This is a genomic window from Thioalkalivibrio sp. ALE14 (assembly GCF_000376845.1).
Lineage (GTDB): Bacteria > Pseudomonadota > Gammaproteobacteria > Ectothiorhodospirales > Ectothiorhodospiraceae > Thioalkalivibrio.
Window position 1 is genome coordinate 56,890 of record NZ_AQXY01000022.1, and the last position, 56,927, is coordinate 113,816.

Sequence of the window (56,927 nt, forward strand, 5' to 3'; positions counted from 1 at the left end):
TCCAACCGGTTGAATCAGTTCCAGCGACGCGGCCTCGACGCCCCGCGACGGACGCGACTGCGAACGCGACCGTCGCGGCGGCTCCATCTCCGCAAGGCGCTCCGCGGCCCAGGTCTCCCGTGCATTGCCGGCCGCCCCGGCGGCGCCCGCGTCATCGTCCAGTGCCAGACGGGTGAGGTAGCCCGTGTCGACCCGGTGAAAATCCTCCGCGATGCGCTGGCCATCGCTGACGAACCCCAGGCCCAGATGCTGATCCAGCAACACCGACAACACCTCGCCCAGCTGTTCCGCTTCGTCCAGCTTGGTCAGCACCAGCGCCGAGGGTTCCGCCTTGCGGAACGCCTCCAGCACCCGTCGCAGAGCACTGCCCTGGGTCGTGGCCGACACCACCAGCCAGCTCTCCGCGCGGATGTCCGGTGGCAGGTGCGCGAACAGCGACTCGTCCTCCACCGCCCGCGGCGCCTGTCCGGCGGTATCCACCAGGATCAGGTGGCCATCGTCTACGCGTCGCGCCAGGTCGCGCAACTCCCGTGCATTCTGCAATACCCGCACCGAGATCCCCGCCATCTGCGCGAAGGCCTGCAACTGCCGCGTGGCCCCGATTCGCTGGCTGTCCAGTGTGACCAGCGTAACCGAATCCGGCCCCATGCGGCGGATCTGGCGTAGCGCGATACGCGCCAGCGTGGTGGTCTTGCCGACACCGGTCGGTCCGACCAGCGCCAGCAAGCCGCCTTCATCGAGGATCGTGGGACGATGGGTCGCGATCGCGCCGGACAACCGGGCCCGAAGCCGTTCCCAGGCCTGTTCCGGGGAGCTGTCGTCGAGGATGCTCCCCGCCAGGCTGCGCGCCAGGGCGTCGCTGAAGCCGCGATCGATCAGGCGCGCCTTGCATTCCGCCGCCAGGGGGTGACGGGCCGCCCAGCGCGCCTCTTCGCTCTCGGCATACTGGCGGGTCATCAGGCTGCGCAGGTCGCGCAATTCCTGACGCATGGCCGTCAGCTCGGGATCGGCCGGCCATGACGGGGCGCCCTGCCCGGCCCCTCGCTCGCGAGCGGGTTCGGCGGCGGGCTGGGCTGCACGGTTCGTGCCCACCGTTTCCTGGCCGCACACCCGCTCCGATGACGCACCGTCTTCCAGGGCGGCGACCACCTCCAGCCAGCCATCCACTCGCCGACTGGACAGGATGACCGCATCCTCGCCCTGCTGCTCGCGTACCTGGCGCATGGCGTCGCGCATGTCCCGGGCCCGATATCGTCTGACATTCATGCTTTCTCTCCTGCGCCGCTCGCGCGACGGAACCCTTCATTCTGTGGTTCAGGCCGTTTGCTTCTGCGACTCTTCCTGACCGACGGTGGCGACCACCCGGATCCGGCGATTGTCCGGAATCTCGGTGAAGGCCAGCACCGTCAGGCTGCGGACCGCGCCGCGCAGCCAGCCGGCGATCCAGGAGCGGATCTCCGGTGCCACCACCAGGACCGCCGGCTGCCCAGCCGTTTCCTGGCGGCGGGCCGCATCGGCGACCGAGCGTTGCAGTCGCTCCGCCAGCCCGGGCTCCAGTCCCACCGTGCCGCCCGAGCTACCCTGCAGGGACTTATGCAAGAGCTGTTCCAATGAAGGGTCCAGGGCGATCAGCGGCAGCTCGTCCTCCGGCCCCACTAGGTCCTGCACGATGGAACGCGCCAGGGCCACGCGCACCGCGGCGGTCAAAGTGCCGGGATCCTGACTCTTCACCCCCTCGTCTGCCAGCGTTTCGGCGATCGTGCGCAGGTCGCGGATCGAGACCTGCTCGGCCAGCAGGTTCTGCAGGACCTTCAGCACGATCGACAGCGACAGGGTCTTGGGTACCAGGTTCTCCACCAGTTTCGGGGAATGGCGCGCCAGCTGGTCCAGCAGGTGTTGCGCCTCCTCGTGACCGATCAGGCGATGGGCGTTCTCGCGGAACACCTGCGACAGGTGGGTGGCGATCACCGTGGCACAGTCGACCACGGTATAGCCGGCCCCCTGGGCCTGGTCACGGTCCGCCGGATCGATCCACAGGGCATCGAGGTTGAAGGTCGGGTCCTTGGTCGGGGTCCCCGGCACCGTGCCGAACACCTCGCCCGGATTGATCGCCAGCTCGCGTTCGGGGAAGACCTCCGCCTCGGCCACCGTGACACCCAGCAGGCTGATGCGATACGCATTCGGGCTCAGCTCGAGGTTGTCGCGGATATGCACCGGTTGCAGGAGGAAGCCCAGTTCCTGCGAGAGCTTGCGCCGCACGCCCTTGATCCGGCCCATCAGCTGGCCGTCCTGGGTGCGATCCACCAGCGGGATCAGGCGATAGCCCACCTCCAGCGAGACCAGGTCCACGGGCGGGACGTCTTCCCAGGTCAGATCCCGGTCTTCCGAACGCGCGGCGCCCTCGTCCTCCTGCGGGATGCGCTCGACCTCCACCTCGGCTTCGCGGGCCTGACGCTTGATCAGATAGGCGCCACCGAAGATCAGCGCGGCCAGGCCGAGGAACACGGCGTTCGGCATGCCCGGCACGATACCGAGCGCCGCGATCACGCCCCCGGCCACGTACAGCACGCGCGGGTTGGAGAACATCTGGCCGTAGACCTGCTGGCCCATGTCCTGACTGCTGGTTACGCGGGTCACGATGATCGCGGTGGCCGACGAGAGCACGAGCGACGGGATCTGGGCGACGAGTCCGTCGCCGATGGTCAGCAGCACGTAGTTGGTGGCGGCATCGCCGATCGACATCCCGTGCTGCACGGCCCCGATGGTCAGCCCGCCAATGATGTTCACGAACAGGATCAGGATGCCGGCGATCGCGTCGCCGCGCACGAACTTGGAGGCACCGTCCATGGAACCGTAGAAGTCCGCCTCGCTGGCAATCTCCTCGCGCCGCTTGCGCGCCTCTTCCTGGGTCAGGATGCCGGCGTTAAGGTCGGCGTCGATCGCCATCTGCTTCCCGGGCATGGAATCCAGGGTGAAGCGGGCGCTGACCTCGGATACGCGGCCCGCGCCCTTGGTCACCACCACGAAGTTGATGATGATCAGGATCGCGAACACCACCAGGCCGACGGTGTAGTTCCCGCCCACCACGAAGTCGCCGAAGGCCTGGATCACCTTGCCCGCGGCGTCGGTCCCGGTATGCCCCTCGAGCAGGATGACGCGGGTGGAGGCGATGTTCAGGGCCAGCCGCAGCAGCGTGGCGACCAGGAGCACCGTGGGAAATACCGCGAATTCCAGCGGGCGCGGCGTATACACGGCGACCATGATCACCACGAGCGACAGCGCGATGTTGAAGGTGAACAGCACGTCCAGTGCCACCGGCGGCAGCGGCAGCACCATCATGGAGAGCATCGCAATCAGCAGGATGGGTGCGCCCAGTCCCCACTTGCCGACGTTGCCCAGGCGGTCGAGGAAGGCCATCAGCGATCCCTCCGCTTGCCGCGTTGCTTGTCGGGATCGAGGTAATCCTCCGGCACCGGCAGGTCATCCGGCATCTGTGCATCGGCGTCGGCCCGCTTGAGCTGGTAGACGTAGGCCAGAATGCGCGCGACGGCGACGAACAGGCCGTTGGGGATCTCCTGGTTCAGGTCGGTGGTGAAATAGATCGCGCGGGCGACGCGCGGCGCCTCGACGCGGGTGATCGCATGCTCGTCGCCCACCGCCCGGATCGAGGCCGCAACCTCGTCGGCACCCTTGGCCACCACCTTGGGCGCCGCCATGCGCGAGGCCTCGTAGACGATGGCCACGGCATAATGGGTCGGGTTGGTGATGATGACGTCCGCCTTCGGAACCTCTTCCATCATCCGGCGCTGCGCCATCTCCTGCTGCAGCTGCCGGACCTTCTGCTTGACCTCCGGCTTGCCGTCCGTCTCCTTGTACTCGTCCTTGACCTCCTGCCGGGTCATGCGCAGTTGCTTCTGGTGATTCCACATCTGGAACGGCGCATCGATCGCCGCCACCACGATCAGGGCCGCCGATACCGCGATGAAGGTGCCCAGCACCAGCGTGGCCGCGTGGGCAATACCTTGATGAATGGGCTCGTAGCCAAGCATCAGCAGGCGGTCGGAGAACGTCGCGAGCACGGCCACCGCGACACTGGAGATCAGTACGAACTTGGCAAAGGTCTTGCCGAACTCCATCAAGCCCTGCCACGAGAAGATGCGCTTGAGTCCCTTGCCGGGATTCAGCTTCGAGGCCTTCGGCGCCGCTGCCTTCCAGGAGAAGTTCGCGCCCCCGATCACGATCGGCGCCATCACCGCCGCGACGATCAGCACACCGAACAGCGGAAACAGGGTCCGCAGGGTGCGGAAGAGTTCCTGGGCCAGGTAGGGCAGCAGCAGCGAGGAGTCGTACGCCAGTTCCGGCTCGAAATCGAGACGACTGCTCATCTGTTCAGCGAGTTGCGCGCCCATGTTCGGGCCGTACATCAACATGAACGCCCCCGCGGTCATCAGTACCAGGAAGGTGCTGAGTTCGCGCGAACGCGGGACCTGGCCCTTCTCCTTCGCCTCGCGGAGGCGTTTCGGAGTGGGCTCTTCGGTTTTTTCCTGTCCGCTCTCGTTCTCGGCCATGTCAGAAGCCCATCCGGGTCTGCATCAGGGTGAAGCCCTCGAGCACCAGCTCGCCGAAGCGTTCGGGCAGGCCCGGCAATGTGAACATCAGGAGCACGAACCCGATCAGGATCATCATCGGGAAGCCAACCGCGAAGATGTTGAGCTGCGGGGAGGCGCGCGTGATCACCCCCATGGAGATGTTGACCAGCAGCAGCGAGGCCACCGCCGGCAGCGCCACCAGCACCGCCCCGACAAACATCGTGGAACCGAAGGCCACCAACGCGTAGAAGGCCTCGGCGTTCAGGCCGGTGGGCGCGATCGGCATGGTCTCGAAGCTGGTCAGCATCAGTTCCAGCGCGATCAGGTGGCCGTTCATCGCCAGGAACAGCAGGGTCGAGAAGATCACGAAGATGGTCGACACCACCGGGACCTGTACCCCCTGGGCCGGGTCCACGATGGAGGCAAAGCCGAGGCCCATGCCCAGCGCGATCACCTCGCCCGCCTGGGTCACGGCGGAAAACACCATCTGGAGGATGAAGCCCATGAAAACACCGATGGCGACCTGGTGCAGGGTCACCACCACGCCCTCGAGGCTGAGGGGGTCGATATCCGGCAAAACGGGCCCCTGCATGGCGACGAAGATCGCTAGCAGCAGTGCCAGGCCCATGCGCACCCGGGCATTCACGGTATCGGCGCCGAAGATCGGCATGGCGACGAGCATGGCGCCAATGCGCGCGAACGGCCACAGGACCGCCCCCACCCACAGCACCAGCTGTTCCGCCGCCAGCGTCATCGCCTATCCCACCATCCCCGGCGCGCCCTCGTAGAGCCGCTCGGTGTAGTCGATCAGCAGCGCCAGCATCCAGTGGCCACTGATCAGCAGGGCCGCGAACATCGCCAGCAGCTTCGGGATGAACGACAGGGTCATTTCCTGCACCTGGGTGGCCGCCTGCAGCATGCCAATCGCCAGGCCCACGGCCAGCGCGGTCAGGAGCGGCGGCGCGGCCAGCAGCACCACGACGGTCAGCGTCTCGCGCCCTACATCGACGACCAATTCGGGTGTCATCGGAACCTCCTAGACAAAGAAGCTGGTGGCAAGGGTGTTCATCATCAGCGCCCAGCCGTCCACCAGCACGAACAGCATCACCTTGAACGGCAGCGAGATAATCAGCGGCGACAGCATCACCATCCCCATCGACATCAGGACCGAGGCCACCACCAGGTCGATGATCAAAAACGGGATCAGGATCAGGAAGCCAATCTGGAAGGCGGTCTTCAGCTCGCTGGTGATAAACGCGGGTACCAGCAGGCTCAACGGGATATCGTCCGCCTCCTCGAAGCCGTCGATCCCGTTGATCTCCGCAAACATCGCCAGATCGCTCTCGCGGGTATGCGCCAGCATGAACTCGCGCAGCGGCTGCACCCCGGCCTGCAGCACCTCCTCGGTGCCCATCTCCTCGTTCACGTAGGGCACGAATGCGGTGTCGTAGATCTCCTCGTAGACCGGGGCCATCACGAACAGGGTCAGGAAGAAGGCCAGACCGATCAGGATCTGGTTGGACGGCGTCTGGGTGGTGCCCAGGCCCTGGCGCAGGATCGCCAGCACCACGATGATGCGGGTAAAGGCGGTCATCATGATCAGGATCGACGGCAGCAGGGTCAGCAGCGTCATCAGCAGGATGATCTGCAGCGTCACCGAATAGGTCTCGCCCCCGTCGCCGTTGGTCGTCACGGTCAGGGCCTCGATACCCTGGCCGACCTGCGCCCCGGCCAGCCCCGGCAGGGCCAGAAGGCCCAGCGCCAGAACGATGCGCAGACATACCGCCATCACGACTGCCCCCGCTCGCCCGCCGCACCGCGACGCGTCACGGCGCGTTTCAGCGCACTGGAGAAGTCCGGAGCCTCACCGGCCGTCGCCAGCACCGGCTCATTCATGGTGTGCAGGGTGCGCATACCGCCGGGCCCCACGCCGACCAGGACCTGCTCGTCCCCCACCTGCACCAGCACCAGCCGTTCGCGCGCGCCCACCGAGCGCGCCGCAACGATCTCGATCACCTGAGAGCCCCGATTCAGCCCGCCCTGCGTCCGGCGCAGCACCCAGCCGAGCACGACGATCGCGCCGATGACGAGCACCAGGCCGCCGATCAGCTGCGCAAGATACCCCGCCGCGCCGCCACTGCCATTCTCCGCGAAGGCGGTCAAAGGCCAGAGGCTCCCCGTGACGGCCGTCAGGACGAGGGCCGCGATATGCATATGCCGTTGATTCATGGCTACTTGAGCTTGCGGATCCGCTCGCTGGGGCTGATCACGTCGGTCAGCCGAATACCGAACTTCTCGTTGACCACCACGACCTCGCCATGGGCGATCAGCGTGCCGTTCACCAGGACATCCAGCGGCTCTCCGGCCAGACGGTCCAGTTCCACCACCGAGCCCTGATTCAGCTGCAGCAGGTTGCGAATCGGGATGCGGGTGCGGCCGATCTCCATGGAGATGGTCACCGGAACATCCAGCACCATCTCCAGGTTCATCTCTTCGCCGTCGCCCTGCACCACGCCCGACAGCTGTTCCGGCTGGAGCGTCTCCGCGCCCGGGTCGGGCTTGTGCTTGCGCTCCTTCTTCTCGGCCTTTGGCGCCTCCTGTTCGGATTCGCCCGCGCCGCCCTGCGCCTCGTTGAGCAGTGCATCCGGATCGGCGGCCTCTTCGCTGTCGTCGTCCTTCTGTTCGGCCAGGGCGGCCGCCCATTCGTCGGCCAGGGCCTGGTCGTCGGAACCGCCTTCCGCCTCGGCGGTGTCGGTAGCGGCCTCCTCTTCCGGGCCGGGGGTGTCCTGTTTGGGATCGTCGGTGTCTGCCATGCTGCGGCCCTCTATCGTTTGATAATGCGTTCCGAAACCTGGATCGCATTCAGCCCATTGGATACGCCGAACTTCCCGCGGAACATCGGGATGTCTTCGACTTGCAGGGAAATCTTGTCGGGGAGGTCGACCGGAATGATGTCGCCGGGCTGGATATCCAGCAGCTCGCGGACGGTGACCTCGGTCTCCGCGAGGATGGAGCTGATCTCGACCTCGGCGGTCTGGATCTCCTCCTGCAGCGCGTGCATCCAGCGCTGGTCGACGTCGGAGCGATCCGACTGGATGCCGGTATCCAGCTGCTCGCGGATCGGCTCGATCATCGAGTACGGTAGGGTCACGTGCAGGTTGCCGCCGCCCCCGTCCAGTTCGATGTGGAACTCGCTGATCACCACGATCTCGGTGGGCGAGACGATGTTCGCGAACTGCGGGTTGACCTCGGAATTCAGGAACTCGAATTCCAGCTCCATCACCGGCTGCCAGGCCTTCTGCATGTCCTCGAACGCGCCTTCCAGCACGCCGTGGACCACCTTCATCTCCATCGGCGTGAAGTCACGCCCCTCGATGCGGGTGTAGTAGCGCCCGTCGCCACCGAAGAAGTTGTCCACCAGGATGAACACCAGCTTGGGATCGAACACGAACAGCCCGGTGCCATGCAGCGGATGCGCGCGCACCAGGTTCAGGCTGGTGGGCACGAACAGGGAGTGCATGTATTCGGAGAACTTGGTGATGCGGGTGCCCACCACCGAGATCTCCGCGGAGCGGCGCAGGACGTTGAACAGGCGGACCCGGAGATGGCGTGCGAAGCGCTCGTTGATCATCTCCAGCGTGGGCATCCGCCCACGGACGATCCGGTCCTGCGTGGCGAAATTGAATTCCCGCGCCTGGCCGTCACTCGGATACGGGTCTTCGGTCTCGACGTCGCCCTCGTCCACACCATGCAGGAGGGCATCGATCTCGTCCTGGCTGAGGATATCCGTCTGTGCCATGACGGGGCTCCTACTGCATCACCAGTTCGTTGAACAGCACGGCCTCGACCGCGTCCGGCGCATCGCGCGAGCGCAGGATCTCGCTGATCCTGTCTTTCAGCTCTTCCGCCAGCGTCGCCTTGCCCGCACGGGTATTCAGATCCTCGTAACGTTGTTCCGCCAGGATGCCCAGGACGTCGTTGCGGATCGCCGGCATGTGGCGCTGGAAGGCCTCCACGACAGCCGGGTCATGGGCGACCAGGCTCAACTCCGCCCGCAAGTAGCGGATGCGGCCCGGCGCCTCGATGTTCACGGTCATCGGTTCCAGGCTGGTGTACAGGCGCTCGGGCGGGCCGGCATCGACCTCCTCGGTGGCATCATCGTCTGCCGCCAGAAAGAACCAGGCCGCGGCGGCCCCTCCGGCCACCAGGAGGACGACGATCAACAGCAGGACGATCAGCTTGCCCTTGCCGCCCTTCTTCGGGGCTTCTTCGCCGTTGCCCTCTTCGTCTTCCAGATTGACTTCCTTCTCCGCCATGTCGCACCCGCTGTCCGGTAAACCGAGGATTTGCTCTCGGCATAGACCTTAGCAAGGCGGATGCCAGACTTCTATTTCATTCGGAATATCCGATAGTTAAATCGGATTCGGCGACGAGGAAGAGAGGACTTGGGGCGGGCGCAGCCACGAGAACGTCAAGAATCGGCCGTCCGCACCGGGGGATAGACGGAATCTTGGCGGCGTCCATGCGGGCGGGTACAGCCGCTGGCACGGCATCCCGGCGGGACCAGCCGGACGGCATCTAGGGAAACACTGATCAATGTATACGCTCGCGTTGGCACCCCAGGTTTTTCGAGACAAGGCGCGCCGTGCAGCGGGTAGTGGTTCTACCCGCAAGTGGCGCAACGCAGGATCGGGGAACCTGGGGTGCCAACCCCACAAGCGATTGAATGCAGGGGCTCGGCCGCCCGTTGTGGACAGAAACGGGCGTGGGAACGGCGTTGCGGCTCCCTTGTGCAGAATGCCTGCACGGCCGTCACCGCGCCTTGTTCGCACGCAAAAGCGACTCGAGCGCGAGCGTGTACATTGATCAGTGTTTCCCTAGGGCCGCGGCAATGAATGCCACGGCCCGGGAAAGACGCGCGAGGTTCAGGCAAACAGATCGAGACGGCGGCTCAGCATCGAGAGCGTGCTGCCCTCGTTTTCCCCGTTGTCGCCCTGGTCACCCTCGGTGCCGTCAGCGACGCCCTCGGCAGCCGCTCCATGCCCATCCTGTTCGGCCTGCTCCTCGGCCGCCTGGTCCGACACGGTGGCATCCTCCAGTTGCAGGCCACTCTCCGCGAGGCTGTCGCGGAGCCGCGGCATGGCCGCCTCGAGCACCTCGCGGGTCACCGGGTTGGCGCTGATGAACTGGATGCTTGTGCGATCCCCCTCGACCAGCACGCGCACATCCAGACTACCCAGCTGCGGCGGGTGCAGCTTGAGTTCGGTGCGCCCGCCCTGCGCCTGGGCCAGCATCCGCACCTGGTCGGCGAGTTCCCGGGCCCCGTTGGGCTGCTGCAGGAGTCGCGTCAGATCGAGGCGCGGCAACGCGCGAGCCCCATCCGCGCCTTCCGCCTGCCCGCTCCCCTGGGCCGGAAGGACCCCGTTCAGGGGATCCGTACGACCGCGGCGGGAGGGGTCATCCCCCTGGCCCATCCACTGGGCAAGGATCTCCAGTACGTTGTCGCGGGCCATGCCTCCCTGCGCACCCAGCACATCGGGCTTCAGGGCCACCGCGCCATCCCGTCCCGCATTGGCCTGCGCGGCTTCGACGAACAGCCGCATGACTGCGGCCGGCAACGGCTTGACCGGCAGGGCCCGCTCCTCGGCCCCCCCCCGCGCCGCTGAGCCTTCCACGCGCGGTGCATCCGGGCGGCCCGGTTCCTGGGTCGCAGCCATCAGCGCGGCGACCGGCAAGGCATTGCCTCCCTCGTCGGGATCCGCGGCCAAGGCCTGCCCGTCGAGCAAATCCTGGAGGCGAGCCAGCATTGCCTCCAGATCCAGGTCTTCCAGTTCCTCGCCGGGAACACCCATGCTCGCCAGCAGGGCCTCCATCTGGGGCTCAAGCACGGCCAGGAAACCTTCGCCTTCCTTACCGCCGAGCTTGCCTTCCAGGCCCTTCAGTCCGTCCAGGTCCTGCACCGAGTCGCCGCCCAGCAGTTGCAGCAGCGGCAGCATGCCCTGGCCCGTATTCTGTGTTGCGATCATGTCCGGATCCTCGGTCTGCCGGGGTCACCCCCGGGCCCTTGCCTCAATCGATATCCACGGTCCATTCAAGAACCTTGCCAACGCGTGTCTGCCTCGCGCGCATGGGCCTGCCGCGTCGCCCACATGTCCTGTTCGGTCTGCTGGCGCCGGGCGTCGTGCTGGGCGGTCTCGGCCCGCCGGCGCTCGAGCAGCTTCTCCAGCGAGAGGCTGTTGCGATGGCGCTCCAGCCATTCCTGGCGGGCCGTCTCCACCTGTGACTCCGCCGCCTGGATACGCAGGTCCTGCTGCTCCAGCGCCGAGCGCAGCTGGTCGCGCATCCCCGCCAGCCACTTCAGCGCATTCGCATCGTCCGGCAGGCTGGCATGGAGGTATTCGCGCTGATAGGTCTCGAGCCGCTCGCGCTGATCCGCGATCGCATCCAGCTGCTGCAACCGCTCGCCCAGTTGGCGCGTCGCCTCGCTCTCCTCGATCCGCCGCACCCGCAACAGGCGTTCCAGGCGCTTCGGATTCATGCCGCCGCGCCTACCAGCGCCAGCAGCTCGTCGCGGGCCCGGTCAAAGCCAATCGCCTCTTCCCGGCCCTGCGCCAGATAGGTCTCCAGACGATCGTGCATCGCCACCGCGTCGTCCAGGTGCGGATCGGCGCCCTTGCGGTACGCGCCCACCGCAATCAGGTCGCGATTGCGCATGTAGGTCGCGGCCAGATCGCGGAACCGCCGGGCGGCGCGTTCGTGTTCCGGCCCGATCAGCGACGACATGACGCGCGAGACCGACGCGCCGACATCGATGGCCGGGTAGCGGCCCGTCTCCGCGATCTCCCGCGAAAGCACCACGTGGCCGTCCAGGATCGCGCGTGCAGCATCCACGATGGGATCGTTCTGATCGTCCCCCTCGGCCAGTACGGTGTAGAAGGCCGTGATCGAACCACCACCGACATCCCCGTTGCCGGCCCGCTCCACCAGTTGTGGCAGGCGCGCGAACACGGACGCCGCATAGCCCTTGGAGGCCGGCGGCTCGCCAATCGCCATCGCAATCTCGCGGGCGCCCTGGGCAAACCGCGTGAGCGAATCCATCAACAACAGCACATGCAGGCCCTGATCGCGGAAATGTTCCGCCACCGCCGTGGCCACCCAGGCGCCATGCTGGCGCAGCAACGGCGACTGGTCCGCCGGCACGGCAACCACCACCGTGCGGGTACGCGATTCCTCGTCCAGGATCTCGTGAATGAACTCGTTGACTTCCCGGCCGCGTTCGCCAATCAGGCCCACCACGATCACGTCCGCCGTAGTGTTCCGGGTCATCATCCCCAGCAGCACGCTCTTGCCGACCCCCGAGCCCGCGAACAGGCCCAGGCGCTGCCCACGACCGACCGACAGCAGGCCATTGATCGCGCGGATGCCGACATCCAGCGGCTCGCGCACCGGCGCACGCTGCAGCGGGTTGATTGGCCGCCCGGCCAGGGGGCCGAAGTCATGCGTACGGATCGGGCCCTTGCCGTCCAGGGCCCCCCCGTTGGCGTCGATCACCCGCCCCAGCAGCCCCTCGCCGACCGGGATCTGGCGCTGGTTGTCCAGCGGTTCGATGCGCGCCCCAGGCGTCAGGCCCGTGGCCAACTCCTCGGGCATCAGGAAAGTACGCTCGTTCTGGAAGCCGACGACTTCGGCCGGCACCGGGTCCCCCGTCTCGCCATGGATCAGGGCACGCCCGCCAATTGGCAACCGCAGGCCCTCGGCCTCGAGCGTCAGTCCGGTCAGGCGCGACAGGTGCCCCTCCGACTGCGGCGGGTTGACCCGTTCGACCCGCCCCCGGGTCTGCTGCAGGCGATCCAGCAGGCCGCTATTCAGGCGCTCGCGGCGCTGGCGATGCAGTTCGTCGATCGGCGTACTCATGAGTCCTCCGAAGCTGGATCGCCTTCGGGGCCGGTCGCACCGGCGCCCTCGAAGCCGGCCTCCTCACCCGCAAGCGGGGTCTCACCGTTCCACAAGGCCTCCACGGCATGTTGCAGGCGCCGCTCCAGGCTTGCGTCCACACTGGCCGCGCCCGCATCGACCCGGCAGCCGCCGCGCGCCAGGCTCGGGTCCGGGACCCAGGTAATCCGTGCATCCGCCCGTTCCCCGTAGGTCTCGACCAACCCCTGGTCCTCCGGATTGAGATGCACGCGCACATCCTGGTTGCGTCCCGGAAGCTGGGCCAGGGCCCCCTCCAGGACCGATCGGATCTGTTCCGGCCGGGTCTCCAGCTCGCTCTGGACCACCTTGCGCGCCAGTACCGTGACCAGTGCCAGCAATTCCGGCTCCAGGGCATCCGCGGCATCGGACAGCGGGTCGGCCAGTCCGCCGGCCACCGCCTCCAGGGCCGCGACCGTCTCGCGCAGCTTCTTGTCCTCGCGCGCCCGGGCTGCCTTTTCGGCCTCCTTCTGGCCCAGCTCGTGGCCCTCGGCATACCCAGCCTCGAAGCCGTTCTTGCGCGCCTCCTCCTCGATCGCCTCGATCTCGGCGGCCGTGGGCAGGCGACGGGGCGGCTGGACGCCGTCCTCGCCAATCTCCGGCGGCTCCCACAACGACGCCGAGTCGTCGGTATACAGCCTGGCCGCCGGGCTGTCGGTCACAACATCGCCTCGCTACCACCGCCACCCAGCACGATGTCGCCGTTCTCCGCCAGGCGCCGGGCCACCGACAGAATCTCCTTCTGCGCGGCCTCGACCTCGCTGACGCGCACCGGACCCTTGGCCTCGAGGTCCTCGCGCAGCATCTCGCCGGCGCGCTTGGACATGTTGCGGAAGATCTTGTCCTTCAGGTCGTCGTCGGCGCCCTTCATCGCGAGCACCAGGGATTCGGTCTGGATCTCGCGCATCAGCGACTGAATACCACGGTCGTCGATATCCACCAGGTTCTCGAAGACGAACATCTCTTCCTCGATCCGCGAGCCGAGATCGGAGTCCGACTCCTTGATCGTCTCCATGATCTCGGCCTCCCGCGAGCCCTCCATCAGGTTCATGATGTTGGCCGCCGAACGCACCCCGCCCAGCATGGAGGTCTTGCTCGCCGCATTGCCGGAGAGCTGGCGGTCGAGGATCTCGTCCAGTTCCTGCAGCGCCTGCGGCTGGACACCGTCCATGGTCGCGATGCGCATCACGATGTCGGACTGCACTCGGCCGGGCAGATACTGCAAGGTGTCCGAGGCCTGGTCGGAATCCAGGTGCGACAGCACGATGGCCACGATCTGCGGATGCTCGTTGCGCAGCATGTCGGCGATGGCGCGCGGATCGAGCCACTTGAGGGCCTCGATCCCCTTGGAATTGCGCCCCAGCAGGATGCGGTCGATCAGGCCCGAGGCCTTGTCGCCGAGCGCATTCTCCATAACGCTGCGGACGTACTCGTCGGCCCCCACACCCAGCGCCGTCTGCTCCTGCACGTGGGTGGAGAATTCATGCAGCGCGGCGTTCACGTCACTGCGGGAGATGCGGTCCATGGAGGCCATGGCGGTGCCAATCTTCTGCACCTCCTTGGGCCCCATGTGGCGCATGACCTCGGCGGCGGCATCCTCGCCGAGGCTCATCATGAACACGGCGGCGCGTTCGGCGCCTTCCAGATTGGAGTTCTTGTCAGCGGCCATCGTCACCCAACCACGTCTTCATCACCTGCGCCACGCGCTTGGGATCCTCGCGGACCATCTCGCGCACGGCCTCCAGATCCATCTCCTGCTGGTCCGGCCCCTTGGGCCCGGTCAGCGCGGCCACGGCCGAGCCTTCGCTTGGCCCCTGCCCCATGCCGGCTTCTCCGCCGGACTCGTCGGTCAGGGCCTCGCGCTCATCCTCGCGCCGTGTCGGGGCCGGCGGGCGCTTCATCAGTTGTTTCATCGCGGGCCGTACCACCGTCAGCAGGATAATCAGGGCCAGCAACAGCGCCGCCACAATCTTGAGAACCTCGATGAACCAGGGCTGTTCCCAGAAGGCGATCTCTTCCGCGGGAATCTCTTCCACGGGCGCCTCGAACGGCGCCGTTACCACGTTGATCGTATCCCCCCGCTCGGCATTGAAGCCAACGGCCTCGCGCACCAGCGCCTCGATCCGTTCCAGTTCCTCGGCGTCCCGGGCGACCTGGACGGTCTCGCCGTCCTCATTGACCTCCGGCCGGAAGTCCACCACCACCGCGGTGGACACCCGCTGTACGCCACCGGGCATCTCGCGAATGTGATTGATGCGCCGATCCACTTCGAAGTTGCGGGTGACGTTGGTACTGCGACTGCCGGGGAGCGCCGCCGGGGCACCTTCACCCTCCTGGCCCTCCTCGCCGGCAACGCCGCCGGCCGGGGGCTGGTTGGTCAGCGCCCCCGGCACACCCCCCATCCCGCCTTCGGGGCCGGTGCGCTCTTCCTCGCGCGTCTGCTCGGAACGCAGCGCAATGGTCTCGGGATCGTACAGTTCCTCGGTGCGCTCGATGCGCGAGAAATCGATGTCGGCATTGACCTGTACCCGAACCTTGTCGCGCCCCACGATGGGAATCAGCAGGTCGCGGATACGGTCGGTGTAGCGATTCTCGACGTCGCGGGTAAAGCTCAGCCGATCGCCACTGCCGCCCATGCCGGCCTCGCCGCCGTCCTGGGTCAACAGCGTGCCGCGCTGGTCCACCACGGTCACCCGCTCGGGATCCAGGTCCGACGTGCTGGCGGCCACCAGGTGCACAATCGCGCCCACCTGAGCCTCGTTCAGGGAACGCCCGCCCCGCAGATGCACGACGACCGAGGCACTCGCGGGTCGACGATCGCGCACGAATACCGACTGTTCGCCCTCGGCAATATGCACCCGCGCGCGATCCACCGCGTCCAGGGAGGCCACGGTCCGCGCCAGTTCGCCCTCCATGGCACGGTGATGCCGGGCGCCTTCGATCATCCGGCTGGTACCCAGGCCGGTGTCTTCCTGCAGCAGTTCGAAGCCGAGATCTCCGGACTTTGGCAGTCCCTCGCTGGCCAGCTGGAGCCGGGCATCCGCCACGTCCCCCTGCGGCACCTTCACCTGCCCGGTCGTGGCATCCACCTGGTACTGGATACCGGCCTGGGACAGCACCTGCACGACCTCCGCCGCATCTTCGGCATCCATGCGCGGGAACAGCGGCACATAGGTCGGCCGCATCGCCCAGTACAGCAGCGCTACGATCACCACGATCGCACCGGCCAGCATCCCGATCAGGGCGAGTTGGCGGCCCGCGGGCATCCCGTTGAATTCCTTGATGCCCCCGGTCACCACCGCCGGCAGGGATTGTGCGTTTTCGGCCATCGTCCGTTTTCTCCTTCAGCCCGTCCGGCCGATCAGACCTGCATCCGCATGATTTCCTGATACGCCGTCAACAGCCGGTTCCGCACCTGGTTGGTCGCCTCGAAGGCAATGCTGGACTTGCTCATGGCCGTCATCACCTGCGGCAGGCTCACGCTGTCGTCGCCCAGCTCGAAGCGGGTCTGAAGGTCCGAGGCCGCCTGCTGTGTCTGATTCACGCCGCGCAGCGATTCGGTCAGCACATTCTGGAAATCCACGCCGCCCACACGCTGGGGCTCGCGCGTCTGCTGGGCCGGGTTCGTCCCTTCGACCCCGTTCGATTGCGTCAGTTGACGCATCTGCTGCAGGACATTCTGAATCTGCATCTCGCTCATGTTCACTACCCCCGGGGGTTCCCATCACGCGGGGCTGCCGCGCAGGACGGGCCCTTCGTGTCGCTGTTCTTTCCTGAATCCATCAAGCAATCGACATGCCAGGCAATCCCGAGTCAGCCCGATGCGGGCACCGCAAAGCCGTGCTCGCGCAGACGTGCCAGCTTGTAACGCAATGTTCTCGGGCTGATTCCCAGCCGATCGGCCGCTTCCTTGCGGCGTCCGCCCGACTCGCGCAGGACATTCAGGATCACCCGGCCCTCCTGGGTCTGCAGGGTCTGTTCCAGCATCGGTGTCGGGTTCTCGTCACTGACCTCCATTCCCGCGACGTCGCGCTGGCTGTGACCTTCCCCTGCGGCATCCGTCGTCCAGGGGCTCAGCATGTCCGCGTCCAGCCAGACTGACTCCGCCGTCACCTGCGCGCTCGTGGCCTCGTGGAGCGTGATCGCACGTTCCATCACATTGGCCAGCTCGCGCACGTTGCCCGGCCACTCGTGGGCCTGCAGGCGGCGCTGCGCGCCTTCGTCCAGTTCCTGCAATCGTCCACCGCTCAGGCGCCGCAGAAGGGCCTGCGCAAGCGGCACGATGTCCTCGCGGCGTTCGCGCAGGGGCGGAATGCAAAGGGGAAACACGTTCAGGCGGTAGTAGAGATCCTCGCGCAGCGCGCCCTCGGCAACCGCCGCCCGCAGGTCGCGGTTGGAGGTCGCAATCACGCGCACGTCGACCCGTTGCGCCTGGCGTCCACCCAGGGGTTCGACCTCGCGTTCCTGCAGGGCCCGCAGCAGCTTCGCCTGCAGGTGCACGGGGATCTCGGTCACCTCGTCCAGCAGCAGCGTGCCGCCATCGGCGCGCTGAAACTTGCCGGGCCGCGCCTCGACCGCCCCGGTAAACGCCCCCTTGGCGTGCCCGAAGAGCATCGCCTCGAGCATTGCTTCGGGGAGTGCCGCGCAGTTGATGGCCTCGAACGGGCCGCGATGGCGCGGCGAGCGCGCATGCAGCTGCCGGGCCAGGACCTCCTTGCCCACCCCCGACTCCCCGGTGACGAACACCGTGGCCGTGCTGCGCGCAATCCGCGAGACGAACCGATCGATGCCCTTCATCGCGGTGCTACGGGCCACCAGCGCCGGCGCCTCGAAGTCCCGATCGGCGGCCAACAGCGGCCGCAGCCACTGGGCCAGAGACTCCGCCATCTCCGGCAGTGCGAAGTGCGCGTCGACGCCGGCCCGCATGGCCGTCAGCTCGCGGTCCCGGCTGGGCTCCAGGCTGACGGCCGCAAAGCATGACCGCGGTTCCGGCAGGCTCCCCGCGCTGACGGCCCCGGCATCTCCCAGCAGCACCGCCGCGGCCCGGCTCCCCTCGAGCGTCTGCGGCAGGTCCGCTGCCGTACAGCTCTGCAATCGCACGCGCGGAATCGTGGCCAGCACCCGGACCACGGCCTCGCGCAGGGCCGGTTCGGCATCAACCAACAGAATGGTGGCTCGCGACATGGACGTCTTCCCTAAGAGATTCGGGAGACATCCAGCAAGAACTGCGCCATGAACGCAGAGGTTTGATTATACGGGCGTTATCACCCGCCTCTACCTCGACGCGTCAAGCACCCGACGCCAGATGCGGCGAACTCCGAGAGGTTCGGTGACGGGATCCTGACCCTCCCCGCACGTGGCACAAGGGCCAGTGAGGGACCGTGTCAGGCCTTGCCCAGCCCGAACTTGCGCATGCGTTCGACCAGGGTGGTGCGACGCATGCCCAGGCGCCGCGCGGCGCGCGCCACCACGTGCCCGGTCTCGTCCAGGGCGCGGGTGATCATGTCGCGCTCGAGGTCATTCAGGAAGCTGCGCAGGTCGACGCCTTCCGGCGGCAACCCGCCGGCCAGCAGGCCGGCACCCGTGGCGCCCGCCTCCGAGGTGCTGGGGGCGGTCGGTGGCAGGGTCAGGTCCTCGATCCCGTCCGGACGCACCCGGGGCGGCAGCTGCGCGAGGTCCACCGGGAGGTCGGGATACATGATCGCCAGCTGTTCCAGAAGATTCGCCAGCTCGCGAATATTGCCCGGCCACTCCAGCTGCGACAGGTGCGCGATGACGGCCGGTGTCAGGTGAGCGGGGGTCATCCCCTGCTCCCGCAACCGTTCTTCCAGCGCGACGATCAATTGTGGCAGGTCGCTGGTGCGTTCGCGCAGGGGCGGCAATTCGATGGGAAAGACGCTCAGGCGGAAGAACAGATCCTGGCGAAAACTGCCATCCGTCACCGCATCGTCCAGGTTCCGGTGGGTGGCCGCGATGATCCGGGCACGCGCCGGAAGGGACTTGTTCGAACCCACCCGTTCGAACACGCGTTCCTGCAGCACCCGCAGCAGTTTCACCTGCATCGGCAGCGGCATGTCGCCGATCTCGTCCAGAAACAGGGTGCCGTCCTCGGCGAGTTCGAAGCGCCCGGCACGGGCGGTAAAGGCACCAGTAAAGGCCCCCTTCTCGTGCCCAAACAGTTCGCTCTCCAGAAGGTCACCCGGAATCGCGCCGCAGTTCACTGCCACGAACGGTTTGTCTGCACGATCCGATGCGTTATGGATGGCACGAGCAACAACTTCCTTGCCGGAACCGGTCTCGCCCAGGATCAGGGCCGTGGCATCAGTGCGCGCGACCTGCCCCACCAGGCGCTTCACCGCCTGCATCGTGGGGTGTACCCCCACCAGCCCGGGCATGTCGTCGTACCCGGGTTCGCGCCCGAAGCGCAACCATTGCAGGACCTGCGATACTCCTCCGATCGACAGCGGGTGTTCGACCACACAATCCACGCCGGGGGCTTGAACCTTGCCCCCATCGGTGGGCTGAACTACCACCGGGGCGGCATCCTCCCTCCGTTCCTGCAGGCGGGCATCGAGTTCGGCCGCTGGGCCGCAAAGCCAAACGGCCGCCGCCGGCGTGCCATCCGTCAGGTCGTTGGGATTGTTGTGGGTCTCGGCCTGGAACCCGAGGCAATTCAGGATAGCCCGGGTGGCGTCCGTGGCGCCCGCCTCGCCGCTGAGCGCAATTCGCATCGTCTGCTGCTTGTCGCCCGAATCCTGCATACCGCTCTGTCCCGATAGGTCCCGCCGGATGCAAAGGCCTGCTCCCATCCGGTGATGTGATCGAGTTCGCAGTATCCGTTCTATTTGCGATCGGCGTCAACTTTCTGGCGTTTCTCGGCAATGTCGCGCCGGTGCAACCGGAAAATCCAGCGACCGATCGCCTCTTCCAGGGGGCCTTCGACACCCGTCCAGCGAGTCATTTGCTGGCCGCCCCGGGTTGTCGGAGTCTCGACGCCGAGTACACAGGGCTGCGGCAGGAGGCGGCTGAGATAGACCTCCACACGGCTGCAATCCTCCGGAAGGGTGCCCGCCGGCAGCGCGATCCCGTGGCCACTGATCGTCACCTCAACCGGGTCCGGACGTTCGGGATGCAGCGACTCGGCGACCAGGTGCAGCAGCAGGTCCAGCTTGTGTTCAAGGCGCTGCACCTCGGGAGACGTCTCGTCCTCGTGCGGCAGGGCACCGCGCGGGTGCGCATCATCAAAGAGGTCGAGGCTCTCGATCAGGCGCTGCGCCAGCACGGGATCGGTGGTGGGCCGCGTTGACGGCCCGATCATCAGGGCCGTCGTTACGCGCAGATCCTCTCCGAGAAACTCGTCCTGACTGACATCATCCATGTCCGCACTCGCCTCGTTCGTCATCCAGCCAAATGCCCTGGTTATAGACCATCGCTCCCGCCCGCTTCAGCCCGCGAAGGCCCGCGCGTTGCGGAACAACCGCAGCCAGGGACCATCCTCGCCCCAGCCCTTTGGGTGCCAGCTGTGCTGTACCGTGCGGAACACGCGCTCCGGATGCGGCATCATGATCAGCGCCCGCCCATCCTCGCTGGCAAAGCCCGTCGCCCCCCCCGCGGACCCGTTCGGATTCGCCGGGTATTGCGTCGCCGGGGTGTCATCCCCCTCCACGTAGCGCAGCGCAGCGTGATCGTGCACCGGCGCGCCGTCGGCATAGTGCGTACGGCCCTCACCATGCGACACCACCACCGGGAGCACCGAGCCGGCCATGCCGTCCAGCAGCACCGCCGGCCCCGGCTCGATACGTACCTGTGACAGACGCGCCTCGAACTGCTCCGAGCGATTGCGCACGAAGCGTGGCCAGTGATCTGCCCCGGGAATCAGCGGGGCGAGATGCGACAGCATCTGGCAGCCGTTGCAGACCCCCAGTGTGAAGGTCTCGGGTCGCTCGAAGAATCCCTGGAAGGCATCGCGCAGGGACGGATGGTTCAGGATGGTCTGGGCCCAGCCGCCCCCCGCGCCCAGCACGTCGCCGTAGGAGAAGCCACCGCAGACGGCCAGCCCCTGCATCGAGCCCAGCTCCTGGCGTCCGTCCAGCAGATCGGTCATGTGTACGTCGACCGGCGCGAAACCGGCCCGCTCGAAGGCCGCCGCCATCTCCAGCTGCCCATTGACCCCCTGCTCGCGCAGGATCGCCACGCGCGGGCGTTCCCCACGCGCAATCATCGGCGCCGCCACGTCCTCGGCCGGGTCGAAGCTCACCCGCGGCTGGAGACCGCTGTCGGCGTCCACCCGCGCCAGTTCCTCATCGGCACACTCCGGGTCGTCCCGCAGCCGCTGCATCCGCGCCGAGGTCTCCTGCCAGGCCCGCTGCAGCCCCGCCCGCGTGGCGGCAAGGTGCTCGCTCGCGTCCTGCCGAATCACCACCCGTTCGTCATCGCGGATACGGGCCACCGGGTGCAGATGTGCCTCCAGCCCGGCCGCGGCCATCGCGTCGCGCAGGGCGGACTCGGCACCGGCCGCCACCTGGACCACTGCGCCGAGCTCCTCGTTGAACAGCCATGCCGCGACGGATTGCCCCGCCGGCACGTCGATATCCAGCCCGCAACGCCCGGCAAAGGCCATCTCCAGCAGCGTTGTGACCAGACCGCCATCCGAGCGGTCGTGGTAGGCGCGCAGCAGCCCGTTGCGGCGCAGCGTGCCGATCGCATCGAAGAAGGCGCGCAGACGCCCGGCATCCACCACGTCGGGCGGCGTGTCGCCAATATACCCATAGGACTGGGCCAGGGCCGACCCGCCCATTCGGGTGTGCCCCTCGCCCAGGTCGATCAACCACAGCCGGTCGTCGGCCTCCGCATCCGGCTGGGGCGTCAGGGTCCGCCGCGCATCCGCCACCGGGGCAAAGCCCGAGACGATCAGCGAGACCGGCGCGTGCATGTGGCGCGCCTGCCCGTCCTCGGTCTCCCAGACCGTGCGCATGGACAGCGAGTCCTTGCCCACCGGGATCGAGATCCCCAGCGCCGGACAGATGTCCTCGGCAATGGCGCGCACGGTGTCGAACAGATTGGCGTCCTCGCCCGGCACCCCGGCGGCGGCCATCCAGTTCGCCGACAGCCGGATCGCCTGCGTGCCCTCGATGTCGGCCGCTGCCAGATTCGTTACCACCTCGCCAATCGCCATGCGCCCGGACGCCGGCGCCGACAGGATCGCCAGCGGCGTGCGCTCGCCCATCGCCATCGCCTCGCCGGTGTGGCCATCAAAGTCGGTCAGCGTGACCGCGCAATCGGCCACCGGCACCTGCCAGGGACCGACCATCTGGTCGCGCGCGACGAGACCGCCCACGCTGCGGTCACCAATGGTGATCAGGAAGTGCTTGGCCGCAACGGACGGCATGTGCAGCACGTGATCCAGGGCCTCCGCGAGTGGGCAGGCCTCGGGGTCGAATCCCGTCACCGGCGGCGGCAGGCGACGATCCTCGCGCGTCATCCGCGGCGTCTTGCCCAGAAGCATGCCCATGGGCATGTCCACCGGCGGTTCGTGGAACAGGCTGTCCTCGACCTTCAGGTGCCCCTCGTCGGTCGCCTCGCCCACCACAGCAAATGGGGCGCGTTCACGCGCGGCCAGGGTCCGGAAGGTCTCCAGCTGCTCGGCGGCGATCGCCAGGACGTAGCGTTCCTGTGCCTCGTTGCACCACAGCTCCATCGGCGACAGGCCCGGTTCCGCGGTCGGCAAGTCACGCAGCTGGATGACCCCGCCGCGCCCGGCATCGTCCAGGATCTCCGGGATCGCGTTGGAAAGCCCCCCGGCGCCCACGTCGTGGATCGACAGGATCGGGTTGCCGGCCCCGAGGGCCGTGCAGCGGTCGATCACCTCCTGGCAGCGCCGCTCCATCTCCGGGTTCCCGCGCTGCACCGAGGCAAAATCCAGTTGCTCGGAACTCGCCCCGCTCGCCATGGACGAGGCGGCGCCGCCGCCCAGCCCGATCAGCATCGCCGGACCACCCAGAACCACGATCGGGGTTCCGGCCGGCACATCCTGCTTGTGCACGTGCTCGCCACGGATCGACCCGACCCCGCCGGCCAGCATGATCGGTTTGTGATAGCCGTACAGCGTCTCGCCGCCCGCGGGATTCGGCAGCGCCATCTCCAGCGTACGGAAGTAGCCGGCGAGTGCCGGGCGGCCAAACTCGTTGTTGAATGCCGCAGCGCCGATGGGCCCGTCCAGCATGATCTGGCGCGCGCTCTCGATTCGCCCGGGGCGCCCGAAGTCGCGTTCCCACGGCTGCTCGAAGCCGGGGATACGGAGATTGGACACGGAGAAGCCGGTCAACCCCGCCTTCGGCTTGGACCCCTGGCCGGTCGCCCCCTCGTCGCGGATTTCCCCGCCGGAGCCGGTCGCCGCGCCCGGGAATGGCGAGATCGCGGTCGGGTGGTTATGGGTCTCCACCTTCATCAGGATCGGCAGATCCAGTGTCTCGCGCCGGTATTCGCTGGTGATGGCATCCGGCATCAGGCGCGTACCCTCGTGCCCGGCGATCACCGAGGCGTTGTCGCTGTAGGCGGAAAGCACCCCCTCGGGATGGCGCGCATGGGTCTGACGGATCATCCCGAACAGCGTCCGCTCGTCGGCCGCGCCGTCCAGCACCCAGGCGGCGTTGAAGATCTTGTGGCGGCAGTGTTCCGAGTTGGCCTGCGCGAACATCATCAGCTCGGCATCGGTCGGCGCCCGGCCCAGGGCCGAGTAGCCATCGGCCAGGTAGTCGATCTCGTCCGGCGACAGCGCCAGGCCCAGCTCGCCATTGGCGCGCTCCAGCGCCGCACGCGCATCCTCGCCCAGTTCCACGCGCGCCAGCGAGCGCGGCGTCTCGCTGTGAAACAGCTGTGCGGCCTCCGCCGGATCCTCGATCACCGCCTCGGTCATGCGGTCGTGCAGCAGATCGGAAAGTGCCTCCAGCTCCACGTGGCCGGCGCCCGCGCCGCCCACCTGCCAGTGGATACCGCGCTCGATCCGCTCGACCGCATCCTCCAGCCCGGCGTGATGGGCAATCTCGGTGGCCTTGGACGACCACGGGCTGATCGTGCCAAAGCGCGGGATCACCACCAGTTCGCGCTCCACCGCGAACTCGGGGGCCTTCCAGGCCTCGCCCTCGCGCAGCAGGCGCGCCAGTACGGCCTCCTCGTCCGGCGTCAGCCGGCGGCGGGTCTGCACGAAATAGATGAACCGGGCCGCCAGTGGACCTGCGCCCGATACGCTTGTCCGCAACCCCGCCTCCAGGGCCCGCAGCCGAAACGGCGAAACCGCCGCGCCTCCTTCCACAACCCGCATTGCGCTTCCTCGAAACCCGACGTGCCAAAAGCCGCGCATTGTACCGGACGCGCCCCCCGCGCGGGACCTGTTAGACCGATCTCACCACGGAGTCCACAGAGGGCACGGAGAAGGTCAAGGTCAAGGGCTTGTCTACAGGAAGAAGGGAAGGCAGGAAGGTTTTGGGGTGCCGAGGATCGCCCTGGCGGGTGCCTGTCATCCCATTAAAAATCTTCCCGTCTTCCAATCTTCCTGTAAATCGACCTGCTCTGTGTCCTCTGTGTTCTCCGTGGTGAACCCGCCCTTGACCTCCTGGCCTGATCTCCCCGTGGCCGGGGAACTCTCGATGCGCTACCATGTCCATGACAGTACTTGGGGGCGACATGGCTTCGACGCGGGTCGCGAAACCTGAGGTGCATGCCGAGGCTGTAGTGGACCTCGTAAAAACCGCTGCAAAAAAATAGTTGCCAACGACGACAACTACGCACTCGCCGCTTAAAAACCGGTAGATGCCGTCCGACTGGAGCCGTGCTTATGCGTCCAGTATCGGGCGTCGACTCTCATAAGCTCGTGGTGAAGCGCGCCCGGCGTGGATCCATTAAAACTCAACCGGGATCGCCAGCTGCATTCCCTGCCTGTCGGGTAGTAGCTGGTTAAACTCAAAGACAGAATAAGCATGTAGAGCCGAAGGCGGAGGTCCTGCGGACGCGGGTTCGATTCCCGCCGCCTCCACCAAATTAGACCGACCAATCAAGCGCCTACGGGCGCTTTTTTGTTTGCATTCGAGGAAGATGCATGGCCGTCTACCAGGACACCCTGACCGAGCAGACCCGCGGACGTGGCACCCTGAATATTACCCAGGCGGTCGAGCACATCGTGCGCGCCTCCGGCATCACCACCGGCACCTGCCACGTCTTCCAGCACCACACCAGCGCCTCTCTGCTCGTGACCGAGAACGCCGATCCCGATGTGCGTCATGACCTCGAGACCCTGATCGCCCGCATGGCTCCGGACGGCGACCCCGCCTACCGCCACGACATGGAAGGCGACGACGACATGGCCGCCCACGCCCGCGCCATGCTTACGCACAACGATCTGACCGTCCCGGTTGGCCACGGCCGACTGATCCTCGGCACCTGGCAAGGCATCTTCCTCTGGGAACACCGCTACGCCGCCCACACCCGCAAGCTGACCATCACCGTGCAGGGCGAATAGCGCTCCGGCTAACCCCGCTCCCGCTCCACATGCACCGTGATCTCCTCGCGGTCGTGGTAGAGCTGGCGCGCCCGCATCCGGTGCTTGATCCGAGCATCCAGCAGCCGCTCCTCGATGTGGTCCAGGCAGGCATATACCGTCTGCCAGCGCTGTTTCATCGGCAGCTTCAGGTTGAAGATCGCCTCGCGGCACCACCCGGCCTCCAGCCAGTCCGCCATGCGTGCCGCCACCCGTCCCGGCTTGTCCACGATGTCGCAGACCAGCCAGGTGACGGCGTTCGGTGGCTCCCAGGAAAAGGCATCTTCACGGTGATGTTCCACCTGGGTAGTCGCCATCAGCCGGGCGTCCATGGGGCCGTTGTCCACCGCATGCACATACATCCCGCGCCGCACGAGCTGCCAGGTCCAGCCACCCGGCGCCGCGCCCAGGTCCACGGCCTGCATCCCCTGCGCCAGCCGTTCATCCCAGGCATCACGGGGAATGAAGGTATGCCACGCCTCCTCCAGCTTCAGGGTGGAGCGGCTGGGCGCGTCGCGGGGCGAACGGAGGTGAAGGATGCCTCCGGGCCACTCGCTGCGTTCGCCGGGCCGGCTGATACCCAGCTGCACACAATCGCCCGCATGCCAGAAGACATGCAGGCGCTGCCCATCCGCCTGGCTGCGCAACACCCCGCGCTTGCGCAGGACCGCCGCCAGCGGCCGCTCCACGGCCTTGACCAGGCGTCGCAGGCCCTTGCCCTCATTGGTGTCCGGCATTTCGTGCCAGATGGAGTCCACCGCCAACCCGGAGGCAAGCGCCTGGTCGATGATGGGCGTCAGTCGATCCGACCGATCCAGCCCCTCGAGCGCCGGAAAGGCCGGGAACACCTGCCGCGCAAAGATCAGTTCCGCGAACGGCAATGCAGCCGCCAGCGCCTCCACCGTGCAGCCGGCCGGCTCGAAATGGACGCACCCGCTCCCCTGCTGCACCCGCGCAAAACCGCTCAGTCCGGCGCGGCCCGCGCGATCGGTCAGCTCCGCCGTCAGGTCCGCCTCGAAACCCGGGCGGCAATACAACAGCAGACCGGAAAAGCCGGATTCGTTCAGTCCCATACCGAATGCCCCCAAGCGAAAAAGCCGCCGCACACCCCAGTGGTGCACGGCGGCTGCGAGACTACCCGGCCCGGTTCCGCGGGCCAAGCCAGTGCCTGCAATTGTGGTTAACGATCCAGGCCGGGATCGCCGGACACGTTCTTCAGCTTCGGCAGGTAGGGCGTCCCGGGGCTGATGGTTTCACGGTCACGCAGGTAGCCGGCGACCACCTCCCACACCGGGTCCGTATCCAGCGGTTCGTGGACGTTCGCCCAGCCGGCCACCACATACTTCTTGTCCGGATCCAGCGGTTCGCCGTTGATGTGCATGTCGCTGATGCGGCTGCCCATCGACTCGTGCGGATCGATGGTGTATTCGATCCCCGAGGTCCGCACCATGTCGCCGCCGCGGTGGTGGTAGGGGTTGGAATTGAAGATCGAGTTGGCCACGTCCTCCAGCACGTTCTTCAGCTGGGCCCCGGTCATTTCGTTACGCTGCGTCTCCGAATAGGTGGTCGCGGTCTGCGTCATCAGCTCCTCGAAGGTGATGGGCGAGCCCGGCAGCACACTCACGCCCCAGCGGAAGCCCGGCGACAGGGCCACCTCGGCGTCCATCTCCTTGATCATCGCATCCATGATGACCTCGTCGAAGGTACCGTTGAAGTTGCCGCGCCTGTAGAGCACCCCGTCGGTGACCGCCAGCTCTTCGCTCAGCTTGTCCGCGTAGGGCTCGCGAACCTTGCGGATATGCTCTTCCATCTCGGCGTCCGGCTCGATCAGGTTGGAGAACACCGGCAGCAGCGTGAACTTGTAGTCGCGGATGCCGCTGTCCGTCACGTCCAGATCCATCACGCCCACGAACTTGCCGTTGGAACCGGCATTGGTGACCAGGGTGCGTTCGCCACCGGCATTCTCGATCTCCATCGCGCCCGGCACGGCATCATGCGTGTGGCCGCCCATGATCACGTCCACATCGCGCAAACGGCGCGCCATCTCCATGTCGGTGACCATGCCGTTGTGCGACAGGATCGCAACGACCTTCGCGCCCTTCTCGCGGCACTCGTCGATCATGCGCTGCATGTTTTCGTCGCGGATGCCGAAGCTCCACTCCGGGAACATGTAGTCGGGGTTGGCCACCGAGGTATACGGGAAGGCCTGACCGATCACCGCCACCGGGATCCCATTCATCTCGCGGATGGTGTAGGGCTCGAACACCGGGTCACCCCAGTCGCGATCCTCGATGTTCTGCGCCAGGAACTCGATGTTGTTGGGCTTGAAGTCGTTCTCGATAACCTCCATCACCCGTTCGTCGCCAAAGGTGAACTCCCAGTGGCCGACCATGATGTCCACGCCCAACAGCTTCTGGGCATCGACCATGTCCTGCCCGTCGGTCCACAGCGCCGTGGCGGAGCCCTGCCAGGTGTCACCACCGTCGAGCAGCAGGGAATTCGGGCGTTCTGCACGGAGCTTCTGGATCAGCGTGGAGAGGTGGGAAAACCCGCCCAGACGGCCGTATTTCTCGGCCGCGTACTTGAAGTCCATGTGTGTCACGGCATGCGCAAGCGGCGTGCCGGGCTCGATATCGAAGTACTCGAGCAGGTCCTTGCCCGCCATTACTGGCGGCTTCCCCTGCATGTCACCCACGCCGATGTTCACATCCGGCTCGCGAAAGTACACCGGCTTCAGCTGCGCATGGCAGTCGGTGTAGTGCAGGAGCGAGACGTTGCCGAACTTCGGCAGGTCGTACATATCCGCCTCGGCCGGTCGCCAGGACCCCTTCTCGCCGGCCCAGGCATTCATCGAGAAACCGGCTGCACTCGCGGCAACCATAGCCTCCAGGAATTCTCTGCGCGTCAGACTCATCGCTATCTCCTTGACAGTGTCCAAACGTCGGGGCTGTAACCACCCGCCCCTACGTGGCTCGTGACGCCGCCCATCCCCGAACGTTCCGCGGGTGATCCTGTAACCGGGCGTTACAACCAAGACGTTCTGGGTGTTTTACAAGGAGATCGATCCGTTTTTGCGGCACTTCCCGCATGATCGCGATTCTTTTATGTTGAGTGAACGCGATCACATTTCCGTATCGCGCGCCCACAAAAAAGCCTGCTATCCGGAGATAGCAGGCCAAGACGCGACATACACCGTCGGAAGCAACCGGCCCGCATCGCACGCGGGGGATCGTGCATCCCTTGCGGGCCGCCGATCGAGTCCGACGATGTCAGGCTAATCAGCCTGCAGCCGGCCTTTCTTGATCCAGATCAATACATAGGCCAATCGTTTGGCGAGGGCCCGGCGCAAGCGCGGACCGGCGACGGGATCACGCCGCGTACTTGCCCTGGGCCGCCAGTCCGTTGTCGCGCGCCCGTTCGAAGACCGTTTGCTGGGCCTTCTCGAAGTTCGCGCCCATGTCCTTGCCCCACAGCTCCATCGCCGCCTGCTGCATGCCGCGGCCGTAGGAGAAGGACAGCGGCCAGGGCGTCCCGCCGATACGGTTCATCGCATCAAGGTGATTGGTGGCATCGGCATCGCTCTGCCCACCGGAGAGGAACACGATACCCGGCAGGATGGCCGGCACCGCGGATTCCAGGCAGCGCAGCGTCGCGTGCGCGACGTCCTCCACACTGGCCTGTTCGGGGCAATCCTTGCCCGGCAGCACCATGCTGGCCTTCAGGATGGTGCCCTCGAGCAGCACGTGGTGCTCGTACAGCGCCTTGAAGACGGCCCGCTGGGTCGCCTCGGTCACGCCGTAGCAGGTCTCCATGTCGTGGCTGCCGTCCATCAGGACCTCCGGCTCCACGATCGGCACGATGCCCTGCTCCTGGCACAGCGCGGCATAGCGCGCGAGCGCATGTGCATTGGACTCGATGCAGGTATCCGTGGGCATGGTCTCGCCGATGGTAATCACCGCGCGCCACTTGGCGAAGCGGGCGCCCATCTTGGCGTATTCCTCGAGCCGTTCGCGCAGTCCATCCAGGCCCTCGGTCACCTTCTCGCCCGGGAATCCCGCCAGGTCCTTCGCCCCGGTGTCGACCTTGATGCCCGGCAGGATCCCGGCCTCGTTCATCACGTCCACGAACGGCTTGCCGTCGCGGGTGGACTGACGGAGGGTCTCGTCGTACAGGATCGCGCCCGAGATGTACTCGTTCAGCTGCGGCGTGGTCAGCAGCAGCTCGCGGTACGTGCGGCGGTTCTCCTCGGTATTCTCGACACCCACCGCGCCCAGGCGCTTGCCGATCGTCCCGGTGGATTCATCGATGGCAATGATGCCCTTGCCGGGGGTCACCATTGCTTCGGCCGTCTCTACCAACTGGTCGATCTTCATGCCTGCTCCTTGCATTTCTGCGTGGGATTGCTCTTAGAGTAGTCACCCTCCACGGGTTCTTCCAACCCGACAGACAAAACCCCACCACAGTTTCCGGAACAGCACGAAAGGCCGTGTTCGCGGCGCATAAAAACGCTCAGGCGTACTCGCCCGCGGCGTGACCGGAGGCCCACGCCCACTGGAAGTTGTGCCCGCCCAGATGCCCGGTCACATCCACCACCTCGCCGATAAAGTAGACCCCCGGCACGGTCCGGCACTCCATGGTCTTGGAGGACAACGCAGCAGTATCGACCCCGCCCAGCGTCACCTCTGCGGTGCGATAGCCCTCGGTCCCGGACGGCCATACCGTCCACGGCTGGCAGACAGCCACCACCTGCTCGATATCGTCATTGCTCAGGCGCTCCAGCGGCCGGTTTGCCACCCACAGTTCGCACCAGCGCTGCGCCACCCGGCGCGTCAGCTGCTCGCCCAGCACGCTCTTGAGCTCCAGCTTTGGGCGCAGATCGCGCAGCTCGCGCAGGTGCGCCGCCAGATCCATCCCCGGGAACAGGTCGACCGTGACCGCCTGCCCCTCCTCCCAGTACGACGACGCCTGCAACACCGCCGGCCCGCTCAGCCCGCGATGCGTAAACAGCAGGTTCTCGCGAAACCCCATGCCTCCGGCCGTCGTCACCGTGTCCAGCGACACGCCGGAAAGCCCCTCGAGCTCCTCCAGCGGCCGCCCGCTCAGGGTGAACGGCACCAGGGCCGGCCGGGTTGGCTGGACCGGGAGCCCCAACGAACGCGCCAGATCCAGCCCGAATCCCGTGGCCCCCATGCGCGGGATCGAATAACCGCCCGTCGCGATCACCAGCGAGTCGCAGGCAATGCCCTCCTCGCCCGCCACGAGCCGGTGCGGCGGGCCCGGTTCCACATCCGTCACCGCGGTGTCCGTGCGCACGGTGACGCCTGCCGCCGCGCACTCGTCCAGCAGCATCTGCACGATGTCCTTCGAGGACCGGTCGCAGAACAGCTGCCCCAGCTTCTTCTCGTGGTAGGGAATGCCGTGCTTCTCCACCAGGGCGATGAAGTCCCACTGCGTATAGCGGCTGAGCGCGGACTTCACGAAATGCGGGTTCGCGGAGATGAAGTTCTCCGGCTCGCAATACATGTTGGTGAAGTTGCAGCGCCCGCCGCCGGACATCAGGATCTTCTTGCCCACACGGTTGGCGTGATCCAGCACCAACACCCGCCGGCCGCGCCCGCCCGCCGTCAGCGCGCACATCAGCCCGGCCGCGCCGGCGCCGATCACGACCACGTCGAAATGCTTCGCCGTGTCACTCACGGGGCGGGTGGTGGCTCGAACCGAGGGTATGGCGTCGTTCCGCACACGCTCAGCGCACCCACTCCTTGCGCACCACCAGGGTCTGCGCAATCAGGTCATGCAGGGCCTGCCGCCGGCGGGTAAACGCCACCATGATGTAGCCGATCATCAGGATCAGGCCGGACAGGATGGTTGCAAAATGGCGCCCGGTCGCCCGCAGGAACGAGATCCGCTCGCCGTTGAAGTCCACCACCCGCAGCCCGAAGACCATCTTGCCCAGCGTGGCCTGGTACCGGGAGCTGTGCATACCGGCCCAGTACAGCCAGGCCACCACCATATTCACCAGAAACCAGGCCACCTCCGCCGGTGGCACCGGGTCATCCGGCCCGCGCACCGCCATCGTCTCCGGGCTGATCACGGCCTGCGCCACGATCTGCGGCACCCCGATGATCACACCATCCACCAGATAGGCCCCGACGCGGACCCAGAACCCGCCATAGGCCGCGCGGTCCTCGGGCGGGCCGTCGTGACCCCCGGCTCCGGCCGCCAGCGGTGCCCCGCACTGAATACAGAATCGCGCCTCCGGCGGGTTCTGCTTGCCACACTGTCCACATTCCATGATGTCTCGCTCTCCCTTTCGTGTGTGCCTGGGTACTCGACCGAGCCGCTACAAGAGCGGCTCGACCGGAAGAATCCGGGTCATGCCGGAGACAAACCGCCGCCACAGACTGGCCTTGGGCTCATACCGGTAGGCATTCCCGGACCCGTCCCGCCATATCAGGCCACCGGACGCATCCTGCTCCACGCGATAGGCGACCTGCGGCCGAATCCCTTGTTGATGCAGCGCGGCCAGCCGCTGCACCAGGACGGGCTCCTTCAGAAACACCCCGGATTCGCTATTGGTGTGCGCCGAGCGGGGATCGAGGTTGAACGAGCCGACAAAGGCCTCCTCGCCATCGAAGACCAGAAGCTTGGTGTGCAGGCTCGCCTGCGACGGCTCGATTCCGCGATCGCGCACCAGCCGCGCCCAGCGCGGCGGCCCGGTGGGGCGCAGCTCGAACAGCTCCACCCCGGCTTCCAGCAGGGCATGCCGCCGCCGCGCATAACCGGCGTGGGTAAAGGCTACGTCATTCGCCGCCAGCGAGTTCGTCAACACCTGAACCCGCACGCCAGCCTCGCTCATCCGCGAAAGCTGGGCGGTCCCGTCGCGCCCCGGCACAAAATACGGCGACACGATCAGCAACTCTTCTTCGACACCCAGCAGCCGCTCGCCCAGGGCATCCGCCACCCGCGACCCCTCGCCGCGCGCCCGAGCCTTGGCCTCATCATCCACCACGAACTCCGCGTGCGTAGTCCATACATAGGCGGCCGGATCGGCCACCGGCTGTGGCACGGGCTGTCCGTTCAGGGGCTCCATCTGCATCAGGGGGTGCGTGTGGTTCTGCGCCAGCCAGGCCCGCAGCGCGCCCTGCTGCATCGCCAGCTGCTCGGGCGACCCACCCTCACGCGCCAGGCGCCCCACCCCGATCGCCCCCGGACTGTTCCAGAACTCCACAAACGAAAGATCAATCTCCCGGACCAGCGGCCCCACCACCACCAGGTCCAGATCCGCAAAGTTGTAGTCCGGACTCGCCTCGAAATATTCGTCGCCGACGTTGCGGCCACCCGTGATCGCCAGATGCCCGTCCACGATCCAGGCCTTGTTGTGCATCCGGTGGTTCAGGTCGCTGCCACGAAAGAAGAACTCCGCGCTGGCGCGCAACAAGCCGTCGCGGCTGCGAAACGGATTAAAGATCCGGACCTCGATATTCGGATGCTGATCGATGGCGGCCAGGGTTACATCGCGCCCGCGCGCATCGATGTCATCCAGTAGCAGCGATACCCGCACCCCGCGATCCGCCGCCCCCAGCAGCTCGCCCATCAGCACCCGGCCCGCGGCATCGTCGCGCCAGATGTACGCCTGCACCTGAATCCGCTCGCGCGCCTTGCGCACGCTCATCACCCGCCAGCGAAACGCCTCCGCCCCCTCGTCCAGCATCCGGAACCCCGTCTTGCCTTCGTCGCGGGCCGGGCCATAGTCGGCCAGCCACTGCGCCAGCGGCCCCTCGCTCGCCGGCAACTCCAGCGCCTGCCATCCGCGCTCCGGCGCCGGCTGCAACGGCGCACAGCCGGCCGCCAGCGCCAGCAAGAGCGCCGCAAATAGCCAGGAAAACCGAACCGGATAGCGCATCAACAAGCAATCGCCGGACGCGAAGCCCCCCTTACAGAACGCACAATGGGCATCAGCCTGCCGCCTCGTCACCGCCCTGTCGACGCCGCCGCCCGAACCCCGGACACAAAAAAAGCGAGCCGGGCGGACCCGGACTCGCTTTTTTCATCAAACTGGTAGGCGCGATTGGACTCGAACCAACGACCCCTACCATGTCAAGGTAGTGCTCTAACCAACTGAGCTACGCGCCTGTCGTCTTCGAGCCGCGTATTGTACCGACTCCCCGCCCCCTGTCAAAGCCTACCGTAACCTTCTGACTTTACGAGCTTTACCTCACCCTGGGCGATCGCGTTTCAATCCCGCCGCGGCGGGCTCGTCGAATACGCTCCGCACCGAGACCAAAGCCAGCAAAAGCACTTGAGCCCATCTGGGGCCCACGTGGAGCCCACCGGTAGCCCAGGGTCCTTGCCGGGCGCTATCGCGTCGGCCGAAAAGTGATCACCACCCATTCGTGGGCCCAGGTTTACTTGGGCTCCTCGACACGCTCGGCCAGATCGCAGACGGAGCAGCCAAAGTAACCGCAAAGCGCATCAAGATTATCGGTTGTTGTGTTGTACCCCTTCTGATTCGCGATCTTCGATAGCGTCGTCCGGTTGACGCCGGTTTCGCGTGACACCTCGTCAAACGTGATGCGGCGACCTTCCGCGAAAGACTTGTCGGCCATGCGCTCTTTCAAGAGAAATCGAATCATAAATGTGCCTGTAGCGCTCGTTATGTTCTTGACAGGAACAAACGTTAATCGTATTATTTGTTGCGTAGGGTTAACGTTTGTTACGCAAAGGAGGCTATCGTGAACCAGAACACCTACCTTACCCCCGAACAGGCCGCGGCGCGACTCCACTTCTCGACGCGGTACTTCCGAAACATCGTCATGAAGCGGGACCTGATCGAGGGCGTCCACTTCATCCGCGCGTTCGACCGGCGCAAGTACCTGGTTATCTGGGAGCGCGTCGAGGAAGAACTTCTCCGAGACCATCCCATGGCATCGACCATCGATGCGGGTATCCCGATGTCAAAGGGGGGCCGCTGCTATGCCTAACATCCGCCGGCACCACAACGGAAAACTCTTCATGGACTTCCGTTACCAGAACGTCCGTTGCAGGGAATACACCAGGCTCGACGACACCCCCGCCAATCGCAAACGCTTGGAACGCGCTATGGAGAAGATCCAGGCCGAGATCGTCCTGGGTACCTTCGATTACGCCAAAACGTTTCCCAACAGCCCTCGCGCGGCACGGTTCTCTCAACCCACGTCTGTGCTACAGGCCGCAGAAGGCGCAAACGCAGGCCCTACGTTCCAGGAGTTTGGGGAGACCTGGTTTGCCGAGAACGAGCCCACCTGGAAGCCGTCCTACCGGACGAAGCTGCGAGACATCTTCGATAAGCAACTGGCCCCGCAGTTCGGGGAGAAGAAAGTCAGCGACATCCAGAAATCCGAGATCCTCCAGTACCGCGCCGAACTCGCCAAAGTATGCCGCGCCACTGGAAAAACGCTGTCTGCGTCCCGGATCAATCAAATCATGAATGTGCTCCGGCAGATCCTGGTGGAAGCCGCTGACCGATTCGACTTTATCACGCCCTATCAGGGCATCAAGCCACTGCGTGTCCCTCGCACGCAGGTCGACCCCTTCTCCCTGGAGGAGGTCCAGAAGTTTCTCGATACCGTCGATCCCCAGTGGCGGCCGTACTTCATCGTCAGGTTCTTCACGGGTATGCGGACGTCCGAGGTGGACGGACTGAAATGGCAGTACGTCGACTTCGACCGACGGGAGATCCTCATCTATTCGGCCCGCGTCAACGGTGAAGACACCACGACCAAGACCGACGGGTCGATGCGCACCATCCAGATGTCCGAGATGGTCTACCAAGCACTCTTACAGGCCCGAGAAGAGATGCGCGAACGGCCTGTCTCCTGTCGGAGTGATTACGTGTTCTCCAGTCGCTTCGGCTATCCGCTCTCGTACCACAACGTGAATCACCGCGTGTGGTACCCGACCCTCAAGAAGGCCCAGCTCAAACGGCGTAACCCGTATCAGACGCGTCATACGGCCGCGACGCTGTGGCTTGCCGCCGGTGAGAGTCCGGAGTGGATTGCCCGTCAGATGGGCCACTCCAACACCAAGATGCTGTTCACCGTGTACTCGAGGTATGTCCCGAACCTCACCCGCCAGGATGGCTCCGCCATGGAGCGACTGCTGCGCTCGCGCATGCAGTTTCCTCAGACCACTCCCGATCCGGTCACCGAGGAGGTCTCCGATGATGAGTGAGTCCCCGAAGACGAACCGCGTTGGCAACCACCTGACGCAAACCGACGCGCCACGACAGATGGCATCGGCGCTCATTCGGGCATACCAGCTCGAGCACCGGCCCAGCCTCGCCCAAGCGCTTGGTACCAATACTAGCGAGCCCGTCCTTGAAACGGTCGCCGCATGGATCGCCAGGGAACTGCCTTGCACCCCCCTGGCATTGGACGGCGCAGTGATCAACTGGCTCGCATTCCGCCTCGAGGAAGAGCTCAAGGCTCAGGAGGCGACTGGGCATGTGTAAGACCGTCGTAGACGTAAAAAGCCTGCTGGCAAACCCGGAGTTCGAAATCGACGTTCCCGTCACAGGGACCTTCGGTGCGGAGATTGGCAAACCGAGTTCCGGCCGGAATGGCGTGGCGTACTATCCCGTGTACCTCTGGGATTACACCGGCAGCGTTCGGGCCTTCGCCCCAATGACGGACTGGCAAGAGATCCACCCTGGTCGGCCAGCCACGCTGGAGTGCGGAATCGAATTGCAGCGAGACCGCAACGGGCAAGTTCAGGCGGTCCTCCGTCCCACTCTGGATACCGACAACCCGAGGTCCTCGATCGAACTGCTTCCTGGCCATGTCGCCCCCAACGTCCAAGACCTGGAACGGCTCGTCGACCTGGCCAACGCCCTGCGTGCCCCTGCCTATCGCGCATTCCTCGAGAACGTCTTTCGTGACCAGTCCTTCACCCGACTCTTCGTGACGCTCCCGGCATCGAAAAGCTGTCATCACACGGATGCCGGTGGCCTGCTCGCTCACAGCCTGGAAGTCGCAGAGGCACTTAAGGCGGCCACGCGCGAACTCCCGAACACCCCGGAGTTGTTCGCCGAAGCCGCTGTGGTGGTCGCCCTCCTTCATGACGCCGGGAAGGTTCTGCTGCGCGGCCCCGACGGCCATCGTTACCCCTGCCGGCACCACGAGCACGACAAGCTCTTGGAATTCGTTCTCAGTGCTCCGCTGACTCGACTCAAAGAGACGCACAAGGATGCGGCAGCCGCTCTATGGGGAACGATCAAGGCGTACCAAACCGGCGACGCCTACAACATGCCGCTGGCGGGAGTCATCCGCGGCCTGGATGGGACAAGCGCCCAAAACAGCGGGGGCAAGACGCATCTCGCCTCAAACCCTGGCTACTACTGGACGACTCTCGGAGGGCGGCGCCCCGTCTGGATCCCGCCAGCCCTCGAACACCCCAGCGTGCCCTGAGTTGGGGCACCCTCCCCTCTATCGGCCTCGGACACAACAAAAGCGCTCCAAGCCGGGCATCAGAGCCCCGTCACCCGTTCGCGACCACCATTGGCAACCTCAGCTCTGGAGAAACGTTCTGCATCAACTGAGTCAGGCGAGCTACCGAAATTTGATACTGGCCGTTGCTCGGCTTTCGTTTTCCTTCGAATTCTCGCCAGACAATCTCGCCCGGGCCGTTATAAATCTCTGCGAAACCACCCTCCCGATCCAGCCGAAGGACCAGCAGATGCTCCGGACCACTCCGTAGGCCGACTCTTGTTCCCTGAGTCGCCTTGATCTCGAGTTCTCGCCCATCCTTAATGGCGTCCACGCCGGGTGAAGATGCCCGGAGGAGATCCAGCCCGTAATGATAGGCCGCGAGACACTCACCCAGACTGCCCACGAGGTGACCATCCGGCGTGAAATGCCTTCCGGGAAACATCGCCTCTAACTCCCCCACAACGCGATACAACTCGCCTACCAGTTTCGGCAGATGCTCCTTATCCATTTGCAATGCCTCTCAGCTCTGTCGAAATCCGGTGACGGCCGTTACGTCGCGGGAGGCAGTAACGAGATCTGCCAGTCCTCTGGCGCGTCTTCCGGAAGGGCGTGATCGAGGTACACGATCAGGTCTTCCTGGCGCGGTTGGCCGAACACCATGCGGTAGAGCGCCAACTGGCGTTTCATATTCTTGAGGCGGCCGACATCCCGGCTCAACGGCAGAAGCAGAACGCGCCGCTGAATGCGTGCATCACCCGCCTCATAGATCCACCAGGGGGCAAGATCGGACTCCCGCCCGGAATCGGTACCTTCCGCGCGCTCAAAGAGATACGTCCACGGATCTCCTTCGCCATCCCATGCTGCGAGCGCATGCAAGCCGATATCCTGCGCCACGTTTCGGCGCACGGCATGCCCCTTGTAACGGTGGACGCGTCCCTCCCGCTGCTCCATGTCCACCGGGTTCGACGGCAGGTTCCAGTGAACGACGGAATGGCACCAGGTGTGAAAATCCAGCCCCTCCTGCCCCACCGATGTGCTGGCCAGAACGAAGGGACGAAACGGTGAATTGAAAGCGGCCCGTACGGAGTCGGCGCGCGCAATGGCACCGCCGGTATCGTCTCGCATGTCACCAAAGCGCAGGGCAAAACGGCACCGGATCATGACGTCGTCGACGGCGAGACGGCGTTGCTTCACGCGAACGTCATCCACCTTGAGCTGCGCCGAGCGCATGGACAGCGATTCCGCTACAGCCCTGGAGACGCCACCGATGCGGTCGGCGGAAGGTGCACCCGCAAGGCCAAGCTGTTCCGGCAACACATGCACCTGCTCGTCCAGCACGGCCTGAATGTTCCCCTCGACCGCGTACTCCAGCGCCTGGCGCCAGTACGGGAGCTCATCCCGATTCTGGATCAGAACGATACTCTCAGGGAGGTTGAACAGGGTCCGATAGCCATTCGCGATCCGCGCCGCTCCAGACAGGAGTGCTGCCGCATTCCAATCGACATCCGGGGCTACGCGCCGCAGCGCGCGCACGGAACAAGCCCCCGGGCCACCCAGCGCAAAAAGGGCCAGCACCTCGGCCAGGTCGGGTGGCCGCCGCCCCAGATCCAGCCCATTGCGCATAGTCTCGACCATGTGATCGACGTGAGCCTGGAACTGATCACTGCTCTCACGTTCGGGGATGGCCTCGGACCAACCAGACGCCGCCTGCATCCAGGTCATCAGGGCCGAGTCACGCTCCAGCATCGCGATTGCCGCCCAATACCAACGTTCGTCGATGCGACCGTCCGCATCGCCGGGTGGCAGCTCCGCCAAAAGCGCTGAACATCGTCGTGTTGCTTCTCCCAACACCACATCAAGCGAAGGGGGCGTGCCATCCCCCAATTCAACAGCGATGCGAAGCGGATCCACTTCCCGAGCCAGACGAGGCGCCGGCAGGATCCGCATCAACGCCGGCATCCCGGTCAGCCGGCCGGCAGCATCCGTTTGAAACCGCAGCAGGGGCCGCACACGCTCGTAGGTATTGCTGTACGTGACGTTCCCGTCCTCTCCGGCAAACGCCCTGGCTTGAGCCTCATAAGAGCAAATCGTCGCAATGGCATCCGGCACCGCATTCCAGGCCGAAAACACCAGTTGCTTGGTCACATCACCCATCTCGGCCCAGGGACCGGCGGGCTCGCTGTACGGTAGAGACGGTGGTAGCCAAAGCAGCTTCCACAAGCCCTTATCCACGGTCTCGTCGACGAAGCCGCGAATCCGCGCATGCGGCATTTCCAACGCCCTATAACCCTCGATCCGCCGAGGATCGATGGAACTCAGGTCCCGCCCGGCTCCGACGACCTGCCTCAACTCGGCCGAGGGCGCGTCACCCAGCGCATCGAGCTCCCTGCGGATCTGATAATCGCGCATATAACTCAGCATGTACGGGATCGACTTCCAGTACTCGATCACATCCGGCAGGCCCGCCGCCCGCGCCGTAGCGTCGACGACCCGGGCATACTCGAGATCGTCTGGCTTGAGGCGAACCTCACGTTCATCGCCCTCCAGCATCGCATCGCGCCTACGGGTCAGACCGACCCGTTCCGTGCGGCACATAACCTTCATCAAGCGCGCCTGCAGGCGCTCCCGCGCCTCGTGGATCGTGCCTTGATCCCCGTCGGCCAACAGCCGGCAGCCCTGGCGATAGGCCTCGAGATCCCCGCGGAGCTGTGCCACTTCACCGGGTTCGTCATACAGAAACCCAACCGTCGCGAGGAAGTTCTCGTGATGATCCTCATCGGCCTCGCCATGCATGCTCAGCATCCGGTACGGCGTCGCCGACAGCAACAGCAGCCGGGAGCCATCCAGCGAGAACAGGTCATTGGCGAGTTCTGCCTCTTCGGTATCACCTCCGAGCAGATCGGAGAAGCGCTGGAACTCGTCCAGAATCACCAAAGAGGGGCGCAGCGCCTCGAGGCAGATTCGAGCCAGCCGCCGGCGCAGCAAGCCGACCACCAAATTGCGCTCGGCATTAGCCCCATTGCCCCGCTCATTCTCCGGACGTTCAAACGTTTCGCACAGGTGCCGCAACCGATCACGCAGTTCGGGATCCAGACGAACGGCCTCGAAGAACGAGGCCGTCAGATCCGCATCCATCTCGGGCGGGCCTTCCTCCAGCATCTGATGCCACCGCTCGCCCACGCTGCACTGCAAACCATTGCGCAGTCCGATCCGACTCAATCCCTCCATACCCTCCAGCATGTGGAACAGCAGGATCCGCTCCCTGGCGATACCGGTACTTGAACGCAGATTGAAGGTCGTGCCCGGTGTCAGGCTGATGAAGTTAACGGGGTTCTGATTGAGCTGATGGACCGTCTCCGGCAGCAGCGTCAGACGGCTCGCCAGGGCAAAATCATTTTTCTCCAGGACATTCATCCGCCGAACGTTCTGTTGCGCAATCGCCGCGTTCGAGCACACGTAGATGATGTCGACTCGACCCTGTTGCCCGCTCAGCGCTTCCAGGCTCCGCGCGATCACACCGCGTGCAACCAGGGTCTTGCCCAACCCCACCTCATCCGCCACCAGAAAACGCCCGCTCCCGTCCGCAGCGAACAGCCGCTCGAATGCATAGTCGACCGTCCGTCGCTGGAACGGCTTGAGCGAGGCGAGCACCGGCGCAGCTTTGAAGCCTTCGATCTCAGTCACCGCGTCGCTCCATCGCTTGCTGGTACGTCTGCCACAGTTGGTCGAACTCCGGCGGCACGAGGTCCGACGTGCCCGTGCGCCCTTGCAGGCGCTCGATCATCCCGGCGATATCCTGAAGCCGCTCCGGCTCGCGGCTGTAGCACCGGGTCATTTCTTCCAGCAACGGCAATTCGTCCAGTGCCGCCTTGTGCCAACGCCCGTGCCCGCTCCCGGCCGTCGGCATGAAGGCCGCCGCGGAGGCTTCGTCGCCGGCCAGCAACAACATCAGGTACCGTAGAAAACCGTCCCGGTTCTTTACCACCGCACGCAGGATAGCGGCCTCCCGTTCCTCCGCCGGGAGGCCCTCGATCGGCAGGTTCAATGCAAAGCGCAGCGGCTGCTCCGCCGCCGGATCCGACAGTTCGAAGGCGATGAGACCGGTGAGGTAGGCCGCCCCGGAATGAGCAAGCTCGATCCGCCCCGCCTCTTCACCTGCCCCGAACATCAATGCGTCGCCCGGCGGGCGGCTTACCGGCCAAACATGACAGACGACCGACTCGGGCAGCTCGACTCGCCCGAGCAACCACAACCGCCACATGCCCTCCGTAGCCCCGGGTTCGCATTCGACCGCTAGTTCACCCCGGGCAAGCGCTTTACGCGCGCGTTCCAGCCGCTCCTGCGCCGCTCTGGCCAGCTTATCCGTTTCTGTGGCCGCGCCCACCCCTGGCTCCCAGCGCTGTAACACGCTCCCGAGTCCCTTCTCGCCAAGGAGGTCATCAATACCCCCGATCTCACGGCGCGGGCCCCGCAGGGTCGCAATTACTTCCACATTGTTCTGCCCGCCCAGGGCGGCATCGGTAACGTTTGCAGAGCCGAGGGTCATGACCGTTTGTGGCCCCTGCTCCGCAATCCAGACCTTCGCATGGAGCCCGTGCGTGTCGTGATCAATCTCGCCCTCGTTGTCCTCGCTCTCCGCCGCCTCGTGCAGCGCGTAACAACCCCCGAAGGCAGTGAAAGACGCCGAGGACAGAGACTCCAGCTCCTCCGGTCGAGAAATCAACGCCACCGGCTGGGCGCTGACGCTGGCCAGTTGCCTCAATGCTTCGTCTTTCACGAACGGAGAGATCACGGCGAGTCGGTCGCTCGGCTCCGCGCGCCACCGACTCGTCGGCCAGCCGAGAACCGCGAATTCGATCGAATCCAGGCCCCCGGGCAACTCGAACTCGCAGTCCATCACGTCTCGCGCCAGTGCTTGCGCCTGTTCACGCCGATCTGGATCGATCGCCCGGGTGGCAAGCCCCGGCAATGCCTCCACCAATCGAGCCAGCGGCCGGTTCACCGCAGAAGGGCCGGTCCCCACCCACCCATCAAGCTGCAGCGAAAGGTCCCAGGAGCGATCATCGGTCACATTGCGCGACAGAATCGCGACACGCAGCAGCGGTGTATCACTCACCCCGTCGTCCGGCATAAACCGCAACACCCAGATCTTGGGATGAAAGACCCCGCTGCCGGGCGGTTCCACCTCCACCATGCAGGGCTCCAGCAATCCGAACAGGTGGTTTTCCTTCTGCGGCGCGCGCATTTGGCCACGCTGGAGATAGAGCGTCACCCGGTCCATCGTCCGCCGGACCGACTCATACACCGCGATGCCGTCATCCCGCCGCTCTGCACCCAGCAGCGACAAATGCACGGGAATCGTCAGCAGCGTCGGGATATCCAGCGAGAACGTCGTGCCCAGTGCCTGGTCCAGCAAGTATCCGGGGGGCGGTGTGAGCAGATGGGTGTAGAGGTTCCGACCGTTGGGATCGAGCATCAGCCGCCATCCCGCTGAAACGCTGCGTGCAGATCCCGATGGAACCGAGTCACCGTCGCCCAGCGGTAGTTGTAGCGATCCGCACCCGATTTACCGCTCCATTGCGTGAGCGCCTGCGGGTTGTTGAACCGGGAGCGCGACTTCTTGAGGAGCGATTCGCGCAGTCGGATCAACTCACGCGCCCCCTTATCCGCACGGAGCCGCTCTCCATCGCACCCACATTCGAGCACCTTCGCAAGCCAGTCGCGAAGAAACGTACGCGCATCCTCCGATACTCGCAGCGAACCCGCCATGACCCACCCGAACAGCTCATCCAGACTCCATTCTGCGAACGGCAACCACTGGGCAGATGCAGACCACTCATCCAACCGACGTTGGTAGTACTTCACCCAGTCCTCGCGTTCCCTTCGTTCGGAAAGCGCCAGGTTGTAGAGCAGAAAGGCCCCATGCGCGAGCACCGCGAGCTTCTCCGCATGGTCCAGTAATTCCTGCTGGCTATCACTGAAGCCCGAGCGATCCGGATGCTCCCAGGGATAATCCACGTCTGCGGGCGAACAGCCTTCGAAAAGATGGGCCAACAGGCTCGACGGATGGCATTCGCGCACCCGATCCAGAATGAAGGCCGCCTCTCCGCTCGTGAGCGAAAGCGAGATGCCGGACGGGAAACGCTCGGGCGCGTCCGGCAACCCCGCATGCCAGGTCCGATACTCCAAACCGCCGGCATCCCCATCCACCTCCGACCGAAGGGACTGGGCCGCTTGTCTCCGTCCCACCAGCCCCGCCACACTTCGCTCGTAGCGATCCTGTGACAGCGAAACCTCCCGAATACCCCACGACTCAAGCCCGGCCCAGTACACCGAACTCGGCAGGCGTTTCAGCGTACGCCCCGACCCCACCCCAAACACCCCACCCTGATCGTCCGAATCCAGCAACGCATCCACGATCCGGAATTCCAGATCCGAGGCCCTCGCCGGCACACGATCCGCCTCCAATGCTCCGCGAGCCAACTCCGACTCAACCTGCTGGTACACCCAGGGCACGAAGAACATGTAACGCAACCGCGTCTGAATCGTACTCGTACCCGGAAACAGCAAATCCGCCAGATTGTCCCGAATAGAGCCCAGCCCCAGCTCATCACGGGTATCGCGCTCCCCGAACATTGCCAGAACACGCATGCTCCGTTCGCGTGCCTCCGCATCGTGATCAAGCCAGGCTATTCTCGACTGGAGCATTCCCTTTCCCTCCCCCTTGCGCCAGGGCCACCTCATACCGGCCCGAACCACACCGCCAGACCATCATCTTCGCCCCAAAACCACCCTTCTAAGATTCCTAGAGCCGCCTGCACCCCTTTTAACGAATTCGTTTTCAGCAACCTACAGAGGTCCGCCCCCAACATATGGCATTTCGCCCGTGGCATGGCCTCCCTCCCTGGAATGGCAATTTGAGAACAGAAATTGTAGGCTTAAGCCAAAATACAGACCCCATTCCGAGGTCTTCATCCGCATTTTCAGTTCGTTACCGTGGTCCGACCCCGTCTATGAATTCCGGCCGCCCTAAATCCATTCAGTACAAGAGTCAAACCTTTCCACTCGGCTTATCGAACCAAGAGCGCAAAAACCAAACGATCACAGTCGCTCCTATAAAAACCCAGCCCAGAGTTTGCCCAAACTCATTTTTCGAAAACTCTGTCAGAACCGCCCCAAACCCACCCACCAACACAATGTAAAGCCAAAGTTTGGCCTCGTTATCAATAACCAGATACGACCACCACCCTAAGAAAACAACGAAAATAACCAGCCCTACTAGTATATCTAAAAACGTAGTTCCACTCGCCCCTGTTTGATCCCCGATGATCCTGTAATCCGAAAGTGACAATCCAGGGACAAACAACAGCGATAGACTACTGATAACCCGCAGTTTTCGCATGCTATACCTCACTTCAAATTCCTTCTAAACACATCTTCTTGCAGCGCCACCTGTCGCGCACCCCCCCCCTACCCCCACGCGCCCAGAGCTGAGAAAATATACCATCCAAACAGGGATTAATGAGTTCAAGTCGGTTTCTTATCTTGAACCCAAAGACTTCCTCGACATTTTACACCTCGAATTCTACCCCGACTTATTGCCTGCCACAAGTTCACTTCGTTAATTTTATATTTACCTGAATATCGCGTCGCCTCAATGGGCTTGCCAAGATATTCAATATCCTCGTCGGATAATCCGAAACGTCTCGCTCTCGTCTCTGGGTCGTCTATTTGCGCAGTGCGATCCGAGTCCTCCCCCTCTTTCATGGAATCAAACATTTCAATTTCGTCTTTGATCGATTGTACTCGATACCGAATATACAATGCTTTTGCTTTGGCCTCTGCTCCACTGGCGTCTTCTAGCGCTTTTGCCCAAAGTCCATCACGCCTTAGCCCCTTGATAACTCATTCACAACCTGCTCATAAAGCTGCTCTTCGCGTAACCGGGACGCAGCCGAGGCCCGGCGAAACTTCTCAAACATCCCTTTGTCTCCTTTGGATATGGCGCCGGATATAGGTAGACGTCAGCATAAAACCGTTATACAGACTCAAAAAAAGTCGTAAAAACCCGGGTTCAGACCACGCCTTTTGCCCCTCGGCGGAAACTTGCAAGGGCAAAAGAAACGCCTTACCCATTCCCTTTTTGCGTAACGCCACCAGCGTTAGATCTTCCCTTTTGATCGGCTCATGCAAACCCGAGAAAGAAAAAGGCAAGATCTGACCCCAGACTTGTGGCGCAAACCCGAGAAAGAAAAAGGCAAGATCTGACCCCAGACTTGTGGCGGTTTCGTGCCCGGGAGAAAAATGCCGTGGGACGCCTTGTACTCCCAGTGCTGTAAAGGACCTTGCCCGGGTTATCAAGTGGCCCTGGTTCAGCTAGCACCGCGGTCCTGAGTTTATCGACGTTGTCTCTAATCATCGCCGCCTATCCAGCGCTGTATGTGCTGCCGGTCACTTCGAAAGAATCCTCCCTCGATGTACCCACACACCCACGCTGCACATACGGCGCCAGATTGGGTGTAGGCGCTTTTGTTAGCGGAGAAATCGACCCGCTGAAGGAGATGCACAAGCTCTCGCCCCGTCACCCCCGGGTTCTCCTCGAGTACTGTGTAGATTTTTCCGAAGACGGATGTGCGCGTGCGAGGTTCGCGCGGGCCTGCCATCAGACTTACATCCACAAGCTTGAAGCTATCTGGAATCCGATTAGCGTCGTCTCCCTGCACATCGCGGTACTTACGAACCTCGACCCCATCGACGCTATGGGAGGGTGCGTAGTCCTGAGCATTGGTCAACGGCCCGGTACCATGCTTCTGCTGTCCTAACGAAAGGATCAACTCGGCTTCCCTATCCCAAGGCTCCCGGTCGTACAGCCGATCCACCGTGTGCAGCACCTCGCCACCGCCCCTCCAAATGCATCGAATCGTCTCGACCTTCAGGCTTTCTCCGCTCGGATGTTGCGCTTCTTCCACGTGAGCGAACATCCGTGCACCTTGACCTATGCCAACATAGAACGGAGTTCCGTCTGGAAATCGGAGGATGTATGTGTAGTGGGCCTTCTTGTTCTCCCGTAGCAGTGCAAGAAGTTCTTTCTTATCTCTGATTATCACGCAGCAATCCATGGTAGCAGGAATCTCGCACTCCCCAGTGATGGACCCTCGTCTGACACGCCCAGCGCCGCAAATTACCGGCGGCAAAAAGCAGGACGACGAACGAGCGGAGCTTTTTGGCCTCCAAGTACATTTGCCTCGTTGGGCTGTGCTTCATTGAGGCGTCGGAAGTAATTGTGCCACGGCATCAGGTATGCGCTCCCAAATAACTACCGAGCCGTTGTTAAGCGCAATCTCCCTCCCCGTCATGATCCCCTCAGCAAATTCCTCAATTCGCTCTTCGCTGATTCGACGGCCTGCAATCTTCTCGGCATCTACTGGCTGGTACCAAATTCCTCCTGCGGACCGCCACACTCGGGAGTCTACGTTATCGGTATAGAACGCGCCCAAAGGATATGCGCCATCACTTTCTCGAATGCCGTACACCCAAGCTATTGCGGCTGTCAGAGGAAGAACAACTCCATTAATATTTCTTCGAAACTCGGGATTTGGTCGGAATGGCATAGCAATTCTCCTTGATACAATGCTGCCGTTCTGTTGTAGCCCAACAGTGTATTAGATAGATTCTGGGATATTGGCGCTCTACAGATTCTGTATAACACCCACATGGCCGTGAAATCCCGCGAGCAAAGCGCTGCATACCGTTCGGTTGCCAATGCGCGGATGGAAGCCAGCTTGGAGAACCGAATGGCGGGATTGCGGCGTGGTGCGGTTCGGCTCCCGGGCTGCCGAAGCGAGCGCCAATGCCCTGAGACGCTTGTTCATTGAGCGGGCCTCGTGGGGGTAGGGCGTTGATCCCCTGTCCCGGCGGTCAGCAGGCGCAGGATCAGTAGGGCGAAGTCGCGTTGCCGTTCGGGATCGTCGAGGACCTGCATGGAGAGTTTTTCGTGGTCGGTCATGGCGTCGAGGACGGTGTCAGTGACGCGCTTGGGGAACAGGCCGTGCATCACCTGGTCGGGGCTGTGGTTCTCGACCTGGGCCATCACGGCCTCGTCGCGGCGGATGCGGTCGGCGATGCCGTTGGCGAACTGGAGCTTGTCTTCGTCGCTCACTTCGGCACCGAACAGTTCGTTGAGCTGGTCGATGATCTCGGAGAGGCGTTTCTTTTCCGGGTCGTGCGGCTTGCCGGAGCCGACGTCGGAGACGGGTTTGAGGCCGTCGTAGTCGGCGCCCTCCTCCGCGAGGCTCAGGCGCTGTTCGGCGCGTTTGTTCAGGCGGTAGTGGGTCAGCTCCAGTTCGGAGACGTCGATGGCGTCTTCTTCGATGTTTTCGATGCGCAGCAGCGGGTGCAGGGCGCGGGCGTAGACATTGAGCTGTTCCAGCTCTCGGTCCTCGAAGTCGACGATCTGCGAGAGGAACTCGTAGCTGCGCACGAAGCTCTGGAGGTTCTTGCGGAACAGGTCCAGCTCGTCGCGGGTGGTATGCGCGTCCTTGAGCTCCTGTTCGGCGCGGTGCAGGCCGGTCTTGTCGCCATTGCGCTCGGCTTCGGCGTAGGCGCCTTTCCAGGTCTGGATCTGCTCGAGCACGGCCTTGTAGCGCGTGGTGTAGCGTTCCCTGGCGGGCTGGCAGTAGTAGCTGAGCTGGCTGGCGTTGGCCTTGGGGTTGAAGAATGCGCGGGCGAAGTTCTCGACCTCGTCCCAGTGGTAGATGCCCGAGGCGTCCAGGCTGTGCTGCAAGTCGTAGACGACGTTCGGGTCGGAGACGTCGGCCAGCTCGGCCTTGTTGTAGTACGGGCGGAAGGCTTCGAGGATGTCTTCGGCGTCGTTGAAGAAGTCGAGGACGAACGTGTCCTCCTTGCCCGGGAAGGTGCGGTTCAGACGGGAGAGCGTCTGCACGCACTCCACGCCGTGGAGCTTCTTGTCCACGTACATGGCGCAGAGCTTGGGCTGGTCGAACCCGGTCTGGAACTTGTTGGCCACGATCATCACGTTGTACTCGACGGTCTTGAACGCGTCGGCCAGATCGCGCCCCTTCAGGCCCGGGTTCAACAGCGAGCTGTGCTCGGTCACCTCCTCGGGGATCACCTCGTCCGGCAGTACGGAACCGGAGAACGCCACCAGTGCGTGCACGTCGCCATAGCCCTTGTCCTGGATGTATTCGCGCATGGCCAGCGCGTAGCGCACCGCCTCCTGCCGACTGCCGGTCACCACCATCGCCTTGGCCTGGCCGTCCAGCAGGTGGCGCACGTTGGCGCGGAAGTGTTCGACGATCACCTCCACCTTCTGGCTGATGTTGTGCGGGTGCAGCCGCACCCAGCGGGCGATCTTGGTCGAGGCCTTGCGCGACTCCACCTCTTCGTCATCGCCATGCGGGTGGGCCAGCTTCCAGGCGGTCGAATAGGTAGTGTAGTTCTTGAGCACATCGAGGATGAAGCCTTCCTCGATCGCCTGGCGCATGGAGTACAGATGGAACGGCTCGGGCTTCTTGTCGGCCGAGGCCGGTAGGTCCGGATCCGGTGGACGCCCGAACAGCTCCAGGGTCTTCGCCTTGGGCGTCGCGGTGAAGGCGTAGTAGCTGATGCGCTCGGTCGGCTTGCGCGAGGCGACGGCGGCATCCATCAGCTCTTCGGCGCTAATTTCTTCATCTTCCGGCTTGTCGGTGCCCAGGATGGCCTTGAGCTTGGTGGCGGAGGAGCCGGTCTGTGAGGAATGCGCCTCGTCGGCGATCACCGCGTAGCGCCCGGCAGCCAGCTCCGGGCGCTTATCCAGCGCGTCGAACAGCGCCGGGAAGGTCTGGATGGTCACGATGATGATGCGCGTCTGCTCGGCCAGCGCCTCGCCCAGTTGCTCCGACTTGCTCTGGCTGCCGACATCGCGGGTGATGGGCCGTACCACCCCGTGCGCGTGCTCGAACTGGTAGATCGTGTCCTGAAGCTGGCTGTCCAGCACGGTGCGGTCGGTGACGACCACCACGGAGTTGAACAGCTTCTGGCCGCTCTCGTCGTACAGCGAAGCAAGCTGGTGCGCGATCCAGGCGATGGAGTTGGACTTGCCGGAGCCCGCGCTGTGCTGGATCAGGTAGCGCTGGCCAGCACCTTCCTCTCGCGTGGCCTCGATCAACTGGTTCACCACATCCCACTGGTGGAAGCGCGGGAAGATCAGGGTCTCCTTCTTGCTGCGCTTGCCGTGGAAGTCCTCGACCGTCTTTTGCTCCAGATGCAGGAAGCGGCCGAGCACCTTGAGCCAGGCATCGGGCTGGAACACCTGCTGCCACAGGTAGCCGGTGGCATAACTGTCCGGGTCCGGCGGTGCGGGGTTGCCGGCGCCGCCGTCCTCGGTGCCCTGGTTGAAGGGCAGGAAGAAGGTGTCCTTGCCGTTCAGGCGCGTGGTCATCGCCACCTGGTCCTGGCTGACCGCAAAGTGCACCAGCGCCCCGCGCTTGAAGGTCAGCAGCGGCTCGGACTTACGGGTGACCGGGTCCTTCAGCGGCCGGTCGCGGCGGTACTGGCGCTTGGCGTTCTCCACCGACTGCTTGAACTCGCTCTTCAGCTCCAGCGTGGCGGTGGGGATGCCGTTGACGAACAGCACCAAATCCAGCCGCGGGTTGTACTCCCCGCTGCGGGCATGCGGCGAGTACGAGACTTCCGGCACTACGCGCAGGCGGTTGGCGCCGTAGCGGGCCTGGGAGTCGGGGTTCATACCGTGGTCGGGCTTGAAGCTGCACAGATCCAGCTTCACGCCGGGCGTCTTCACCCCGTGGCGCAGCACGTCCAGCGTGCTGCCGCGCTCCAGCTCGCGGGTAACCGCGCGCACCAGGGCCCGCTGCGGGTCCTGCGGGTTCTTCGCGGCGAACTTCTCCCAGCGCTCCGGCCAGGCCTCCTGCAGATATCCGACCAGATCCTCGGTATACAGCGCGTTCGCGGCGTCGTACCCGCTGGCCGGACCGGTCAGCCAGCCATCGGCGGTCATCGCGTCGATGATGTCCTGCTGGAACCGTGCTTCCTTGCTGTCCGCCATTCCGTTTCTCGTTCTTAGGGTTCTTCGGGGGTTACTTCCGCCGCTTCGGCGACCAATTGTTCCTGCCATTCGCCGTAGGCTTGGCCGGTGTCCTCGCGCTGCCATTCCTTGCGGCCATTTGCGGTTCTTCCGACCACCATAGCAGCGGCCGCACTGGGGCTGGAAAATGCGTAGTCGCGTGAAAACCGCATAGGGCCATTGCCATCCGGTACGAGCACCCCTTCCTCCACCAGTTGCTCGAACATGCGCTGATAGCCGTGGGGCGTCGGGCCCACCCACGCCTCGCGAGCCTGTGATCCTTCCAGGACGAAAAACTCGCCGTCCATCTCCTGTCCGTAGGCCGTGAGGCCGTTCTTGGGCAGAACCATGCGGAAGAGGGGTGAGGCGTCGTCTGAAGTGGGGGCAGGGGTGACGTTGGCTGCCACTTCCCTGGATGGGGGCCGGCTGGAGTCGCGCAGGAACTCGAAGCCCAGCACCGGCAACACGGTGCGGATCTGTTCGAGGAAGAAGGCCATGTCCGCCTGGTCGGCCTCGGGCAGGCCGATGTAGTCGTGGCGGGTGCCGTTGACCAGGGTGCAGCGGCCCACGCGCTGGGCTTGCTGGATCAGCAGGCTCTCCAGGACCTTCACGTGGGCCTTGGTCAGGTTCTGGTCCTTGCTGGTGATCAGGCAGACCTTCTCCCAGAAGTCCTTGCCGCCCTGCTCCTCGGTGCGGTTGTGCTGCTTGAGCCGCTTGCCGACATCATCCGACTCGCCGATGTACACCTGCGGGCGCACGCTGTTCTCCGCATCCGGCCCCACCAGAAAGTACACCCCAGTGCGACCGCACTCCGGCCGCTGCACCAGCTCGCTCAGCTTGCCGCGCGGCCCGGTAAGCACATGCCCGGTCCAGTTCATGATCTCCGCCGTCAGCAGCCCGTGCGGCGTGCCATCGACCAGGAACAGGCGGATGCTGCGGCCCTGGGTCATGCGGCACCGCCTTGCGCCGAATACCCGGCCGGCTCCTCGGCGACCATCGCCAGCTCCGGTTCATCCGACTCGACTCCGGCCTGCCAGCCGCGTACGTCGATCTTGCCTGTGACGGCGGAGGAGATCAGAGCCGAGCGCCGCTCCTGAAAAAGTGATATCGCGCTCTGTGCCTCCTCTATCAGAGCATCGATGCCCGCCAAGTTCTGATGCAGAAACTGCGCGATAGACTGCTGTTCTTGCCTGGATGGAGCAGCGACACGAAGTGCTGCAATAGTCTCTTGATTTATATTCGGCTGCCCGCCCCCTGAAGCATACAGTCGAATGACCACATCCTTAAAAGCAAGAAACCAATAGAACGCGAAAGCCGGTTCAACTGCCTCCGGCCTCGAAAGGACACAACACGCTTGATTGGTCGTCGCGGCGACATTCAGAAATCCAAGCCTTCCAATTGTCGCCCCGTACATAGCTATTACTAGTGAGCCCGGTGGATGCATTTGTAGCGATGAAAACTCACTCAGGGCTCGTTCGGTAATTCGTTTTTTCGTGTCAACGATAGAGGATTCACGCAGTTCACTGGTCGTAACCCACGGGACTGTTCCTTCTTCATACCATTGAGTCTGATTACTGGGCGGGGTAGTCCCGCTCCCGATCCCTCTGAATGCATGTGACACCTTCCAGAGCTCCCAGTGTACCGGCACCTCGCCCAGCCACTCGACGCCAGAGTCCTTCATGGGCACGTTGGGGTCGAGGCCCTTGGTGACTGCGTGGGAGATCACCGCCTGCCGCTTCTCCTTCAGCAGCTCGATCAGCCGCCGCTGCTCCTCGATCAGGGCATCGATCTTCCCGGTCTCGTGGCCGAGGAAGGCGGCAATCTGTCTCTGTTCCTGGACTTTCGGAACTGCAATATTCAGGTTTGCCAAGTCCTCTTGAGCCATGCTAGGCAAGGCTGTATTGGTCGAATATAGACCGAATGGGAATGTGGTCGCGTAGTAAAACAAAAACCGCCCATCGATACCGGCAGCAAGCTCGGTATAAAACATAGTATCCACGGTCCAGAATGAGCCGTTAATATATAGAGGACGATCAATCGTTCCCTTGCGGCCAAGCAAAACCGATTCGCCACTGTAAAGATATCCGGTTGCGCGTGAAAATTGCCCACCTGAGCCAATTACGGGGTATCCATTGTCATCTTCGGTCTCAACTTCTTTGTAATCTCGGCCATTCCGAATATTGGCTACATGCTTTAGCTTGGGAATAGCCCAATGCGCCGGCACCTCACCCAGCCACTCGACGCCGGAGTCCTTATACTCGGGATACCTCGGGAAGCTCACGCCGACAGCTCCTCGATCATCTGCTTGATGCGGGTGGTGACGGCCTTCAGGTCGGCGTCGATCTCCTCCAGCGGGCGTGGGGGCTGGAACACGTAGAAGTGGCGATTGAAGGGGATCTCGAAGCCGACGATGCCGATCTCGCCGTCCTGCTCGTCGCGTTTGTCCTCGTCGATCCAGGCGTCCGGCACGTGCGGTTTCACCTCGCGTTCGAAGTAGTCGAACACGTCCTCGTTCAGCGGGACGTTCTCGGTATCGCGCAGGTCGCTGTCCGGTTCCGGGTTGCCCTTTTTGTCGGTGCAGATATCCGCTTCGGGGTCGCGTTCGCTCAGGCCGCTCCAGAGGGCCTTGAGGGCCGGGGCCCCCAGCTTGATATCGAGCGCCTTCAACTGGGCCTTCAGGTCTTTCAGGAAGGCTTCGCGGTTGGTGTAGACGTGGTCCGCGTCCAGCCGCTCGCAGGCGGCCTGCACGCCGAGGCGGGTGGTCTCGTCCAGCTTCTGGATCGGCTTTTCGGCCAGCATGCGTTCGATGCGCTCGGGGCTAGCCTGGAAGTTCAAACGCAGCGGGCGCTCGACGGTGATGCGGCGATAGCCGAAGGCCTCGATTGGGAAGAACTTGCTCTTGTCGCTCTCCTCCAGGCTGCCGTAGGTGCGAACGATGGCGTCGATGTTGGCGTCGTCGATGTACTGGCGCTTGGAGCCCAGCGACTTGCGCATCTTGGCGTAACGGTCGGTGGCGTCGATGAGCTGCACCCGGCCACGGCGCTCCGCCGGCTTGTTGTTGTTCAGCACCCAGATGTAGGTGGCGATGCCGGTGTTGTAGAACATGTCGGTGGGCAGGCCGATGATGGCCTCGACCATGTCGTGCTGCAGCAGGTAGCGCCGGATCTCGGACTCGCCGCTGCCGGCCCCGCCGGTGAACAGGGGCGAGCCGTTGAGGATGATGCCGATGCGCGAGCCACCCTTGCGCGGGTCACGCATCTTGCTGACCAGGTGCAGCAGGAACAGCAGCGAGCCGTCGGACACACGCGGCAGGCCGGGGCCGAAACGGCCGTTGAAGCCCTTGTGGTTGTGCTCGTCGGTGACCTGCTTCTGGACCTTCTTCCACTCCACGCCGAACGGCGGATTGGCGAGCATGAAGTCGGCCTGCAGCTCGTCGAGCTGGTCGTCGGAGAGGGTGTTGCCGAGCTTGATGTTCTCGACGTTCTGGCCCTTGACCAGCATGTCCGCCTTGCAGATGGCGTAGGACTCGGGGTTCAGCTCCTGCCCATGCAGGGACACGGTCACGTCCTGGCTGATCTGCTGGACATACTCGTCGCTCTCGGACAGGAAGCCGCCGGTACCGCAGGTGGGGTCGTACACGGTGACGATACTGTGCGGCTTGAGCTTGTGCTCCTGCCCGGTGAGCACGAGCGAGGTGGTCAGGTGCACGATGTCGCGCGGGGTGAAGTGCTCCCCCGCCGTCTCGTTGGAGCTCTCCGCGAACTTGCGGATCAGCTCCTCGAAGATCAGGCCCATCCCGAAGTTGGTGATGCGCGCCGGGCGCAGGTCGATCGCGGCGAAACGCTGCACCACCTGATAAAGCAGGTTGTTGGCCGCGAGCTGCTCGACGAAGTCCTCGAAGTGGAAGTGATCGAAAATCTCGCGGGCATGGGTGCTGAAGGACTCGATGTAGCTCATCAGGTCCTCGGCCGTCTGCGTGTCTGACAGACTGCCCAGCGATAGCGGCGAAGTGTTGAAGAACGGCTGATCGACCTGCCGCAACAATATCTGCTCACGGACGGTGTCGGGCTTGTTCTGGTGCTCCCTGGCCACGGCCAGCACGCCGTCCTTGGTCGGCTCCAGCACGCACTCCAGCCGCCGCAGCAGCGTGAACGGCAGGATCACCCGCCCGTACTGCGACTGCTTGAAGTCCCCTCGCAGCAGATCCGCCACCGACCAGATCCACGCCGCCGTCTCCGAATGATTCTCCGTGTTCAAGCCCTGCTCCCCTGTCTTTTCCAGCACTGCCCAAGGCCGGGCACCCGATAGTGCCCGCATTGTTGCAGCAAACCTTCACGCCGCGCGAACACGCCAATGGCGTTATTGCTCGCGCCCAACCCCCAGCCTGCCAGCTTCAGGCGACAATTGCCGCCGCCTGAGTCCCGAGGCCCACGAGGCTGGAATGAGCCGCCCTCGAGCACCTGTTTCAGCTCGTCAATACGCAGGGGCTGCTCCCGTAGGTTGCCTCACAGGATCAGTTGCAGACGAGGTCAGTAATCTCGAAATCACTCTCGCCGAAACAAACGCTGCCCGATTGGATCTCACCAAAATGGATGCGGCCCGGCGTACTCACTCGAGCGCGCTCCCCCTCTCGCCTCGCACCATTCGAAAAAACCGCGACGAAATTCGACGCCAACTCGCGCATGTATCGGCTGTTATTGATTCGGCCACCGTGGCCCTTTATGAGAAACTGAACGTTCACACATCGATTTTTTCTCACCTGACCTCCGCTTACGGTTCCGGAAACGAAACCGCCGGGATCCACGGTGCCATCCACGAATCCGCCGACTACCGTTTCCCGCTCAAACGTCGAATAATGATGGATCTCCATTGATGAGCACTCGTGCTCCATCGTGGGTCCCGTTGGGACGCGCTGAGTCACCGCCTGGCGCTCCCGCTCTTCCAGCCTTTGGCGCGACTCTCGCTCAGCCCGAAAGCGTCGATCACCGGATCCATCGAGCACATTTGCATCTGGATTCAGCCTGAGCGTCCCGCTAGGCGTCCCTGCGCAAGGCCTATCGGACAACGTTGTACCGCCATCTGGATCGGTGCAACGGTAAACATCCCGCGCTTCGGCCGTAGATACGATCATCAACAACAATGTGACCACTGGAACGATCTTCGAAATTCCTTTCATATCACCACCTTGATCCGCAAAGCGCGCCACAGGACCAGAAACTTTTGGCAAAAGGACGAAGCCGCGCGAGCTCACCGCCCACCCCATCCATTACCCCCCGGATAAAATGCAGACTCGATGCTCTCGAAGAGGAACGAGAACACCGGTCAGGTCCGAGAAACCTTCCCGATTTGCAACCGCCCATCAGTCCACCAGATGCAGTACGCGCTCGCGGTACTCGTCTTCCGTAATGACACCGCGGTCTCGAAGCCGTCGGAGCGCCTCGATATCCGCCTCCAACTCACTGGATACCTGAGCCTCGGCGGGGCCGTGGGCGATGGCCTGATGCAGTCGCTCGTCGTCTAGGGCCTCGTCGATCGTCTCCCACAGGGTCCGCGTCAGGATCTCTTCCAGCTTCTCGATGGATGCGAAGACGCCGCCCCCGGCACCGCCCTCGACATTGCTTGAGCGAACCGAATTCTCGTAGGCGATCGTGCGCGAGCCCTGTTCGATCAGGGTGACATCAAGCCTCGAATGCGCCTCACGCCGCATCACCTGGTTCGAATCCAGTTGCTCGATATCGACCTCCAGGATGAAATCCCCCTCTCCTTCCTGCGCCAGCATGCCGCGCTGTTCCAGCCCCGTGATGAACTGTCCGCGAACCACCTCGGATACCGGCTCCTCGGTCTCGAGCGTCTGCAACGGGTTCCCGAAACCACCCCGAATGGCCCCCAACCAGTGCGAGCCGTGTTGCCGACTGTCCGTAACGGAACCCATCTCGACATTCGCCGAACCGACGCCAACCGTGTCACTGCTCTGGGCAGGATCCAGGCTGACAGGCGTCGTGGTGCACCCGGCCAGTAACATCCCCCCCAACATCAGCCCTGCCAGTTTCCCGCTGATCACTATCTCTTCCCCTGTTTCGTTCAGGCCCTAGCCTGTTGCCTGCGACTTGATGGAGAGGCCGAGTCACGACTCGTCCGTCCCCCGAAATAAAACTCGGTCGCGTGCGCCTCGCTGAACAGGTCATGCCCTCGCACACATCGGGTCTGCGTCGTCCAGACGGTGAAGGCCCCGTCGTGGGTTTTATCGCTGCACACTTCTTCCGGACACGTCACGACGTCATCGCATTGCACACAGCGAAGTTCTCCCGCGATCGCCGAAACCATTTGCGTGAACCGGCCGCGCAGTTCGGACCGAAACGCGTCCGGGAGATCGGTGATCGCATCGACACGATCGTCCGCGGCCTGCAGCCATAACCGAAAGGCCCGACGAGGCCCGTCCGGTCTTGCCGCGACCACAGGCGAGTCACGTTCTTCCAGCCAGTGCTCCAGGTCGCGGGCGGAAACAATCCATTCACAGCCGCCGCCTGACGGCCCCTGCTGGGGTGACAGAAGCCGAACACGGCGGGTGCACCGCGGAAGCTCCAGCAACAGATTGCCCACGGTCCATGCCCGAATGTCCTCGCGCGTTGCCAGGCGCCTGCGACCGGACAAGCACGCCCAGCTGTTGCGCAAGGCACGGAAGGCCCTCATGCGGGATCCTTCGCCCGGTAGGCCAGACGGGCGGATTCCAATTCCTGGGCAATGGCGTCGCGCAGTGACGGGGGTCCAACGACCTCGACGCCCGCACCCAGACCCAACAGCCACCACTTGAGCCGGGCGGTGTCGCGCACGGTGGCCGTCACACGCGAGGTACCGTCGGGACCCCGCTCAATGAGCTGGTCTTCCGCCAAGCGCGCCTCGTGGAGGTGGTAGGCAAGGTCCGCATTTACCCGGAGTTCCAGGGGGATGGCATCACCCTCGGGATAGTCGAAGGCGCCGTTGCGGATGATCTGGTCGAGGTCGAATCCGCCCTCGGGATCGCGGGCGGGCTGATCGGTCAGGGCCGCGGCCTCGATACGGTGGGCCGCCAGATGCACGACATCCTGATGCGGTTCCATCGTGGCCAGCAAGTAGGTAACCGGCTCCCGGAACACGAGTGCCAGCGGATGGATCCGGTGGTCTTTAACCTGCCCCTTCGAACGGGAACGGTAGGTGATATCGAGGCAGCGGCGTTCCAGCAGGCCCTGCTGCAGGACCAGGAACACGCCGTCCGGCATCTCGGGCGGAGTGAGCGGCGGACCGTTGGA

Annotated in this window: 48 protein-coding genes, 1 tRNA gene and 1 other RNA gene (1 of these 50 running past the window's edge); 6 read left to right on the forward strand and 44 right to left on the reverse strand. The window is 64.3% G+C overall.

The genetic code is table 11. From position 1 onward, the window contains the following. The 21 genes from flhF to purL all read right to left on the reverse strand — a co-directional run. On the reverse strand, positions 1 to 1,236 hold the 5' portion of the coding sequence (flhF, locus tag F572_RS0103585) for a flagellar biosynthesis protein FlhF (protein WP_017942243.1). Its footprint begins 24 nt before the window's first position; the window shows 1,236 of its 1,260 coding nt (coding positions 1–1,236); the start codon lies at positions 1,234 to 1,236; the stop codon falls past the left edge of the window. Between the two features lie 78 nt (positions 1,237 to 1,314). Continuing rightward, positions 1,315 to 3,417, reverse strand: a complete 2,103-nt coding sequence (flhA, locus tag F572_RS0103590; RefSeq protein ID WP_017942242.1) for a flagellar biosynthesis protein FlhA — start codon at positions 3,415 to 3,417, stop codon at positions 1,315 to 1,317. Beyond that, the gene (gene flhB / locus F572_RS0103595; protein ID WP_017942241.1) at positions 3,417 to 4,568 is read right to left on the reverse strand and encodes a flagellar biosynthesis protein FlhB; all 1,152 of its coding nucleotides are present in this window, start codon (positions 4,566 to 4,568) and stop codon (positions 3,417 to 3,419) included. The genes flhA and flhB overlap by 1 nt, the downstream gene beginning before the upstream one ends. A gap of 1 nt (position 4,569) precedes the next feature. Next, positions 4,570 to 5,343, reverse strand: a complete 774-nt coding sequence (gene fliR / locus F572_RS0103600; protein ID WP_017942240.1) for a flagellar biosynthetic protein FliR — start codon at positions 5,341 to 5,343, stop codon at positions 4,570 to 4,572. 3 nt (positions 5,344 to 5,346) lie between these two features. After that, positions 5,347 to 5,616, reverse strand: a complete 270-nt coding sequence (fliQ, locus tag F572_RS0103605) for a flagellar biosynthesis protein FliQ (protein WP_017942239.1) — start codon at positions 5,614 to 5,616, stop codon at positions 5,347 to 5,349. Between the two features lie 9 nt (positions 5,617 to 5,625). Next, on the reverse strand, positions 5,626 to 6,378 hold the full coding sequence (fliP, locus tag F572_RS0103610; protein ID WP_017942238.1) for a flagellar type III secretion system pore protein FliP: 753 nt from the start codon (positions 6,376 to 6,378) through the stop codon (positions 5,626 to 5,628). Next, positions 6,378 to 6,818 carry a flagellar biosynthetic protein FliO gene (fliO, locus tag F572_RS0103615; protein ID WP_026143058.1) on the reverse strand — a complete coding sequence of 147 codons (441 nt, stop codon included), beginning with the start codon at positions 6,816 to 6,818 and terminating at the stop codon, positions 6,378 to 6,380. The genes fliP and fliO overlap by 1 nt, the downstream gene beginning before the upstream one ends. A gap of 2 nt (positions 6,819 to 6,820) precedes the next feature. Next, positions 6,821 to 7,402: a flagellar motor switch protein FliN gene (gene fliN, locus F572_RS0103620; RefSeq protein ID WP_017942236.1), complete on the reverse strand. Its 582-nt coding sequence runs from the start codon at positions 7,400 to 7,402 to the stop codon at positions 6,821 to 6,823. 11 nt (positions 7,403 to 7,413) lie between these two features. Next, a complete protein-coding gene (gene fliM / locus F572_RS0103625; protein WP_017942235.1) occupies positions 7,414 to 8,388 on the reverse strand; it encodes a flagellar motor switch protein FliM in 975 nt (324 codons plus the stop codon). 10 nt (positions 8,389 to 8,398) lie between these two features. Beyond that, the gene (gene fliL, locus F572_RS0103630; protein ID WP_017942234.1) at positions 8,399 to 8,905 is read right to left on the reverse strand and encodes a flagellar basal body-associated protein FliL; all 507 of its coding nucleotides are present in this window, start codon (positions 8,903 to 8,905) and stop codon (positions 8,399 to 8,401) included. A 609-nt stretch (positions 8,906 to 9,514) separates the two neighbouring features. After that, positions 9,515 to 10,615: a flagellar hook-length control protein FliK gene (locus F572_RS0103635; RefSeq protein ID WP_017942233.1), complete on the reverse strand. Its 1,101-nt coding sequence runs from the start codon at positions 10,613 to 10,615 to the stop codon at positions 9,515 to 9,517. A gap of 65 nt (positions 10,616 to 10,680) precedes the next feature. Beyond that, on the reverse strand, positions 10,681 to 11,127 hold the full coding sequence (fliJ, locus tag F572_RS0103640; protein ID WP_017942232.1) for a flagellar export protein FliJ: 447 nt from the start codon (positions 11,125 to 11,127) through the stop codon (positions 10,681 to 10,683). Beyond that, positions 11,124 to 12,503: a FliI/YscN family ATPase gene (locus F572_RS0103645; RefSeq protein WP_017942231.1), complete on the reverse strand. Its 1,380-nt coding sequence runs from the start codon at positions 12,501 to 12,503 to the stop codon at positions 11,124 to 11,126. The genes fliJ and F572_RS0103645 overlap by 4 nt, the downstream gene beginning before the upstream one ends. Next, complete coding sequence (locus tag F572_RS0103650; protein WP_017942230.1) at positions 12,500 to 13,222, reverse strand: FliH/SctL family protein; 723 nt, start codon at positions 13,220 to 13,222, stop codon at positions 12,500 to 12,502. Before F572_RS0103650 ends, F572_RS0103645 begins: the two co-directional genes overlap by 4 nt. Further along, positions 13,219 to 14,229 carry a flagellar motor switch protein FliG gene (fliG, locus tag F572_RS0103655; RefSeq protein WP_017942229.1) on the reverse strand — a complete coding sequence of 337 codons (1,011 nt, stop codon included), beginning with the start codon at positions 14,227 to 14,229 and terminating at the stop codon, positions 13,219 to 13,221. Before fliG ends, F572_RS0103650 begins: the two co-directional genes overlap by 4 nt. Continuing rightward, complete coding sequence (fliF, locus tag F572_RS0103660; protein ID WP_017942228.1) at positions 14,219 to 15,889, reverse strand: flagellar basal-body MS-ring/collar protein FliF; 1,671 nt, start codon at positions 15,887 to 15,889, stop codon at positions 14,219 to 14,221. Before fliF ends, fliG begins: the two co-directional genes overlap by 11 nt. A gap of 32 nt (positions 15,890 to 15,921) precedes the next feature. Next, positions 15,922 to 16,260: a flagellar hook-basal body complex protein FliE gene (gene fliE, locus F572_RS0103665; RefSeq protein ID WP_026143057.1), complete on the reverse strand. Its 339-nt coding sequence runs from the start codon at positions 16,258 to 16,260 to the stop codon at positions 15,922 to 15,924. Between the two features lie 113 nt (positions 16,261 to 16,373). Then, on the reverse strand, positions 16,374 to 17,744 hold the full coding sequence (locus F572_RS0103670) for a sigma-54-dependent Fis family transcriptional regulator (protein WP_017942226.1): 1,371 nt from the start codon (positions 17,742 to 17,744) through the stop codon (positions 16,374 to 16,376). Positions 17,745 to 17,944: 200 nt separating this feature from the next. Next, a complete protein-coding gene (locus F572_RS0103675; RefSeq protein WP_017942225.1) occupies positions 17,945 to 19,321 on the reverse strand; it encodes a sigma-54-dependent Fis family transcriptional regulator in 1,377 nt (458 codons plus the stop codon). Between the two features lie 80 nt (positions 19,322 to 19,401). Next, positions 19,402 to 19,938 carry a PilZ domain-containing protein gene (locus F572_RS0103680; RefSeq protein WP_026143056.1) on the reverse strand — a complete coding sequence of 179 codons (537 nt, stop codon included), beginning with the start codon at positions 19,936 to 19,938 and terminating at the stop codon, positions 19,402 to 19,404. Between the two features lie 66 nt (positions 19,939 to 20,004). Next, complete coding sequence (purL, locus tag F572_RS0103685) at positions 20,005 to 23,880, reverse strand: phosphoribosylformylglycinamidine synthase (RefSeq protein WP_017942223.1); 3,876 nt, start codon at positions 23,878 to 23,880, stop codon at positions 20,005 to 20,007. Positions 23,881 to 24,233: 353 nt separating this feature from the next. On the opposite strand from purL, the gene ssrA reads away from it, so the two are divergent. Together ssrA and F572_RS0103690 are read left to right on the forward strand one after the other, a co-directional pair. Continuing rightward, positions 24,234 to 24,594: a transfer-messenger RNA gene (gene ssrA / locus F572_RS15015) on the forward strand. 60 nt (positions 24,595 to 24,654) lie between these two features. Beyond that, positions 24,655 to 25,074 (forward strand): secondary thiamine-phosphate synthase enzyme YjbQ, encoded by a 420-nt coding sequence (locus F572_RS0103690; protein ID WP_017942222.1) that lies wholly within the window; start codon positions 24,655 to 24,657, stop codon positions 25,072 to 25,074. Between the two features lie 8 nt (positions 25,075 to 25,082). On the opposite strand, the gene rlmM is transcribed toward F572_RS0103690, so the two are convergent. The 8 genes from rlmM to F572_RS0103730 form a co-directional block, all read right to left on the reverse strand. Further along, the gene (gene rlmM, locus F572_RS0103695; protein WP_017942221.1) at positions 25,083 to 26,165 is read right to left on the reverse strand and encodes a 23S rRNA (cytidine(2498)-2'-O)-methyltransferase RlmM; all 1,083 of its coding nucleotides are present in this window, start codon (positions 26,163 to 26,165) and stop codon (positions 25,083 to 25,085) included. 107 nt (positions 26,166 to 26,272) lie between these two features. Beyond that, a complete protein-coding gene (soxB, locus tag F572_RS0103700) occupies positions 26,273 to 28,006 on the reverse strand; it encodes a thiosulfohydrolase SoxB (protein WP_017942220.1) in 1,734 nt (577 codons plus the stop codon). Positions 28,007 to 28,460: 454 nt separating this feature from the next. Then, positions 28,461 to 29,465: a class I fructose-bisphosphate aldolase gene (locus tag F572_RS0103705; RefSeq protein ID WP_017942219.1), complete on the reverse strand. Its 1,005-nt coding sequence runs from the start codon at positions 29,463 to 29,465 to the stop codon at positions 28,461 to 28,463. 136 nt (positions 29,466 to 29,601) lie between these two features. Further along, complete coding sequence (locus F572_RS0103710) at positions 29,602 to 30,789, reverse strand: NAD(P)/FAD-dependent oxidoreductase (protein ID WP_017942218.1); 1,188 nt, start codon at positions 30,787 to 30,789, stop codon at positions 29,602 to 29,604. 49 nt (positions 30,790 to 30,838) lie between these two features. Continuing rightward, complete coding sequence (locus tag F572_RS0103715; protein WP_017942217.1) at positions 30,839 to 31,387, reverse strand: RDD family protein; 549 nt, start codon at positions 31,385 to 31,387, stop codon at positions 30,839 to 30,841. Between the two features lie 48 nt (positions 31,388 to 31,435). Continuing rightward, entirely contained in the window at positions 31,436 to 32,998 is a 1,563-nt protein-coding gene (locus F572_RS0103720) for a phospholipase D family protein (protein WP_017942216.1), read from the reverse strand. 153 nt (positions 32,999 to 33,151) lie between these two features. Continuing rightward, positions 33,152 to 33,228 (reverse strand) — tRNA-Val (locus F572_RS0103725). Between the two features lie 272 nt (positions 33,229 to 33,500). Further along, positions 33,501 to 33,728 carry a helix-turn-helix transcriptional regulator gene (locus tag F572_RS0103730; RefSeq protein WP_018158402.1) on the reverse strand — a complete coding sequence of 76 codons (228 nt, stop codon included), beginning with the start codon at positions 33,726 to 33,728 and terminating at the stop codon, positions 33,501 to 33,503. A 99-nt stretch (positions 33,729 to 33,827) separates the two neighbouring features. Between F572_RS0103730 and F572_RS0103735 the strand changes: the two genes are divergently transcribed. From F572_RS0103735 to F572_RS0103750, 4 genes are read left to right on the forward strand one after another with little or no spacing between them, the layout of a single operon-like run. Further along, positions 33,828 to 34,076 (forward strand): hypothetical protein, encoded by a 249-nt coding sequence (locus tag F572_RS0103735; RefSeq protein WP_017942214.1) that lies wholly within the window; start codon positions 33,828 to 33,830, stop codon positions 34,074 to 34,076. Between the two features lie 31 nt (positions 34,077 to 34,107). Next, complete coding sequence (locus tag F572_RS0103740) at positions 34,108 to 35,304, forward strand: site-specific integrase (RefSeq protein WP_017942213.1); 1,197 nt, start codon at positions 34,108 to 34,110, stop codon at positions 35,302 to 35,304. Next, complete coding sequence (locus F572_RS0103745; RefSeq protein WP_017942212.1) at positions 35,294 to 35,584, forward strand: hypothetical protein; 291 nt, start codon at positions 35,294 to 35,296, stop codon at positions 35,582 to 35,584. Before F572_RS0103740 ends, F572_RS0103745 begins: the two co-directional genes overlap by 11 nt. Then, the gene (locus F572_RS0103750) at positions 35,577 to 36,539 is read left to right on the forward strand and encodes a TraI domain-containing protein (protein WP_017942211.1); all 963 of its coding nucleotides are present in this window, start codon (positions 35,577 to 35,579) and stop codon (positions 36,537 to 36,539) included. Before F572_RS0103745 ends, F572_RS0103750 begins: the two co-directional genes overlap by 8 nt. A gap of 70 nt (positions 36,540 to 36,609) precedes the next feature. On the opposite strand, the gene F572_RS0103755 is transcribed toward F572_RS0103750, so the two are convergent. The 15 genes from F572_RS0103755 to F572_RS0103815 all read right to left on the reverse strand — a co-directional run. Beyond that, positions 36,610 to 37,068: a hypothetical protein gene (locus tag F572_RS0103755; protein WP_017942210.1), complete on the reverse strand. Its 459-nt coding sequence runs from the start codon at positions 37,066 to 37,068 to the stop codon at positions 36,610 to 36,612. Positions 37,069 to 37,109: 41 nt separating this feature from the next. Beyond that, complete coding sequence (locus F572_RS0103760) at positions 37,110 to 40,244, reverse strand: helicase-related protein (protein WP_017942209.1); 3,135 nt, start codon at positions 40,242 to 40,244, stop codon at positions 37,110 to 37,112. Beyond that, a complete protein-coding gene (locus tag F572_RS0103765) occupies positions 40,237 to 42,036 on the reverse strand; it encodes a phospholipase D family protein (RefSeq protein ID WP_017942208.1) in 1,800 nt (599 codons plus the stop codon). The genes F572_RS0103760 and F572_RS0103765 overlap by 8 nt, the downstream gene beginning before the upstream one ends. Further along, on the reverse strand, positions 42,036 to 43,268 hold the full coding sequence (locus F572_RS0103770; RefSeq protein WP_017942207.1) for a DUF6361 family protein: 1,233 nt from the start codon (positions 43,266 to 43,268) through the stop codon (positions 42,036 to 42,038). Before F572_RS0103770 ends, F572_RS0103765 begins: the two co-directional genes overlap by 1 nt. 343 nt (positions 43,269 to 43,611) lie before the next feature. Beyond that, the gene (locus tag F572_RS15625; protein WP_155983907.1) at positions 43,612 to 43,962 is read right to left on the reverse strand and encodes a hypothetical protein; all 351 of its coding nucleotides are present in this window, start codon (positions 43,960 to 43,962) and stop codon (positions 43,612 to 43,614) included. 1,009 nt (positions 43,963 to 44,971) lie between these two features. Then, positions 44,972 to 45,667, reverse strand: a complete 696-nt coding sequence (locus F572_RS15755; RefSeq protein ID WP_196800611.1) for a GIY-YIG nuclease family protein — start codon at positions 45,665 to 45,667, stop codon at positions 44,972 to 44,974. A gap of 153 nt (positions 45,668 to 45,820) precedes the next feature. Further along, positions 45,821 to 46,171: a hypothetical protein gene (locus F572_RS15630; RefSeq protein ID WP_155983905.1), complete on the reverse strand. Its 351-nt coding sequence runs from the start codon at positions 46,169 to 46,171 to the stop codon at positions 45,821 to 45,823. A gap of 257 nt (positions 46,172 to 46,428) precedes the next feature. Then, positions 46,429 to 49,623: a type I restriction endonuclease subunit R gene (locus tag F572_RS0103785; RefSeq protein ID WP_017942204.1), complete on the reverse strand. Its 3,195-nt coding sequence runs from the start codon at positions 49,621 to 49,623 to the stop codon at positions 46,429 to 46,431. A gap of 14 nt (positions 49,624 to 49,637) precedes the next feature. Further along, positions 49,638 to 50,591 (reverse strand): GIY-YIG nuclease family protein, encoded by a 954-nt coding sequence (locus F572_RS0103790; protein ID WP_017942203.1) that lies wholly within the window; start codon positions 50,589 to 50,591, stop codon positions 49,638 to 49,640. Then, entirely contained in the window at positions 50,588 to 51,922 is a 1,335-nt protein-coding gene (locus F572_RS0103795) for a restriction endonuclease subunit S (RefSeq protein ID WP_155983904.1), read from the reverse strand. Before F572_RS0103795 ends, F572_RS0103790 begins: the two co-directional genes overlap by 4 nt. Then, positions 51,919 to 53,898 (reverse strand): class I SAM-dependent DNA methyltransferase, encoded by a 1,980-nt coding sequence (locus tag F572_RS0103800; RefSeq protein ID WP_017942201.1) that lies wholly within the window; start codon positions 53,896 to 53,898, stop codon positions 51,919 to 51,921. Before F572_RS0103800 ends, F572_RS0103795 begins: the two co-directional genes overlap by 4 nt. 256 nt (positions 53,899 to 54,154) lie before the next feature. Next, positions 54,155 to 54,892 carry a DUF4124 domain-containing protein gene (locus tag F572_RS15020; protein WP_196794007.1) on the reverse strand — a complete coding sequence of 246 codons (738 nt, stop codon included), beginning with the start codon at positions 54,890 to 54,892 and terminating at the stop codon, positions 54,155 to 54,157. Between the two features lie 108 nt (positions 54,893 to 55,000). Beyond that, positions 55,001 to 55,702, reverse strand: a complete 702-nt coding sequence (locus F572_RS0103805; RefSeq protein ID WP_026143053.1) for a YajG family lipoprotein — start codon at positions 55,700 to 55,702, stop codon at positions 55,001 to 55,003. 20 nt (positions 55,703 to 55,722) lie between these two features. Further along, entirely contained in the window at positions 55,723 to 56,331 is a 609-nt protein-coding gene (locus tag F572_RS16055; RefSeq protein WP_017942199.1) for a hypothetical protein, read from the reverse strand. Beyond that, positions 56,328 to 56,927, reverse strand: a 600-nt coding sequence (locus F572_RS0103815; protein WP_026181391.1) for a YafY family protein, incomplete at its 5' end; no start/stop codon positions are given. The genes F572_RS16055 and F572_RS0103815, both read right to left, overlap by 4 nt.

What these genes read in the sequence shown, in the direction of transcription:
- flhA (WP_017942242.1), bottom strand. Translation starts at nt 3,417, where the DNA reads ATGGCCTTCCTCGACCGCCTGGGCAACGTCGGCAAGTGGGGACTGGGC.
- flhB (WP_017942241.1), bottom strand. Translation starts at nt 4,568, where the DNA reads ATGGCCGAGAACGAGAGCGGACAGGAAAAAACCGAAGAGCCCACTCCG.
- fliR (WP_017942240.1), bottom strand. Translation starts at nt 5,343, where the DNA reads ATGACGCTGGCGGCGGAACAGCTGGTGCTGTGGGTGGGGGCGGTCCTG.
- fliQ (WP_017942239.1), bottom strand. Translation starts at nt 5,616, where the DNA reads ATGACACCCGAATTGGTCGTCGATGTAGGGCGCGAGACGCTGACCGTC.
- fliP (WP_017942238.1), bottom strand. Translation starts at nt 6,378, where the DNA reads ATGGCGGTATGTCTGCGCATCGTTCTGGCGCTGGGCCTTCTGGCCCTG.
- fliO (WP_026143058.1), bottom strand. Translation starts at nt 6,818, where the DNA reads ATGAATCAACGGCATATGCATATCGCGGCCCTCGTCCTGACGGCCGTC.
- fliN (WP_017942236.1), bottom strand. Translation starts at nt 7,402, where the DNA reads ATGGCAGACACCGACGATCCCAAACAGGACACCCCCGGCCCGGAAGAG.
- fliM (WP_017942235.1), bottom strand. Translation starts at nt 8,388, where the DNA reads ATGGCACAGACGGATATCCTCAGCCAGGACGAGATCGATGCCCTCCTG.
- fliL (WP_017942234.1), bottom strand. Translation starts at nt 8,905, where the DNA reads ATGGCGGAGAAGGAAGTCAATCTGGAAGACGAAGAGGGCAACGGCGAA.
- F572_RS0103635 (WP_017942233.1), bottom strand. Translation starts at nt 10,615, where the DNA reads ATGATCGCAACACAGAATACGGGCCAGGGCATGCTGCCGCTGCTGCAA.
- fliJ (WP_017942232.1), bottom strand. Translation starts at nt 11,127, where the DNA reads ATGAATCCGAAGCGCCTGGAACGCCTGTTGCGGGTGCGGCGGATCGAG.
- F572_RS0103645 (WP_017942231.1), bottom strand. Translation starts at nt 12,503, where the DNA reads ATGAGTACGCCGATCGACGAACTGCATCGCCAGCGCCGCGAGCGCCTG.
- fliG (WP_017942229.1), bottom strand. Translation starts at nt 14,229, where the DNA reads ATGGCCGCTGACAAGAACTCCAATCTGGAAGGCGCCGAACGCGCCGCC.
- fliF (WP_017942228.1), bottom strand. Translation starts at nt 15,889, where the DNA reads ATGGCCGAAAACGCACAATCCCTGCCGGCGGTGGTGACCGGGGGCATC.
- fliE (WP_026143057.1), bottom strand. Translation starts at nt 16,260, where the DNA reads ATGAGCGAGATGCAGATTCAGAATGTCCTGCAGCAGATGCGTCAACTG.
- F572_RS0103670 (WP_017942226.1), bottom strand. Translation starts at nt 17,744, where the DNA reads ATGTCGCGAGCCACCATTCTGTTGGTTGATGCCGAACCGGCCCTGCGC.
- F572_RS0103675 (WP_017942225.1), bottom strand. Translation starts at nt 19,321, where the DNA reads ATGCAGGATTCGGGCGACAAGCAGCAGACGATGCGAATTGCGCTCAGC.
- F572_RS0103680 (WP_026143056.1), bottom strand. Translation starts at nt 19,938, where the DNA reads ATGGATGATGTCAGTCAGGACGAGTTTCTCGGAGAGGATCTGCGCGTA.
- purL (WP_017942223.1), bottom strand. Translation starts at nt 23,880, where the DNA reads ATGCGGGTTGTGGAAGGAGGCGCGGCGGTTTCGCCGTTTCGGCTGCGG.
- F572_RS0103690 (WP_017942222.1), top strand. Translation starts at nt 24,655, where the DNA reads ATGGCCGTCTACCAGGACACCCTGACCGAGCAGACCCGCGGACGTGGC.
- rlmM (WP_017942221.1), bottom strand. Translation starts at nt 26,165, where the DNA reads ATGGGACTGAACGAATCCGGCTTTTCCGGTCTGCTGTTGTATTGCCGC.
- soxB (WP_017942220.1), bottom strand. Translation starts at nt 28,006, where the DNA reads ATGAGTCTGACGCGCAGAGAATTCCTGGAGGCTATGGTTGCCGCGAGT.
- F572_RS0103705 (WP_017942219.1), bottom strand. Translation starts at nt 29,465, where the DNA reads ATGAAGATCGACCAGTTGGTAGAGACGGCCGAAGCAATGGTGACCCCC.
- F572_RS0103715 (WP_017942217.1), bottom strand. Translation starts at nt 31,387, where the DNA reads ATGGAATGTGGACAGTGTGGCAAGCAGAACCCGCCGGAGGCGCGATTC.
- F572_RS0103720 (WP_017942216.1), bottom strand. Translation starts at nt 32,998, where the DNA reads ATGCGCTATCCGGTTCGGTTTTCCTGGCTATTTGCGGCGCTCTTGCTG.
- F572_RS0103730 (WP_018158402.1), bottom strand. Translation starts at nt 33,728, where the DNA reads ATGATTCGATTTCTCTTGAAAGAGCGCATGGCCGACAAGTCTTTCGCG.
- F572_RS0103740 (WP_017942213.1), top strand. Translation starts at nt 34,108, where the DNA reads ATGGACTTCCGTTACCAGAACGTCCGTTGCAGGGAATACACCAGGCTC.
- F572_RS0103745 (WP_017942212.1), top strand. Translation starts at nt 35,294, where the DNA reads ATGATGAGTGAGTCCCCGAAGACGAACCGCGTTGGCAACCACCTGACG.
- F572_RS0103750 (WP_017942211.1), top strand. Translation starts at nt 35,577, where the DNA reads ATGTGTAAGACCGTCGTAGACGTAAAAAGCCTGCTGGCAAACCCGGAG.
- F572_RS0103755 (WP_017942210.1), bottom strand. Translation starts at nt 37,068, where the DNA reads ATGGATAAGGAGCATCTGCCGAAACTGGTAGGCGAGTTGTATCGCGTT.
- F572_RS0103765 (WP_017942208.1), bottom strand. Translation starts at nt 42,036, where the DNA reads ATGCTCGATCCCAACGGTCGGAACCTCTACACCCATCTGCTCACACCG.
- F572_RS0103770 (WP_017942207.1), bottom strand. Translation starts at nt 43,268, where the DNA reads ATGCTCCAGTCGAGAATAGCCTGGCTTGATCACGATGCGGAGGCACGC.
- F572_RS15625 (WP_155983907.1), bottom strand. Translation starts at nt 43,962, where the DNA reads ATGCGAAAACTGCGGGTTATCAGTAGTCTATCGCTGTTGTTTGTCCCT.
- F572_RS15630 (WP_155983905.1), bottom strand. Translation starts at nt 46,171, where the DNA reads ATGCCATTCCGACCAAATCCCGAGTTTCGAAGAAATATTAATGGAGTT.
- F572_RS0103785 (WP_017942204.1), bottom strand. Translation starts at nt 49,623, where the DNA reads ATGGCGGACAGCAAGGAAGCACGGTTCCAGCAGGACATCATCGACGCG.
- F572_RS0103790 (WP_017942203.1), bottom strand. Translation starts at nt 50,591, where the DNA reads ATGACCCAGGGCCGCAGCATCCGCCTGTTCCTGGTCGATGGCACGCCG.
- F572_RS16055 (WP_017942199.1), bottom strand. Translation starts at nt 56,331, where the DNA reads ATGAGGGCCTTCCGTGCCTTGCGCAACAGCTGGGCGTGCTTGTCCGGT.